Here is a 50,313-nt window from a genome sequence, read left to right as displayed (position 1 = left end):
GAGCAGCAGCGCATACTGGGAGTCTTCCCAAATTTCTACATAAGCTATGCAAAGAATGCGGCTCCGCTGACGCCAAAGCAGAAGTTCCAGCTTGCCTGGCGCAGCCAGATTGATCCGATGACCCTTGTCTTTACGGGGATCACGGCGGGCGTCGAGCAGTCCAGTAATACGCCCGCTTCCTGGGGACAGGACGGCTCCGGATTCACCAAGCGCTTTGTCGCGGCGTATGGCGATGGCCTCACCGATACTTTTCTTGCGGGCGCAATTTTTCCGTCGATCTTCCATCAGGATCCCCGCTACTTTTACAGAGGCACGGGCACGACCCGCTCGCGCATCTGGTATGCCATCGGCTCAGCGGTAATCTGCCGCACGGACAATGGGCGCCGGCAGTTCAATTACTCGGGTCTAATGGGCGATTTAACCTCGGCGGGCCTTTCAAACCTCTATTACCCTGCCGACGACCGCAATGGCTTTGGGCTCACGTTCCGCAACCTGGCGATTGGTAAAGCTATGGACGCGGCACAGAACATTCTGCAGGAGTTCGTTATCAAGCACTTCACTCCCAGGCTGCCCAAGGACTCCTCGCTGAATCCGTGATTTACGGCGCCGGTACAGCCTATACTCGCTGGCATGGACAATGAGCGCATCCGCGAGATCTGCATGGCGCTGCCCCATGTGCTGGAGACGCTGAACTGGGGTCACCGGCTGGTTTACTGGGTGGGCCCGCGCGAGATTGGCGGCAAGATGTTTGCCACAACCGATGTGGACGGCACGGGAACGGGCGTGCTTTGGTTCCATGCCGGGGCCGAGCGATTCCATGAGCTGCTGGAGACGGAGGGGATCATTCCTGCTCCGTACATGGCGAGGGCGCACTGGGTGACGGTGGAGCGGTGGGATGTGCTGAGAGTGCGTGAGTTTGAGGAAGAGCTGAAGCGGGCCCATGCCCTGATTTACGAGAAGCTGCCGAAACGGGTGAAGACTGTGCTGGCGCTGCCGGAAAAAGAGCGGAACCGGTTGGTTCGGGAGAAGAAGAAAGTGTTGAAGGATAAAGAGGCTGCGAGTAGTAGAAAGTCGAAATGCCGCAGCAAGTAAAGATAATATGGAACACAGTGAACAGAAAAATCGTATGAGTAATTGCTGGCGCAGAAGACTGCACCGGGTAAGGATTGAACGATGATTAAATTTCTGCTCTGGTGTCTGCTGTTTTTCTTCTGCTGGCCGCTGGCATTGCTGGCGCTGGTGCTGTATCCGCTGGTGTGGCTGCTGCTGGTTCCTTTCCGGCTGGTGGGCATTACCGTGGAAGGCGTGCTGGAGCTGGTGAAAGGGATTATCTTTTTGCCGGGACGGCTGTTGAAGGCGGTTTAACACGTACAAAAGCATCCCTCCGGGGCTGAAGCCCCGATTCATTTTGCTCGGTAATTCCGGGGCCTGAAGGCCCCGGCTCCCTCCGATACTAAACACCTGCAGGACGGCCAGTCTCTTTACTCACTGCCGGTGCGGGCTTTAGTTTTGGCTCATGGCAGTGGGTCTAGATCTGACAGGAAAAACAGCCCTGATTACGGGCGGCTCGCGCGGGATTGGCGCGGAGATGGTGCGCCTGTTTACGCAGGCTGGGGCGCGTGTGGCTTTCAACTACCGGCAGGCGCGGGAGCGGGCTGAGGCGCTGGTGAGCGAGTGCGGCGGGACTGGATCCGAAGCTGGGCGTGCTGTTGCGATTGAGCAGGAGTTGAGCTCGCCCGCGGAGGGCCGGGAGCTGGTGGAAAAGGCTGCGGCGGCGCTGGGACGGCTGGATATTCTGGTGGTCAATCATGGCGTGTGGCCGCCGCATGATGCTCCGATTGCGCAGATGGATGAGGCGCAGTGGCGGCGGACGATGGCGGTGAATTTGGACTCAGTGTTTGGGCTGGTGCAGGCGGCTGTGGCTCGGATGGAACAGCAGGGGCGTGGCGCGAATGGCGAGCCGGCTGGGCATATTGTGCTGATCAGCTCGACGGCGGGGCAGCGCGGCGAGGCGTACCATGCGGACTATGCCGTGACCAAAGGCGCGCTGATCAGTCTGACCAAGAGTCTGTCGAGTGAGCTTGCGCCGAAGGGGATTCAGGTAAACTGCGTGGCGCCAGGCTGGGTGGAGACGGAGATGTCGGCGGGGGCGCTCAACGATCCGGTGGTGGGGCCGAGGACGAAGGCTCTGATTCCGCTGGGGCGCGCAGCGAGCCCGAGGGAGATTGCCGGACCGGTACTGTTTTTGTGTACTCCGCTTGCAGGATTTATCAGCGGCGAAGTTGTAAATGTAAACGGCGGGGCGGTTTTAGTCGGCTAATAGGACGGGAGACAAGATTGATGCGCCGGATTTTTTCCTTGGTTCTGGTTTGCATGGCCCTGAGCGCGGGCGGCGCTTTGCGCGGGCAGGCGGCGAATCCGCAGCCGGACGACGTGGCGATGAACGCGAAGAAGGCGCGAACAGTGCTGGACGCGATGGTGCAGGCGCTTGGCGGGCAGGCGTGGCTGGACATTAAGAATCGCGAGCAGCATGGGCATGTGGCGGCGTTCTTTCATGGCAATCCGGACCCTGGGACGACGGAGGTTTTTGACTTCCATAGCTGGCCCGATCACGACCGGATGGACGTAACCAAGCACCGCGACTACCTGCAGTTTTTTGTCGGACGCGAGGGTTGGGAGGTCACCTACCGGGGCAAGAAACAGATTCCGGAAGAGCAGCTGAATGAGTCTCTGCGGCGGCGGGATCACTCGATTGAAACGGCGGTAAAGGTGTGGCTGAAGGACCCGAATACGATTCTGCTGTATGAGGGGCAGCACCTGGCGGAGCGGCATCTGGCCGAGCAGGTGACGCTGATTTCGGCGAGCAATGAGGCGATTACGATTTTGTGCGATGTGCAGACGCACCTGCCGCTGAAGCGCAGCTTTGAGTGGCGCGACCCGGTGTACAAGGACAAGAATACGGACGCCGAGGAATATGACGATTACCATCCGGTGCAGGGATTTCCGACGCCTTATACGATTACGCGATGGAAAAACGATGATATGGTGCGGCAGTTTTTTATCGATCGCGTGACGTATAACGAAACGCTGGATCCGGACTTCTGGAGCGTGGACGCGGCGACTGCGCGCATTAAGAAAACGAAGAACTGACGGGTTGGCTGGGCTTATGAAGTGAGCGGCGTTACATGGCGGCTTTTGGATCCCGTGACAACAGCCGAGAGCCGCAGGTTATGCGTCCTTTATAATCTGCTTCGGGCGCTTCCCCATACTGCGCCTGCATTTTGGAGTCTTGAGAATGACCTTCAGCATCCAGGAGATCCTGGGTTTCCTTCCCCATCGCTATCCGTTTTTGCTTATTGACCGGATTGTGGAGTTTGAACGCACGAAGCGCGTGGTGGCGCTGAAGAACGTGTCGATCAACGAGCCGTTTTTTCAGGGGCACTTTCCAGGCGCGCCGATTATGCCGGGCGTGCTGGTGATTGAGGCCATGGCGCAGGCCGGCGCGGTGCTGATGCTGAGCGAGATGCCGGATCGCGAAAAGAAGCTGGCTGTGTTTACGGGGATCGACAATGCGAAGTTTCGCCGGCAGGTGGTGCCGGGCGACCAGTTGCGCATTGAGGTAGAGGTGCTGAGTTTTCGCACGCGTGCCGGGCGCATGCAGGGCCGGGCGTACATCGAGGGCAAGGTGGCCTGCGAGGCGACGCTGACGTGCATGATTGTTGCTCGTCCGACAGAAAACATGAGCGCCGAGGCGGCGAATGAGTAACGTTCATCCCAGCGCGGTGGTGGCTGCGGGAGCTGTGATTCCCGAGTCCTGCACCGTGGGGCCGTACTGCACGATTGGACCGGAGGTTGTGCTGGGTGAGGGCTGCGCGCTGATTTCGCATGTGGTGCTGGATGGGCGTACGCGCATTGGCGCGAAGAACACGATTTATCCGTTTACCTCGATTGGTGTGGCTCCGCAGGATCTGAAGTACGCGGGCGAGCCGACGCTGACGGAGATTGGCGACCACAACACGATTCGCGAGTGCATCACGATCAGCCGCGGCACGGACAAGGGCGGCGGCGTGACGCGAGTGGGTTCGCACAACCTGCTGATGGCGTATGTGCATATAGGGCACGACAGCACGGTGGGGAGCCATTGCATCCTGGCGAATGCGGCAACGCTTGCGGGTCATGTGACGATTGAAGATTATGCGAGCCTTGGGGCCTTTAGCCCGGTGCACCAGTTCTGCACGATTGGGCAGTATGCGTTTATTGGCGGCGGAACGATTGTGACGCAGGATGTGCTGCCGTTTTCGCTGACTTCTTCGCGGCGCGAGAATAAGGCCTTTGGGATCAATAAAGTTGGGCTGGCGCGGCGAGGGTTTTCTCCGGAGCGGCTGGCGACGCTGCAGAAGGCCTTCCGACTGCTGCTGGCTGCAAAGATGAACACTTCGCAGGCTGTGGGGAAGATTCGCGAGCTGAAGTCGGATGATGCGACGATTCTGGCGGAGTTCATTGAGAAGAGCCAGCGGGGAGTGATTAAGTAAGCGATGAAGCTCGGCCTGATTGCCGGCAATGGGCGCTTCCCTTTTCTGCTGCTGGATGCGGCGCGGGCGCAGGGTTTTTCTGTTGTCGTGGCGGCCATTCGGCAGGAGACCGATCCGGAGATCAATCATCGCGCTGCGGGCGACGAGAAAATTACCGTTCATTGGCTGAGCCTGGGTGAGTTGTCGCGGCTCATTGAGGTCTTCCACCAGGAAGATGTGAAGATGGCCGTGATGGCGGGCCAGGTGAAGCACAAGCAGATTTTTTCGAGCATCCGGCCGGACTGGCGGCTGGCCAAGCTGCTGATGAATCTGCGGACGCGCAACACGGATATGCTGCTGGGCGCTGTGGCAAAGGTTCTGGGCGATGAAGGGATTGAGCTGATCAGCTCGACGACATTTCTGGAACCGCTGTTAGCAAGTGAAGGCGTGATGACGAGCCGTGAGCCCGATGAGGACGAGCGCAGAAACATCGAGTATGGGCTGGGCGTGGCGCGCGGTGTGGCGGGATTCGATATTGGGCAGACGGTGGTGGTTGCGGCGCAGGCGTGCGTGGCTGTAGAGGCGATGGAAGGCACGGATGCGGCGATTGAGCGGGCCGGGGCGCTGATGCGGACTTTGGAGCAAGAGACGGGGGATGAGGAGAGCGGCGAACCGGCATCCACCTTAGAGCGCAAGCTAACTATAGTAAAGGTCGCTAAGCCCAAGCAGGACATGCGCTTTGATGTGCCGGTGATTGGGATTCAGACAATTGAAACCATGATTCGCGCGGGAGCAACGTGCCTTTCCGTGGAAGCGGGACGCACGCTTCTCTTTGATCGTGACAATCTGATGACAAGAGCGAACGCCGCAGGTATTGCAATTGTTGGCGTAGGGCGCGGATACTGAAGATCGCAAGTTCGCGCGTCTTTCGTTGTCTTGAGAAATCGATTTATAAGCCTGGAGGCTTTCCCCGTGAAAAAGTTTGCTCCGTTTGTTCTTGCCGCCGCTGTTGTGCTCACCAGCGCGGCTGTGACCGCGTCCGCGGCCGGTCTTTCCGCAGATCAACCAGCGGCGGGCCAGCCTGCGCCCTCGTTCAATCTTCCCTCGCAGGACGGCACGCCCGTATCGCTCGACAGCATGAAGGGCAAGTGGGTGGTGCTGTACTTCTATCCGAAGGACATGTCCCGAGGCTGCACGGTTGAAGCTCACAAATTCCAGGATGACCTGCCAAAGTATGACGCCGCCAACGCTGTCATTCTCGGTGTGAGCGTGGATACGGTAGACAGCCACAAGCAGTTCTGCACGAAAGACTCGCTGACCTTCCACCTGCTGGCAGATCCCGATCACAAGATGGTCGAGAGCTATGGCTCCTTCGGATTGAAACTCCCCCAGCGCGACGACATCATCCCCGTTGCCCAGCGCAATACCTTCCTCATCGATCCACAGGGCAAGATCGTGAAGGTTTGGACAAACGTAGACGTCTCGCATCACTCGGAAGATGTTCTGGCAGCGCTGGCCGAAGCAAAGAAGTAATAGACGATTCAACTCAAGCCGATGCGGCCTCGGAAAATCGAGGCCGCATTTTTATGCGCGGGAGGATCATTTGGCTTCTGGAGTTGCAAGACAGTTTCGTAGCGAGCTTGATGCCATTGGAGAATCATTGCGCTCGGTTGCGCCCGATATAGCCGACAAGCCCTGGCGCGAAGGCGGATGGACTCGCAAAGAGATTGTGGGACATCTGCTGGATTCTGCCGCCAACAATCGTCAGCGCTTTGTGCGCGCGGCGATTGATGGCTCATACGCTGGGCCGAAGTATGCGCAGGATGCATGGGTGGCCATGCATGGCTACGCGGAGTTGCCGTGGCCGACACTGCTTGAGTGGTGGCAGGTGGAGCATGCGATTCTGGCGCGCGTGGTGGATCATATTCCAGAGGCACGCATGGATGCGCTATGCACAGTGGGCGATGATGCGCCGGTGACGCTTCAATTTCTGATCGAAGACTACATCGCACACCAGTTGTGGCATCTGAAGCAGGTTACGGCTAAATAAAATCATCGTACAGACGCAAAAAAGCCCACCGATTTGGCGGGCTCTTTTGCTTGCCTTGTACTACGTGTTGCGTGTTGCCTGACTGCGTGACTACTTCTTCTTCGCAGCCTTCTTGACCGCCTTCTTTGCGGCTTTCTTCGCGGGGGCTTTCTTAACGGCCTTTTTAACGGCCTTCTTGACTGCCTTCTTTGCTGCCTTCTTAACTGCCACGGTTTTACCTCGTTTTGTGGGTTTGCCGGCGATTGTTTTTACCGAGGCTTTTTTCGCCTTGGCCTTCCCGCCCTTCACGCCGGTACTGACCTTCTTTGGGGCGGATTTCTTTGCGGCTTTCTTAGCCACAGCTTTTTTCGCGGGCGCCTTCTTCGCGGCCTTCTTAGCCACGACCTTTGGGGCCGCCTTCTTCGCGGGAGATTTCTTTGCGGCTTTTTTCACGGCTTTCTTTGCAGCCTTCTTCACTGCCTTTTTGGCCGGAGCCCGAGCCGGAGTAGCGGCTTTCGCCGATACTACTTCAATAATGGCAATTTCCTCGACGACATCGTCGTCATCTTCATCGTCATCCGAAGAGGTAATCACGATAGCCGAGTCGAACTCTTCCTCTTCATCATGGCTCGGGAAGATTTCGGCTGGTTCAAGGTCTCCGTCGCCACTGCTCATGGCATACATCTTCAACGCTTCATCCATCACATTGCCTCCAGCGTCTTGCGCTGTACCCGATTCTCTGGCTCGCAGTACCATGCGCAAGCCATTCATGCAATAGATTGCACTCAAACACCCATGAGTGACAAGTATGTATTGAGTTTCGTCCCTATTATTTTTGGGGCTGCTTCTTCTTCGCCGGCTGAGAGTTCCCATTTCGGGTTGCAGAAGAGGCGGTGCCTGCATGGTGCTTGCCGGTGTGCGAGACAGCAGCAGGCTCGGCAATGTGCAGCTTGCTTCCGGGAGCAACGCTGACGCCGGAGGCAATGCTGTTCCAGCGGCGAAGCTGATCGAGCGAGACGCTGAATCGATCGGCAATGGAGACAAGCGTGTCGCCGCGACGCGTTGTGTAGAGCGAAGCATGCGCAGTGCGCTCGACGACCGGAGCTACCGGTACCACCAATCCTTCGACGCCTGCAAGGCCCTGGCCTTCACGCAACTGATTCGCTTCGGCGAGTTCGCTCTCGCTGATGCGATAAGTGTGCGCAACGGTGGCGAGCGTGTCATCCGCGGCTATGCGATGGTAGCGCCATGCGGTGCGCTTCGACTCAGGAATCTTTGCAATGCGCTGCTGAAACAAGGTTGCAACGCCTGCGGGCAGATGCAGATCGAAGCTCGTATTGGGAGGAGTGATATTGCGCAGCAAGCTGGGATTGAGCGCTTCCAACTCATCGACAGGCGCGTTGACGACGTCGGAAACGAGCCGAAGATCGAGCGAGTAATTCACCGTAACCGTATCTGTGAGCACAGGCGGATCAAGTGTAATTTCATCGAAGCCATACTGTGTGGGATTATTGGCGATGATGATGGCAGCAAGAATTTCCGGCACATAGTTTCTGGTTTCACCGGGAAGATTGTTGCGCTTGTAGAGCTCCCAGAAGTCGGCATAGCCGGTCTTCTGCACGGCACGCTGTATGTTGCCCGCGCCCCAGTCGTAGGCCGCCATGGCAAGGTACCAGTCACCGAGCTGGTCGTAGAGAAACTTCATGTAGCGCGCATAGGCTCGCGTGGACTTCTCAGGATCGAATCGCTCATCCACAAAGGTGTTGCGCTCCAGGCCGTAATCCCCGACGGGCATGAACTGCCACATGCCGCCGGCCCTGCCGAGAGATCGGGTTTTGGGACCGATAGCGCGGGGATTGAAGCCGGATTCGGCAACGGCGAGATAGATGAGATCCTGCGGCACGCCCTCTTCCGCCATGACGCGCTGAATCATGTTGCGATAACGGCCGCCTCGCTGAAAGGAATGCAAGAGCGTGTTGTGGCCCTTTTGCGTGTTGGCGAAGAAGTTGATGAAGGTGGCGACGTACTCATTGACCACCATTGGAAGATCCGACTTGGTGGTGGCGAGCTGCGTCTTGGCTTTGGCGAGGATGTTGGGGTCCACTGTGCCGAAGGTGACGTCTGCCGCTACATCTGCCGGCGTGGGCTCCACAGGTGGAGCAAAGCCGTTGCCCTCTTTGAGCGCATCCATCTCGAGGCCATTAATGTTGTCCACGATGCGATTGAAGACAGCCTCAAGCGCGGGATCGCTCTTGATGTCGAAGCTGCTGGAGAGCATGAGGTCTACGGCGTGATCGAACTCTACCTTGGCTTCCGCGAGTTGGCCCTTGCGGTAATCGGCGTCGCCGGCGGCGTAGGCCACATTGACCTGCTGGATGAGTTGCTGGAGCTGCTGCTGGTGCTGGGCCTGCGCCGAGAGCGGCTGCTGCGAAAAGCACGGGAGCGCGGACACGGATGCAAGCGCGGCGAATGCCACCAGCACTCTGCGGGCGACAGGCAAAAAGAAAGATCCTGCGCCAAAAATCCTGCTCAAAAAAAACCCCTTCATGCTTCCCTGTGCTGCGTGGCTCTTCCTCTATAAGCGCGGGATGACCCTTTGCCGATGATAAGCTATGGCAAGGGAGAACTGCTCGAAAAAGCGCCGAAAACGCGGCCGCCCGATGTGAGCGACCACAGTATTTGACGCTAAGCGGAATCAATCCGCACAACTTGAGACGCGGCCTCTGCCGCGGGAAATGTTCACCACGCCTACAGAATGGAATCTCGCCTCTTACGCAACTTCGCCATCATTGCCCACATCGACCACGGAAAGTCGACGCTTTCCGACCGCCTGCTTGAACTGACCGGCTCGGTGACCCAGCGTGAGATGCAGGCGCAGGTGCTCGATGCGATGGACCTTGAGCGCGAGCGCGGCATTACGATCAAGGCCCACGCCGTACGCATGATGTACAAGGCGAAGGATGGGCAGACGTATCAGCTCAATCTGATCGACACGCCGGGGCATGTGGACTTCAGCTACGAGGTTTCGCGCTCGCTGTCCTCATGCGAGGGCGCGCTGCTGGTGGTGGATGCGAGCCAGGGAGTGGAAGCGCAGACGCTGGCGAATGCGTACCTGGCGATTCATCATGGACTCGAAATCATTTCGGTGATCAACAAGATCGATCTGCCTTCCGCGGATATTTTGCGAACGCAGGAAGCGATTGAGCAGGCTGTGGGCCTGGATGCGACAGATGCGATTCCTGTGAGCGCGAAGACGGGACAGGGCGTGGCGGATGTGCTGGAAGCGATTGTGCATAGGCTGCCGCCTCCCACAGGCGATCCGGATGCGCCGCTGCAGGCTTTGATCTTCGACTCGTGGTTCGATGCATACCGTGGCGTGATTGTGCTGGTGCGCGTGATGCAGGGCACGATGAAGAAGGGCCAGCGGATTCGGTTCATGTCCAATGGCAAGGTCTTCGATATTGATTCGATGGGTGTGCTGACGCCGAAGCCAGTGGAGATTGGCGAACTGCGCGCGGGCGAGGTTGGCTTCTTTGGAGCCACCATCAAGAACGTAGGCGACACAAAGATTGGCGATACGGTTACGGACGACGCCACGCCTGCCGCAGCGCAGTTGCCGGGTTTTGAAGAACTCAAGCCGATGGTCTTCTCCGGGTTGTATACGGTGGACTCGCATGAACACGCGCTGCTGAGAGATGCGCTAGAGAAGCTGCGGCTGAATGATTCGTCGTTCTTCTTTGAGCCGGAAAGTTCCGTGGCGCTGGGCTTCGGGTTTCGCTGCGGCTTTCTGGGCCTGCTGCACATGGAGATTATTCAGGAGCGGCTGGAGCGCGAGTATGAGCTGGACCTGATTACGACGGCGCCGGGCGTGCGATACCAGATCACGCTGACGGATGGAAGCGAACTGGAGGTCGATAATCCTTCACGCTGGCCGGAGCCGACGAATATCGAAACCATCCGCGAGCCGGTGATCAAGGCGCAAATTCTGACGAACGAAGAGTATGTGGGCGGGATTCTGAAGCTGGTGGAAGAAAAGCGGGGCAAGCAGGTTAATTTTGAGTACGCTACACCGACGCGGGTGCTGCTGACCTACGAGTTGCCGCTGAACGAGATCGTTCTGGACTTTTACGACCGACTGAAGTCGGTTTCACGCGGGTATGCGTCGCTGGATTATCAGCTTGCCGGATCGTGGGCTTCGCCGATGGTGAAGATGGACATTCTGGTTAGCGGCGAGCCGGTGGATGCGCTGTCGATTATCGTGCATCGGGATTTTGCTTACGAGCGCGGCAAAGCGCTGGTGGCGAAGATGCGCGAGCTGATTCCGAGGCAGCAGTTCGAGGTGGCGATTCAGGCCGCGATTGGGGCAAAGATCGTTGCCCGTGAGTCGGTGAGCGCGCTCAGGAAAAATGTTCTCGCAAAATGTTACGGCGGTGACATATCGAGAAAGCGTAAACTGCTCGACAAACAGAAAGAGGGCAAGAAACGCATGAAGCGGATTGGGAAGGTGGACATTCCGCAGGAGGCGTTTCTGGCCGTGCTCCGCGTGGGCGAAGATCAGCAAAAATAGCCAATTTTCAGGCGCATGAATGCGCGTGAGTGTTATAAGTTGTTTTTTGGCACCTGTGGAAAGCGTTCCGAAAGTGGGAATCTGCTCAAAGTGGGCGGCAGGGGAGAATACCCAGGCGCGAATGGCGATTTTTGTAAGATAAATAAGGACTTACGCGTATTAACAGAATCTTATATTGCTCGGCAAGAGGAAATTACAGGAATAATTCGGGAACGCCCGAATGCTTTTTCACATCTTTTCCACAGGCCGGAGCTTGCGCTGCGAGAGAAAAGTTCCCCTAAATGCTAGACCGGAGCTGAGGCGCTAAATGCAGCCTCGGCTCCGGCTCTGAATCGACCCGAAAGGGCTTCTAACTATTGTTTGGGCGCGGGCTTAGGAGCTGCGGGCTTGGGCGCCGCGGGGGTAGAAGCGGCGGGCTGCGGAGGCGCCGGAATTCCGGATTTCGCGTTGTAGGCCGCGACCACAGGTTCGCTGATGTTGGTGGAGTCGACGCCATATATTACGGGCGAACTCTGGGGAGCAATGTTCAGTACCAGGGTGTAGCCGTTCTTCTCCACATATTCGCGCATGACATCGAAGAACTTCTCTTCCACGCCGGAGAGAATCCCCTGTATATCCTGCTGATACTGGTTGCGGGCATCCTCAAAGGAGCGCTGGAGTTCCTTGCGCTTCTCTTCAATAGCCTGGGTGCGGGTGGCGCGTTCACTTTCGGAGAGCTTATCGGCCTGAGCCTGCAGCTGCTTGGTCTGGGTGTCCAGATCGTCGCCGGCGGCCTTGAGCTGTTGCTGCCTGGGTGCCCACTTCTTCTGCAGGTCCGACAGCTTGAGCTGGAACTCATTGGTTCTGCTGACTGCAACTTCAAAGGCGATGAGGGCGATCTGCGAAGAGCCAGTGGGAGCCGCGGCGGGGCGGGGTGCGCCTGGAAGCGGGGCGGCGGGCGTCTGCGCTTGCGTCAGAGCGGGGGCGAGAAACAAGCTGGAAACCGCCAGCGCGGCAAGTGCAATCGTACGCTTCATTTCGGTTGAAAACTCCTTGAAAATTGCTGCTTGGACTCAGATTTGGCGGACCGCGTAAGCGAAACCCCGGAAAACCGATATGGCTTTCCGGGGCGGCGCTGAGGCTGCGGCACAGTTACTTGGCCGGCGGCGTCTTGGCGGCGGGACGGGCAGTGGGCGCCGGAGCGTTGGGAGCCTGCGGCGGAGGCGCGGGCACGCCGGACTTGACGTTGTAAGCGTCCACAACGACCTTGGTGATGTCCACGGTATCGGCGCGGTAGAGCACCAGCGGAGCCTGCTGCTGGTCCTGCGACTCGTCGATCACCAAGGTAAAGCCCTGCTGCTTGGAATAGCCCTCCAGAAGCTCCTCCACCTTCTGCGCAACCTTGCCGAAGGTTTCCTGGATGGCCTGCTGATAGTCGTTATTGGCATCCTCGGCGAGGCGCTGGGCCGCCTTCTTCTTGTCATCGAGGGTTTTGGCCTTGCTGGCGCGCTCGGCATCGCCGAGGCTAGCGCCCTGGGCCTGAAGCTGCTTGGTCAGCGAATCCACTTCATTGCCCAGCGTCTGAAGCTGGGAGCGCTGCGGCTCAAACTTCTTCTGCACGTCGCCGAAGTCGCGCTGGAACTCGTTTGTAGCCGTAACAGCGGTCTGGAAGGCGATGACGGCAACCTTGGCGGATGCCGGAGCGGGCGCGGCGGCAGGGGTCTGGGCAGTGACGTTTCCGGCTGCTCCCACGGTAAGAGCGGCGCCAAAAACGGCGGCAATTGCGGATACACGCTTCATGCGAATCAAAAACTCCTTATGGCGTTCCTGCAGCTTGGACGCCGGAGCGCGAAAAAGGCTCCGAACTGCCTCTGAAACGTGCTGGTCTTCAGGGAAGGCGATGCGCCAGAAGTGACGCTAACGGCAAAGACACAGACGGCACACACAGCTGGAACTTACTGAGGGGATTATAAGAGGCTGGGGTTGGGGGCGTCAAAGGGGCGGCAGGTTAATTTTGGCGAGAAAGCGGAGAAAAGGGACAAGGAAACAGGGACAAAGCAACTGCAACGGCGGGAACAAAAGCGGGTTCCTCACATGGATGGAGTGTATCGCCACCCCGCCCACAAATACGCGGCGAGGGTGGGACATCCTGTGTCAGGCAAAAGCAAGGGGCGCGGCTTGCGCCGCACCCCTTGCTTTCTTGACCCTGCCCCTATCTCTTGTCCTTGCCTTAGAACGTAGTGGAGACCGTCAGGCGGAAGGTCTTGCGAGGTTCGCGGAAGAGGTTCTGCGCGCCATATCCGGCCATGACTTCCGAGTAGGTATAGTCGCCTGCGCCACCCGGCGGGAACATATCGCGGGTGATGAGCTGCGCGGAGCAGGACATGTTCTTTCCGGTGGAGAGAACCGAGTTGCAGAAAGGCCGCTCATAGAGGCGCAGCGGGTTATATGCGTAGTAGAGCCGGAAAGGCGCATTGATGATCGGCATGAGGACGGAGATTTGGCCGCCGACCGACATGCGCGGAACAAAGTTGGTTCCCTCAACGGGGTGGATATTGCGGACGAAACCCACCTCCGAGCCAGGTATGCCACCCTGGCAGGAGCCGTTGTTATAGACCGGGCAGCCGTAGAGCGGAGCGGTGAGGGAGGCGAAGCCCTCGGGGCTCTGCTTGAGCTGGCCGCGGTTGGTGACTGCATCGATACCGAAGTCTTCAAAGAAATCGAATTCGACCGGGCCGGCGACCGGGATGCGGTACTCGGTGTTGGAGCTGAAATGTGTGTCGCCGCCGATGGAGACGATGCCGTAGACCGGAATCGGCACCTGAAGGCACTGGTTTAGCTGTGGGTTGGTCACGTCGCGTGGAACGCAGGTTCCATCAGGGTTGGTGAGCTGAATGTTCACGCGATTGGGGATGTAGCCATAGGGCGTGGCGCCGCGAATATCGAAGCCGCGCAGATCGTTTTCGCCGCCGGAGAAGAAGCGGTTGTTGGGCGGAGCCACGTCTCCGCCGAAGCCTTGAATGTAAGCAAGCTGTGCACGGAACGCCAGGACGTTGCGGCCATCCGCGCGCGGCTGCAGGTAGTGCATGGAGCGGTAGCTCTTGTAAGCCACTGCAGGCGTGAAGTAGCGCAGGTTGCCGCCGATACCGGCAAACTGGAAGGCTGCCGTATACTCCTTGCCGGTACGCGGCTTCATGGGATTGTTCACAGTGTTGAGCCTGTAAGTGAACGAAGCCGAGCTGTTCTGGATGCCGACGAGCGCATTGGACCCCTGAATGCCGGACCGGAAGGCGATGGTCTGGAAGTAGGTGGACGAAGCGGTACTGAAAGCAGTGATATTTGAATCGGCGAAGGAGTAGGTAAGCCCGAAACTCTGGAAGTTATGCCGCTTGAGCGGGTAACTGAGAGAGAAGTTGAAGCCCCTGGATGCCTGGTTGTAGTTCTGCGTGAGAGATTGCTGCGCCGCCGTCAGGTTGACGGATTGGCCCGTGGTGGCCTGATAGTTCTTAGCGGAGTTGTAGTCCTGCTTGGTGTCAAAGACCTGGAAGCCGAAGTTTATCGGGCGGTTGCGGAAGTAGGGCTGCGTGAAGCCGAAGAGGAACTGGCGGCTGACGTTGCCCAGGTTGCCCTGCAGGCTGAGTGTTTCGCCAAGACCGAGGAAGTTATTGGTCTGGTAGTTGACGCCAAGGAAGGCTCCCGAAAGGCCGCTGATACCGCCGTTCAGGCCAATGGAGTTCTTGCCCTTCTCCTTCACCTTGAGAAGCAGGTCGACGGTGCCGGCCTCAGTATCCTGGTGCGCTTCCGAGTCCTGATCCACCTTGAGCGGCTCAAAGTATTCAAGCTGGTTGAGGCGCAGCAGGCTGTACTCCCAGAGATTGGAGTTGTAGACCTGGCCTTCTTCCAGCATCAGCTCACGGCGGATGACCTTGTCGCGAGTCGTGGTGTTGCCGGTGAACTCGATGCGGGAGACATAGAAGGGCTTGCCCTCATCGATGTCGATATTGAGCGAGACGGTGTGGTTGACATCGTCAAACTTGGGCTCGGGAATGCCGGCGAAATTGATGTATCCGAGCTGGCCGTAAGCCTTCTTCAGGCTTTCAAGGCCCTTCTGCATGGCTGTGGCGCTGAACCAGTCGCCATCCTTGAGAGCGAATGTGGCGCGGAGCGCCTTGACGTTGCTTACAGCCTTGTTGCCGGTAAAGGTGATGGAGCCGAGCCGATAGCGCGCGCCTTCCTCGATGGGCATGAGGATATCGACGCGCTTGCCGGTGTTGGGGCGGAAGGTGAAGAAGTTCAGGCCGCCCTCATCGCGTATCTGCGTATGCGGCTCTTCAACAGCGGCGTTGGCGTAGCCCTTGTCGCGGTAGGCCTGGCGAACACGCTCGGAGTCTTCTTCAAGTTTGGAGGAGTCGAATGTCTTGGGAAAGAGGTTTTCAAAGAAGATGGAGTAAGGAATGCCGACCGGCTTGAGGTTGGCCATAGCCCGGCGCAGCAGCAGAGAGCTGACATGCGTGTTGCCGGTGAAGCGGATATTGCCGACTTTGACCGTGGGACCTTCCTTGATATTGAAGTTGACCTGGACGGAGGCCGGCGGAATGGTCTTGATGGTCGTGGTGATTGTTGCGAACTGGTGGCCGTGCTCGGCGAGCAACGTGCGGATGACAGCTTCTGCACGCTTGACCTTGGTGGGGTCGTACTGGCTTTCCACCGAGAGCGAGACTTTTTCCTTCTTGAAGCGGTCGAGGATGTCGGAATTCGAGACGGAGTTGTTGCCCTTGTAGTTGATTTCGCGGATGGTGGGCTTTTCCGTCACGTAGACGTTCAGAATGACACCCTTCTCGGAGTCCTCGCGCTCAATACGGAGGTTCTCAAAGTAGCCGGTGTTCCAGAGCGAGTTGAAGTCGCGCTCAATGGAGACGGGATCGTACTGATCGCCCTGGTGGGTAAACAGCCGGGCAAGGATCGTCTCCTTGGGGATACGGCGGTTACCGATGACGCGGATCAGTTCGACGGTCTGGCCGGCGTTCTGCGCGAATGCGATTCCAGCGGTAAAGACAAGAAGAATGAGCGCGAGCAGGCGCGCGGTGAAGCGGCTTGCGACGCGGGTAGAAAAGTAGATGTGCAGGTTCTTCACCGGATGCGAGGCCGGGAAGGAAACCGGGCCCGGACCCTGCGGCGAGCACATGCCGTCGTCTTGCGTTCCTAAGTTCAATTTCACGGGAAAAATAAGCACACCCTCATTACGAAACAAAAATTCTGTCCGGCCGCAGGCGGAAAGACGATTATATTGGACGGCGGTCCCCCTGCCCAAACCGCACGGGAGGAATGACAAAGCCAACCCTCCTAGTCTACCGGAGCGAAACCGGCCGGAAGAGGCGGATAGCCCGCTCCGGCACAGTGATAGTTTCTGCTGCTTGCGGTTAGACGCAGCGACCGCAAACAGGGCATCGCAAATCTATCGACCTGCGCCTCCAAGGCGTCCATAATAGGGGTCGATGGAAGACGCCGGCTCGATTTACGAGTTCTCTGCCGATCTGCTGGACGGGCAGCCGCTGAGCCTGGGATATTTTCGCGGCCGCGTGCTGCTGGTGGTCAATACGGCCTCGCATTGCGGCTTTACGCCGCAATATGCGGCGCTGGAAAAGCTATACAAGCTGTATAACGGACAAGGATTTGAGGTGCTGGCGTTTCCGTGCAATCAGTTCGGCAAGCAGGAGCCGGGCAGCGCGGAGGAGATTGCTGCGTTCTGCGACCGGAATTATGGGGTGAGCTTTCCGGTCTTTGCCAGGATCGATGTGAATGGCGCAAGCGCGCATCCTCTTTACAGGTGGCTGAAGCGCGAGAAACCGGGCCTCTTCGGCATTGGGCGGATACCGTGGAATTTCACGAAATTTTTGATTGGGCGGAGCGGGCACGTGGTGAGCCGGCACGGGCCGAATGTGAATCCGGGGAAGCTGCGCGGGGAGATTGAGGAGCTGCTGGGCTGAAGTCTTGGAGCGCGAACGCAGCTGATGAGTCCAGCAGCTCAGCCATCGAAACGAAACGCGCTGATCGCGGCACCCATTGGTTCATCGCTGAAGATGCGCGTGCCGGGAGCGTCTCCGCCTGCGCCGGCGGCAACCATGAGCGGAATCAGATGCTCCTCTCGCGGATGCGCGAAGGCGGCGTTGGGTGCATGAGACCAGGCGGAGAGCTGCGCGGTACGGGCTGGCTCGGGCTGCTCGACGGCTTCCGTAAGCCAGCGCTCAAAGGCGCGGGCGCGATCCCCGGTCTCCGGATGCATGTAGGCGCGCAGGTTGTGGAAGCTCATGCCGCTGCCCACGATCAGCACGCCTTCGTCGCGCAGTGGCGCGAGTGCGCGACCGGCGGCGATATGCAGTGCCGGGTCTAGCGAAGTAGTCAGCGAAAGCGTGACGACGGGAATCTGCGCCTGCGGGAAGGCGACCTTGAGCGGCACAAAGACACCGTGATCGTAACCGCGCGAGGAGCTTTCAGCTGCTGGCAGACCGGCATCCTTGAGCAGCGCGTGGACCTGATGTGCGAGTTCCGGATCACCAGGCGCGGGCCAGGTGAGCTTGTATGTGTGCGGCGGGAACCCACTGTAGTCAAAGATCAGTTCAGGATAGGCCGTTGTGCTCACCGTGAAGGCAGGCTCCTCCCAATGGCCGCTGACGACGAGCAGAGCTCGCGGCGGTGCAGGCAGCGTGGCCGCGATGCCGGCAAGAAAGCGCCCGGTTGCGTGCCAGGTATCCGCCGGACCCCATGTCCAGTCCATGAAGAAACACGGGCCGCCGCCGTGGGGCAGAAAAATGGAGGGCTGGCGTGGCGTGGACTGAGACATATGGCTCCCTCCGGCGAAATTCGCTACGAAGATTATCGTTTTAACGACTATTTAAAGATGCGCGGCACTTGAGATGGATTCGTGGATTCCTATTCGATGGCGAAGACGGCGTAGACGGTGGCTTCTTCCCGGATGGTCTGCGGACGGATTTCTAAAGGGGCAGCAGCCACAGAAGGAGAGGAGGAGGCGACAGACGCGCTCTCCGTATTCATAACTCCCATACGGCGGAACATGGCAACCCTGGGCATTTCGTTGCTGGCATAGATGAGAGCGCCAAGTTTGACGTGCAGGCCTTCGGCCATTTCTTCAGCGACTGCACGTGCTTTAACAAGTGCGTTGGCAGCGGCCTTTGCTTGAAGCGACTTCCTATCTGCGAAACGCCACTCGATCCCTCCGCTTTCATTGGCTCCCGCGGCAATGGCTACGCGAATGACTTCTGCTGAGTTGACTGGTGGAACGGAGATGGTCCACGACTGATGAAACATGAACTGTTTCTTTGCGCGCTCATCGGCCAGAGTTTTGTCATCAAAATTCGAGTTGTGCTCCAGGCCCTGCCCTGCACTTTCGATATTTTCGTCTTTTATGCCGAGCTTCCGCATGGCATCCATGATTGCGTGCGAGAGCTTACCGCCATCCGCATAAGTGCCTTGCGAATCCGACCCATAAATTTGAAATCCGATGGTCACAGCGGCAATGTCTGCTATGGCGGTCGCTTCGTCTGAGGTGTTGATGGTGATGGTCTTGTTGTCGCGGTTGACCTGAATGCTTTGCGCTGAAGTTACTCCTGCGAATCCGGCCAGAACCAATAGGATTGGAACGATTTTTTTGACACGCATCATCGCACTTTCCTCACGGGACGGAAGAGTAACACAGGCTGCACGAAAACGATGTCTATTCGATAGCAAAAACAGCGTAGACGGTGGCCGTGCGAGTGACTTTATGTGGTTCGATGGCGAGAGGAGCTGCAACCTTCTGATCAACCGCACCTGCCGAAAATGCCATGACGCGCCCGCCAACTCCACCGCCGCCGCTGAGCTCATTCGTGACATAGATGAGATTGCCGAGCCGGACATTCATGCCCTTGGCCAGCACAGCAGCAGTCTCGCGAGAGCGCTCAGCGGCCTTGTTGAGCGCGTCCTTTTCGAGCGCCTTTTCGTCCTTCACGGTCCATTCGATCTCACCGCTTGAAGTGGCTCCGGCATTGATCGCGGTGTCGAGAACTTCGGCTACGCGTTCGGGCGAAACCCGCACCGTCCACTGCTGTGTCAGCCTGTACTTGTGCTGCTTGGTGCTCCAGTCGCGGTCAAGATACTGCCGCTCACTGCGAATGTCCGTCTCCGGAACTCCGGCCTGCTTCACAGCGTCAATGATGGTATTCGAAGTGCGTGCGCCCTCGGGATAAGCGGCCTTTGCATCGTTCGGCTGCGTGGAGAAACCGATATGCAGGATCGCAACCTCCGGCTCGACGGAGACAGTCTCCGAGGCAGAGACGGAGAGCGTGCGATTGGTGGAATCGATCTTGAACTGCGGCTGGCCAGGCTGCTGGGCAGCGCCTGATCCGGCGAATCCGGCAAGCAGGAAAAGTATCGGGATGGTTTTCGTGAAGCGCATTCTCACACTCCCCTCACGGAACGGCAGAGTAACACACTCTGCAACGACAGATGGTTAAGTAATGGCGCGGTCGAGATGCGTATAACCGCCATCGACGACGATCTGCTGGCCGGTGGTGTGGCCGGATTGCGTGGGCGAAAGAAGAAAGACGGCCATGGCGGCGATTTCTGCGGCCTCCGTCATGCGATGGCCGAGCGGAATGCGCTCCTCGATGCGCTTGAGCGCGGCCTCGGGGTCAGATTGCGTGCTGATCCAGGTGCGGTAGAGCGGCGTCATGACTTCCGCGGGGAGAACGCAGTTGACGCGGATGCCGAAGGGAAGCAGCTCCACGGCCCACTCGCGCGTGAGGGCAAGCTGTGCGCCCTTGGCGGCGGCGTAGGCGCTTGTTCCGCCCTGGCCGGTGAGCGCCACTTTGGAGCTGATGTTAACGATCGCGCCTTTGCTTTCTTTAAGCAGCGGGTGCGCGTAATGCGCGAGGGCGTAATAGTGCAGCAGGTTGTGGCGGAGGCTCTCGGTAAAACGATCCGGGCTGCCGTGCTCAAGGCTCACGCCATCATTGGCGCCGGCGTTGTTCACCAGGCCATCGAGGCGGCCATATTGCTCCTGGATGTGCTCGATGGCGCGGCGGCATTGCGAAGCGTCCCCCAGTTCGGCATCCATGAATTCGCAGGAACTGCCTTCGGCTTCAAGTTCCGAGCGAAAGTGGCGGACAGCTTCTGTAATACGGCCCAGGGAAACGACGCGCGCGCCCTCCGCAAGGCAGGCGCGCGTGATGGCTGCGCCGATGCCGGAGCCGCCGCCTGTGACGAGGATGAGATGATCCTTGATTCCGAGGTCCACAGTCGCTCCTGTCTGGTTGTGCACTTCCAGTTCGACTACGCGGGCGCTCAGCGCAGGTTCATGAAGCCGCCATCGATGAGCGTATCCGTGCCGGTGATAAAGCTGGCCTCGTCAGAGGCGAGATACAGCGCGAGCTGCGCGATTTCGTCAGGCGTGCCCATGCGGCCGATGGGCTGCGCAGCAGCGAGAACCTTCATCTGCTCAGCTTCGTGGCCGGGATAATTCTTTGCCAGGTAGCCATCGACAAAGGGCGTGTGTACGCGTGCCGGAGAGATGCAGTTACAGCGAATACCCTGCGCTATGGTATCGCGCGCGACCGAGAGCGTCATGGCGCGAACCGCGCCCTTGGTCATGGAGTAAGCGAAGCGATCCGGAATGCCGGAGCTGCCGGCGATGGAGGCCATATTCACAATGACGCCGCGGCCAGCGGCGAGCATGGGCTTGAGCGCAGCCTGCATGGTGAGGTAGGTTCCGCGAATATTGACGTTATAGAGGCGGTCGAGATCGGCAGGCGTGGTGGTGAGTATTGTGCCGATGTGCGCGATGCCCGCGGAGTTGACGAGCGTGTCCGCATCTGCGCCGAGAAGCTGCGGCACCTGAGCGAAGGCCTGCTCGACGCTCTCGGGGCTCGATACATCGCACGCAATGCCGGCGGCAATGGCGCCGGTTGCGGCTGCGATGGATTGCGCAGCTTCCGCAACCTTGTCTGCATTCAGATCGACGAGCGCGACCGAGGCTCCGGAAGACGCAAAAAGCCTGGCAATGGCAAGTCCGATTCCGCTGGCAGCGCCGGTGACGACGACCCGCCTCTCCGCTAGTCTGAACACGCGCGCTCCTTGACTCGATTTTTGATGCGACTTCGATTGAGTTGTAAAGCGAGGTTTAGGGGCTTGTCAAATGCGAGCGATGGCGACTGACATGATCTGCTCAAACACGGTAGACTGCGTGCGATAGCCTGCAAGCCAATCTGAGGAGAGCTTTTTGAAATCGATTACCATCACCGGGGCGCGCATTGTCGATCTGCGCTTTCCCACATCGCGCGAACAGATTGGTTCCGATGCGGTGAATACCGACCCCGATTATTCGGCGGCTTACTGCGTGCTGGAGACGGATTCAGAACTTGAAGGCCACGGGCTGACCTTTACGCTGGGCCGCGGCACGGAGCTTGTCACCGCAGCGCTCAAGCATCTGGCACCTTTTGCCGTTGGGCGGACGCTCGATTCGATCACGGCGGACCTGAATGGCTTTTATCGCAGGCTGATTGGCGACACGCAGTTCCGCTGGCTGGGGCCGGAGAAGGGCGTGATTCATCTGGCTGTGGCCGCGGTGCTGAATGCGGTGTGGGACCTGTACGCCAAGGCCGAGGGCAAGCCGGTATGGCGGCTGCTGGCCGATATGACGCCGGAGCAGATTGTGGCGGCGATTGATTTCCGCTACATTGCCGATGCTCTTTCACCCGAAGAGGCGCTGGAGATTCTGCGCAAGGCAAAGCTGGGCCAGCCGGAGCGGATTACGTTTCTCGAAGAAAACGGCTATCCCGCATATACAACTTCCGTTGGCTGGTTCGGCTACAGCGAAGAGAAGATTCGCAGGCTGTGCCATGAGGCGCTTGCCGATGGGTGGACGCACTTCAAGCTGAAAGTGGGCGGCGAGCCGGAAGACGATCTGCGGCGAGCGCGGATTGTGCGTGAGGAGATTGGCGCGCAGAACCGCATGATGGTGGATGCGAACCAGAAATGGGGTGTCGAGGAGGCCATTCGCCGCACGCTGCAGTTGAGCGAAGTTGACCCATGGTGGATGGAGGAGCCGACCAGCCCGGATGACATTCTGGGCCATGCGCGGATTCGTCGCGAGGCCGCGCCGGTGCGGATTGCAACGGGTGAGCACTGCCACAACGCGGTGATGTTCAAGCAACTCCTGCAGGCGGGCGCAATCGATGTGTGCCAGATTGATAGCTGCCGCGTGGCGGGCGTGAATGAGAACCTGGCGATCCTGCTGATGGCGGCAAAGTTTGGCGTGCCGGTGTGCCCACACGCAGGCGGCGTTGGTTTGTGCGAGTTTGTGCAGCATCTGGCGATCTTTGATTATCTTGGCGTTTCCGCCACGCTGGAGAATCGCGTGCTGGAGTTTGTGGATCACCTGCATGAGCATTTTGTGCATCCGGTGGTAGTTCGCAGAGGCCGCTACTTGCTGCCCCAAGCGCCGGGATACAACGGCGACGTTCTGAAGGAATCGCTGGAGCGGTTTGCGTATCCCGAAGGCGCGGAGTGGAAGGGAGAAGCGAGTGAAGCTGATCACGTTTCGGCATAACGGAGATGTTCGCGGCGGAGTGCTGGAAGACGCGACGGTAAAACCGCTCGCTGCGACAGGCGGCGATGATGCGTTGGCGTTGATTGCAAGCGGAAACGCGGAGCCGAGGTTCGATGGCACGGCGATTCCGCTGAGCGATGTAACACTGCTTGCGCCTCTGCTGCATCCTCCGAGAATTTTTGGCATTGGCCTCAACTATCGTGAACACGCGGCTGAGTCAAAGATGGCGGTGCAAGCTGTGCCAACGGTATTTCTAAAGCTGACGTCTTCACTCTGTGGCCCGGATGCCGACGTTCTGCTGCCCGCGAACGCAACGCAGACCGACTATGAGGCGGAACTGGCTGTGGTGATTGGAAAGCCGGGATTTCGCATCAAGCCGGAGGACTGGGAGCAGCATGTCTTTGGCTACACGATTGTGAATGATGTGAGCGCGCGCGATGTGCAGCTCGCCACTTCGCAATGGACGCTGGGCAAGAGCTTTCCCACGTTTACGCCGATGGGGCCGGTGATTGTGACGCGCGAGGAGATTGCCGATCCGCATGCGCTGGGCATTCGGCTCACGCTGAGCGGCGAAGTGATGCAGAACGCAAACACGCGCGACCTGATCTTTCGCATACCCGAGCTGATTGCATACATCTCGAGCATTGCTCCGCTGGAAGCAGGCGATCTTATCAGCACCGGCACGCCGCCGGGGGTGGGCCTGGGCCGCACACCGCAGCGCTGGCTGCGCGATGGCGAAGAGATGATCATCGAAATTGATGGCATAGGCTCATTGCGGAATCGGACGAAGCAGGAGACAGCACAGGCGTAACCCGAAAGGACAGCAATGCTTCGTACAGGAATTCTCAATCCGCGGATCAACTCATTGCTCAGCCGCGTGCGGCATACAAACACGCTGGTCATTGCGGACCGCGGATTTCCCTTCTGGCCGCAGATTGAGACAGTGGACATCACACTGGTGGATGAAGTGCCGACCGTGCTGCAGGTGCTTGAGGCCCTTGTGCCGAACTTCATCATCGGCAAAGCGTGGATGGCGGCAGAGTTCCGCGAGCATAATCCACCGGAGTTGATGCAGGCATTCGCCCGCATGTTGCCATCCATTGAGTTTGAGCCGCATGTGGAGTTCAAGCTGCGTGTGCCTGCGGCGATTGGTCTGATTCGCACCGCAGGCACGGCACAATACTCGAACGTCATTCTCGAATCAGCGTGAGCGTGAGACCCATGACGACACAGCCGCTCTCAACTCAATCCGGGGCACATGATGCGGGCCAGCTCTTTCCCGCAGGGCAGCTTCTGCCTTTCGCGCTTGTCACCGTGCTGTTTTTCATCTGGGGAATGTCGAATAACCTTACCGACATTCTGGTACAGCAGTTCAGAAAATCTTTTGAGCTGTCTCCGCTGGAAGCGCAACTGGTGCAGACTGCCGTTTTCTTCGGCTACTTCTGCATGGCGCTTCCGGCGGCGCTGGCGGCGCGGCGCTGGGGTTACAAAACCAGCATTCTGCTCGGCCTGATTCTCTTCGGCACGGGTACGCTGATGTTCTGGCCTGCCGCAGTGATCGGGCGCTACTGGCTCATGCTGACTGCGCTTTATTTTGTGGGTTGTGGCTCCGCGACGCTTGAAACTTCGGCCAATCCTTTTATCGCGCAGACAGGCCCGCCGGAAAGCTCAGCGCGGCGGCTTAACTTCTCGCAGGCATTCAACCCTCCCGGCACCATCTTCGGCGTTCTCATCGGCACGTTTTTTATTTTTTCCGGTGTGGAGCTGCCGGCGAATCGCGTGGCCGAGATGAAGGCGCAGGGCACATACGCTGCTTATCTGCACGGCGAATTGATGCGCGTGGTGCCGACGTATGTGTGCATCGGCATCGGCGTGCTCGCGCTTGCGGCCATCATCGCAGCGGTGCGCTTTCCCGGGACGCGCGATGAAGACTCCGGCATGGGCCACAGCGTGGTGCGCGAAATTTTTTCGCTGCTAAGCACCGCGCAGGTGCTGGGCGCAACGGTAACGCAGTTCTTCTACTGCGGCGCGCAGGTGGCCACGTGGTCTGCGTTCATCCCGTACGTCAAGCAGTACACAAGCATCTCCGAGCGGCAGGCTGCGCTGTTTTTTCTCACCGGCAATCTGACCATGTTCTTTCTGGGCCGCGTTGTTTCAACCGCAGTCATGCGATGGTTTCATCCCTCGCGCATGATGGCTCTCTATGCGGCCATCAACATTTTCCTGGTTGCGATCGGTGTTTTTCTTCCCGGCTTTGTTGGCGCGGGTGCCTTGCTGCTTTCGAGTTTCTTCATGTCCATGATGTTTCCAACGATTTTCGCATTGGGCGTGCGAGACCTGGGTCCGCGCACAAAGCTGGCAAGCTCTCTCATCGTCATGTCGATTGTGGGCGCGGCAATTGTGCCTCCGATTTTAGGGCTGATCGCCAAGCACACCGGCAGCTATGCCATCGGCTACTCGGTGGTGGCAGTATGCTATGTCGCGGTACTGATTTACGGCATTCGCACCAGCGCGCTGAGCAAAGGTGAGGTCTGATTGCTGCCGAATGCTCGTACACTAAGTGCGAGGATATGAGCGCGGCCATCGAGTTCCGGAATCTCTTCGTTGCCACGCAGCAGGGCAGGCTGCTGCTGGATGGCATTTCGCTTGCTTTCGATGAAGGAACTACGACCGCAATCCTCGGCCGCAGCGGCTCCGGCAAGACCACGCTGCTGCGTACGGTGAATCGCATGGTGGAAGCAGCCAGCGGCGACGTACTGGTGAATGGCCGAAGTGTGCGCGATACAGACCTGATCGCGCTGCGCCGTGGCATTGGTTACGTGATCCAGGAGTCGGGGCTCTTTCCGCACTTCACTGTTGAACGCAACGTGGGCCTCGTTCTTGAGGCCGAAGGGCATCCGAGAGCGGAACGCATTGAACGGAGCCATACGCTGCTGAAAACCGTCGGGCTTGATCCGGCAAGTTTTGCCCACCGTTATCCGCATCAGCTTTCCGGCGGGCAGCGCCAGCGCGTCGGCGTGGCGCGCGCATTGGCAGCAGAACCGAACGTGCTCCTCATGGATGAGCCCTTCGGCGCGCTGGACCCACTCACGCGCGCGGAGATGCAGGAGATGATGCGCGATCTCATGACGCGCATGGGCAAGACTGTCGTGCTCGTGACGCACGATCTGGACGAAGCACTCTATCTAGCCGATCGAATCGTGCTGCTAAGCAGCGGCAAAGTGATTGCCGATCTCGCTCCGGATGCATTCATGCAATCTACAGTGCCCGAGGTGCAAGCCTATCTACATGCATTTCATCGCGGAGCGGACCAGCCCGCGCACGGGAGGAAAGAATGAGTTCGTCTTTTCTCCAGCAGAACGGGGCAACAATCCTCTCGCTCACCATTGAGCATCTCTGGCTCACCGCAGCGGCCATGCTCTTTGCTACGGCCATTGCCGTACCGGTTGGAGTGTGGCTGACGCGCTCACCCGCGTGGGCACGGCCTATTATCGGCATAGCGAATATTCTGCAGACCATTCCCTCACTTGCAATGTTCGGGTTTCTGCTGCCGCTACCGTGGCTCGGGGACCGCGCGGCGCGCATCGCAATCGTGGCACTCACGGCATACGCGCTCCTGCCAATTCTCCGCAACACCTATGCGGGCATTCGCGGCATTGATCCCGCAGTGATGGATGTAGCGCAGGCCATGGGACTGACCGGCACACAACGACTCTTCAAAGTGGAGCTGCCGCTTGCGGCATCATTCATTCTCGCCGGTCTTCGTACGGCGACGGTCACATGCATCGGCATTGCCACGATTGCAGCAGCTGTCGGCGCTGGCGGACTGGGCGAGCTGATCTTTCGCGGTGTGGCCTCTGTCGACAATCGGCTGGTGCTTGCAGGGGCTATTCCGGCGGCAGGATTAGCGTTGATAGCAGATGCCGCGCTTGGCCTTCTGGAGCGCAGGCTGCGGGTTCCGGAAAGATGATGCGTGGATTCACCATCTTCGCTACTGCGGCAATCTGTATTCTCTTTTCCGGATGCGAGCCTCCGCGCGCAAATCATCCCGTCATCGGCGCAAAGAACTTCACCGAGCAGGTTGTCTTAGGGGAACTGCTGGCGCAGGAGATCGAGGCGAAATCGAACCTCAAAGTGGAGCGCCGTTTTTATCTTGCAGGCAGCTACATCTGCCATCAGGCGCTTGTCTCCGGGCGCATTGATGCTTATGTGGAATACACCGGCACTGCGCTCACGGCCATTCTCAAGCAGCCTGTGGATCGAAATCCGCAGAATGTTCTCGATACAGTGCGACGGCTCTACGCTTCGCGCTACGGCATTGCCGTTGCCGCACCGCTTGGGTTTGAGAACACATTCGCAATGGTGATTCGCGGCGAAGATGCGCGGCAGCTACACCTGACCACGCTGAGCCAGGCTGCGCAGTACACGCCGCAGTGGCGCCTCGGCGTGGGGTATGAGTTCGAGCAGCGGCCCGACGGCCTGCCTGGCCTGAGCCAGGCGTATGGACTCAAGTTCGCAGCGCCTCCACGAACGATGGATCTGGGCCTGCTCTATCGCGCGCTCAATGCGCATCAGGTAGATATGATTGCCGGCAATTCGACCGACGGGCCGATTCAAGCCTTCGGGCTCACAGCGCTTGAAGATGACCGCCATTATTTTCCGCCATACCAGGCGGTTCCGCTGGTGCGGCAGGATGCGCTGCAGCGCTGGCCGCAGATTCAACAGGCTCTCGATGCGCTGGCCGGCAAGATCACCGCCGAAGATATGCGCGCGATGAATGAAGCCATTGACGGCGAGCACCGCGATCCCGGCGATGTGGTGCGCGAGTTCCGTGGACGTAAACAATTATTCTGACAACCATCGACCCTGAAAATAACGGGTCTCGCGGTAGTTTCTGCGCGGCTCCGTAAGCAATTCTGGCAACTATTGCCACTCCATTTCCTTATGCACGGAGTCCGCAGTTAACGACGCACTGCATGCAGGGCTTTTCCTTGCATTTCCACCGGCCAGGGAAACCTATCGAATGTACACGATCCTTGGGCCTGAGGATTCCGCGCGCTCTTCAGCGTCTCGAGGGGAGCGCCACAGAATGAGCGCCTTCGTGCGTCGTGCAGTGACAAACCTCGCTTGATTTACCAGTTCTTTACGGAGCTTCGCCTGCTCCGCTCTCCCTTGCCGGGCGCGTTTGACTTTCCACCAATTCCTGAACCACTCGGCCAGCGCAACCAACGCCACACCGATGACGACCACTCCGCTCATTCCGATTAGAAAGCCAAACCCGAATTTCAATCCTGCAAGAAACATTGCTCCGTCTCCTTTGTTACTTGCTGCTAACCCAATTGATGACCAGTCTGTCGAAGCCTCCCTAGCTGAGCAATCTCGGCAAGGATCTCGCGGGCGATGGCGGCGGCGGGCCTCGCCTTGGTCAGCGCTTATGCGGCCGCCCGCGACGGCAAGGTTCCCGCAACGCCGGTTTCGCCACGCAAGGTCATTTATCAAGTGGGTGACATCTCTTTCCCAATGCATGCCCCAGACTCCAAGCCATGAACATTCTCGGCGGGAGACAACCGCAGATTTGCGGCTGACAGCCCTGGGAGAGGTCCACGGCCATGCGTGTTTCAGTGTTGACCGGTTTCTGTCAGAGCGGCGGCAGTGCAGGACGTGGACTTAAACACAGGATTGCACCTGGCCACTACCCCCTCGGGAAGACTTACTGAATAGCCAGACCAGGACGCGGGTTCCGACGCCGGGTAGTCTGTGCTGAGGAGTTGCGCTCCGCTGGCGAGTGACGCGTCGCGCTTGGCCGTCTGGTTGGCGCGTGCCTCTAAAGTCTCCTCGTCCGTCCGGGTGCGGATCAGATAGCCCTTTTGAACCAGAGCGGAGATGACTTCGGGCGTTCCGTCGTTCTCTTCAATAAATGCGCAATCGGGTTCACCGGGCTGCGCATTGGTGAAGATCACTCTTCCGCGTAGCGACGGATGTCCGTTCAAGTACACAGGGCCAACCGGGCGCTGATCCATCAGGAAAACGACTTTGCCCCGCGCGGATGCCAGCGTCGGCCAACCGTTGCTCAGGACCGATTCTTCCAGCGTCTTATGCTTGCCGCGTACATCGTCGGGAGTAATCAGTTCGCTGGGCTTAAATACGGAGCGGATCTCGGCATCGAGCGCGTCGAAGGTAGCCGAGGTGAATTTTTCAGTTGCGACCGCGTGATATTGAGCGGGAAGGTCCGTCTGCTTGGTCTCGACCAGGATATAGATGGGAAGATGCCCAGGGTGCGCAAGAGACCACTGGCGGACGATCTGAAGGCAGGCAGTGAATGGCTGGCACACGCTGCGATAGTCCCAATCCTGCACGTGCATGACCTTGAAACCCGGCTTGTTCATCAAACCTTGCGGATCGAAATCCGGGTCGGGCGGCAGACCTGCCGCGGCAACAAACCTCGGCCCCGCGGGATGTGCGTAGCGGCCTCCCTGGGAATCGGCGTAGACGTCCAATTCAATCTGCCGGACGCCGGAAGACAACTGCTGGTCGAGGGGACGATGCCGGTATTCGAGCACTTTATAGCGCTCGGGATTTTGAGCCTGCATGAGTTTTGTCTCGCTCGGCGCGATGCCCACGTGATAGCTGTTATGCGTGCCAATTACCTGAATCTGATTCATCCGCACAGTATCGTTTGGAGAGGATTGAGCGGTTGCGCACGGTGGAAGAGCGATGGATAGAACAACAGTACAGACAGCGATGTTCCGATTTGAAAACATGAATGAAGTCTCCGGAGAAAATCACGGCCTTTTCAGGCGTAAGTACCCCGGCAAGCATCGCGCTTGCCGGAGTGGAATACAGGTCGTCTTGGAAATCGATAATTGATGGGGGTTAGAACGCCAGGCGCAGCGCTAACTGCACCTCACGCGCTGGATAGGTGGTCGCCGCGGTGTAGGAGCCGAAGCTCGCCCCATCGGTGACGGCACTATCGGGGTACTGATAGTTGGTCGAATTCAGAACGTTGAAGGCCTCAATGCGGAATTCAATCTTGCTCGCCTCCGACCACAGTTGCTGGGATTTGTGCAACGCGAGATTGAGTTGCGCAAAAGTCGGCCCGCTCAAGTTGTTGCGGCCCGCGTTGCCAAAGTACTGGCTGGGCGTGGGGACGCTGACCTGGGGCGCGATTCCGTTGGTCTGTTGGCTGTCAAGGCCGCGAAGAGTGTACTCGAGCGCGCTGGTTGTTTTATGCCACGTAGAGCGGGGCGCATAGACCGCCGCCGCGGTGCTGACCAGGTTGGGCCGCACCGAGTACACCTCGCTGGTGCTCGACACGACATACGCCGCCGCCGGAGTGTAGGTCAGGTTGATCGGAAGGCCGCTGGTCACCGTATTGATCAGCGTGACCTGCCAGCCGCCCAGGGCAGTCTGCGCCCAGGCTGGAGCGGATTGCCCCCACATCCGTCCCTTGCCAAACGGCATATCGCCGATGATCGACAACGTGTCGTTCAATGGCTGGTTGTAGCTGGAGACGCCGCGGTCTCCGGCCGGGTTGTAGAAGTTGACCAGCGATCCGTCCCCTCCGTAGGTTTCCAGATCGGCCGAGGCATTGTTCACCGCCTTGGACCAGGTGAAGGAGTTGATCACGTAGAGCCCGTTGCTATAGCGCCGTTCCAGCTTGGTCTGCAAAGAGCTGTAGTCAAGGTAGCCCTTGGGAAGAGCAGTCAGAATGTTGGTAAAGGTGGAGATGGGCCGGCGAGCCTGTTGCGAGAGGCATCCGACTCCCGAATCGCAGCTCGCCGGTTCCGTGGCTGCCTGGTTGTAGTCGGTGAGCACGGGAATGCCAATGCCATGGCTACCCACGTAGGATGCCTCAAACGTGGTGTTCTTCATGATCTCCCGTTGCACGGTGAGGTGAAATGCCTGCACATACGCCGCGGGAAAGGTCCTGGGGATATAGCGCGTCTCCGCTTCCAGCGTGGAGAAGTTCTGCGGAGTGGCAAAGTTGGTTTCATAGCCAGACTGCGTGGTGCGGAAGCAGGTGCCGGGGTCTTCCGTCAACGAGGTGCAAAGCTGCTGCGTGGCGCCGTTCGCCGGGAAGGGCGGGGTCTGGTTGATGGTGGCGTCGACAATGTACGGGCCGTTATATCCCAGGGTGCTCTCGCCGCCAAAGCGGAAGTAATGTATGGTCCCGATTCCGTAGCCGCCGCGAATCACGGTCTTCGAGTCCAGTTGGTAGGCAAAGCCGACGCGCGGTACCAGGTTCTTCTTGTCAAGATTGACCAGGGCACGGTTGTAGATCGAGCCGCCGGAAGCCTGAACAAGTGTGTCGGTGGTGGGATCGAAGTTGGCCAGGTGGTTGTTCTTTTCCCAGGGCGGCGTCACCAGTTCATAACGCGCTCCCAGGTTGAAGGTCAGCTTGTTGTTGAGCTTGAAGTCGTCCTGAAAGTAGCCCATATACCAGCGACGCTCGTATTCGATGGAGGCCAGATTGTTGAGCTGATAGCTATTGCGTGCGCCCACCAGGAAGTCGGCAAGATTATAGGCTTGAATGTGTACGGCATCCGTGGCCGCTGTGGTCTTGGTGTTGCTGAACTGGCCGCCGTAGATATCCTCGCCGTCCTGGGGATGGAAGTCGGAGATGGCCATGTTCTGATAGCCATATTCGCCGCCCATCTTGAAGCTGTTTCGGCCCTTTGTAAGGCTGTAATTCACCTTGGGATTGACATCGTAGGGATCGGTGTACTGGGGATTGGTCGTCTGGCGCCCAAACTGCGAGTAGCCGGTGACCGCCTGGCTGTTCAGGCCGCCACTGATGCTTGGGTTGGTCGGGATGTTGGGAATGTTGTATTCCGCCAGCAGGTTGGTGGCGCCGATGTTGACCGGCGACTTGCCGCTATTGGTCCAGGTCAGTCCCAGACGAAGCTGCAGAATGGAGTTCGTTGTAGGAGAAAAGTTATAGCCGCCGGCGATCTGCCGGGTGTAGGCGTAGAGCGTTCCGTTGCTATTGCCTCCTGCCAATCCCGGAATATTGGGCGCCAGGAAGTACACCCAGGAACCCTGGCTGTAGCGGGCAAAGGCGGTTGCGCGCGGGCTGATGAAATAGTCCATGCGGCCATCGCCCTTGTTGACATTCTCCGTATTGGCCGGCGCTGAAACAAAATTACTTCCTCCCGCCGCGACGTTCTGGTTGGGCGCCGCATCTTGCTGCAGGATGCTCAACACATTTGCCGCGAAGGGACTCTGGTCGCTGACAGGGATGACGCCATTGGGGTATTGCGTGCCGGTAATCGGATTCCGCAGGGGAATCGGGTTGCCACTCGCGTCCGTAAAGACGCCCTGCGCCTGGGCAGCGGTCGGCACCACAGCCGTCTGAATCGAGCGGTCCAGGTGGCGCAGGCCTTCATAGTCGCCAAAGAAGAACAGCTTATCCCGTTTGATAGGTCCGCCAAACGTGCCGCCAAACTGATTCTGCACCAGGGTCGGTTTCACGCCTGTGCCGATAAACGGGCCGTAGGCATTCAGTACAGTGTTGCGCAGGTAGTCGTAGATAACGCCGTGGAATCGGTTGGTTCCGCTACGGATTGTTGCATTGATAATGGCTCCCCCGGCGCGGCCATATTCGGCGCTGTAGTTGTCGGTTTCAACCTTGAACTCTTGCACCGCGTCGGGCGAAGGAATAATCGCTTCGTTCGAGTAGCCCTGGTTCGCACTCTGGTACGCGTTGTTGTCGATGCCGTCGAGCTGAAAGTTGTTGGTCATCGAATTCAGGCCGTTGACGTTGTAAGAGGCGTCGCGGCTGGGCAACGAGAGCACCTCAAGCAAGGATTCGCGCACACCCGGAACCAGCAGAGAGAGGTCGGCATAGGCGCGGCCATTCAGCGGCAGGTTGACCGCCTCCTCGGTGCGAACGGTCTCACCCCGGTCACTGGAATCGGTCTCCAGCAAGGTGGCCGCTCCGGTAACCGTCACGCTCTGGGAGGCGGTGCCGACTTTAAGAGTGAGCTCGACACGCTGCCGGGCGCCGACCGTCACAGTGAACCGGTCTGTCTGCGTCTTGTCAAATCCGGCTGCCGTGGCCGTAACCATGTAGTCGCCTGGCTGCACGTTAATGAACTCGTAGTCGCCGCTGGCACCGGTCTGACGGGTTACTCTCACGCCCTTGGAGATATTCAGCAGCTCCACGCTCGCGGACGAGACCGGCGAGCCGCTGGGGTCCTTGATGGTCCCGAGCACCGATGCGGAGTCGAATTGCCCCCATGCCGGAACAAAGGCGGAAGCGCAAAACAGAATCAGGTAGATGCAAAAGAGGTGAGGTTGCGTCCTGCCTATTCGGTGGATTCCTGATGGTGCGACAGCACTCTGCGCGTCCGGCACAATGCCACCTTTAGTTTTGATCATAATGGGCTATCTCCTGAATGAAGATGATTTCGGGGTTCTATGTTTGCTGTCGGAATAATCAGCAGACATAGAACTACCACCGGTTTGGCGGGGATCCAAAGCAATTCACAGAGACGACTCCGATACACGTTGTAAGTTATTTTAAATCTGCTATTTACAGTTCTTTAACGGTATCCGATACAGTGAATGCCGTGTTAAAAGCGCTATTTACATTGGAGTAATATCGCTCTGGTTTACTAAAAATAATAGCCTGGTGATGCCTTCCGCCCGTTACAAACCCGGCTCCACCTCTTTCGCAGAGGCAGTTCCCGCAGCGGCCGATCCGCGGCGCGAGTTGCTGGGCCGCATTCTTGCCTCTTCCGCTTTCGCGAAGAGCGAACGGCTGTCGAGCCTCCTGACGTACATCTGCCACCGAACCTTCGCGGGCCGAGGGAAGGAACTCAATGAACAGATGATTGGCGAGGCGGTCTTTGATCGGCAGCTCGACTACGACTCGTCGATAGACGGGATCGTGCGCACTCAGGCCAGCCGCCTGCGCAAACGCCTCGACCTCTACTTCAGCGGAGAAGGCGCCGATGAATCGACGCGGATCGTGATCCCGCGGGGAGGATACATTCCTCTTTTTGAGCCGCGGACTTCAGTCCCGCCCCCGGTTGTCTCTCCCGGATCGCGCGTTACCGCGGAAGCAGCCTCAACCATCGAACCGGGAGTTGCCGCCGCGCCGCGCTCTTCAGGCGCCGTGGTAGCCTGGTGCCTCGTTGCGATTCTTGCCGTTGGGATTGTGGCCATACTCGTCCATGACCGGGGTGGTCTCGCGAACGGCGGCTCCAACCCGGCGCCGGCTCATTCCTTCGCCATCCCGATCTTCTCCGCAGCACAGCCAACTTTAATTGTTCCTTCCGATACAGGGCTGGTGATATCGGAGGCATCGATGAACCGCGACGTGGGGTTGGCTGAATATCTGAGAGGCGACTACCTGGAAACAAGTTCGAAGACGCCGAACGCTCGCGAGACACTGCCGAGCCAATTGGGCCGGCGACGATACACCTCGATTGTCGACCTCGAAGTAGTCCGTTCCATCACAGAGATTGCTCGATCGGAAAAAAGCAAGTTCGAGGTGCGCTATGCGCGCGATGTAAGGCCGAACGACCTCAAACAAGGCAATGTCATTCTGCTGGGGGCCGCGGAGGGCAATCCCTGGGTTGAGTTGTTTGAGCGCAATATGAACTTTGTAATTTCAAAGAACTGGAAAAGCGGAGTATTTACCGTCTCCAACCGGTCCCCGCAAGGGAACGAGGCGCATCAGTGGAACTCCGCGTATGAAGATCCCCGGCATCGCGTCTACGGCATCGTCGCCTATTTGCCAAATCTCGGTGGAGATCGAGATGCGCTCATTCTTGAAGGCACTTCCATGGCGGGCACGGAGTGCGCTTGGGACTTTGTTTCAGACGATTCACAACTGCTGCCATTCCTCAATCGAATTCGAAGGCCCAATGGCACGATTCCGCACTTTGAGGTTCTGCTCGAGACCAGCAACATGAGCGGAAGCGCAGTGAAGGGAAGCGTCCTTGGTTGGCGGGTTAGGCCCTAGATAGTGTCTGACAAATCCGGGCAAAGCGCCGACTTTAATTACACCTCGATGACAGCCTTCGATAGATTGCGCGGCTTGTCGACATCCACGCCGTGTTCCAGCGCCATGAAGTAGCTGAAAAGCTGCATCGGAATCACTTCCGCAATCGGCAGCAGGTACTCGCTCGTCGGCTCAACCTCGATGACATCCGTGGCCAGCGCGGCAATGCGTGCATCGCCGGTATTGGCAATTGCAATCACGCGCGCACCCTGCTTCTTCATGTCTTCGAGCAGTTGCACGGTTTTCTCGTAACGAAGCACTGAATCTTCAAGGCCGCTATCCACCGTGGCCAGTACAACGAGCGGCACATGCTCGCCGACCAATGCATTCGGCCCGTGCTTCAGCTCGCCGGTGGGATAGCCCTCGGCGTGCACATAGCTCGATTCCTTCATCTTCAGCGCGCCTTCGCGGGCAATGGCGTAGTGAATTCCGCGGCCGAGATAGAGGAAAGTATTCGCGTCCGCATATTTGTGGGCCAGTGTTTTCGCCACATCGTGCCAGCCATCGAGCTGACGGGCAATCTGCCCTGCCAGAGCGCGCAGCTCACGGATGCTGGAAGAAATCTGCGCCGCATCCATCACCCCAAGCCGCTCAGCCTGATACAGCGCGAGCAGATAGAGCGCGGTTAGCTGCCCGGTGAAGCTCTTTGTTGCAGGAATCGCGAGCTCTTTACCGGCAGCCAGCGGCATGGCTGCGGCAGCCTCACGCAGCATGGAACTACCCGGCACGTTGGCAATCGCAAGGGTAGGTTCACCGGCCTCGCGCGCCACGCGCAGCGCGGCAAGCGTGTCCGATGTTTCGCCCGATTGCGAGATGACCAAAACAGAAGGCCGCCGCGGGTTCGCCGTTCCGCGCGTGCCCCACTCGCTGGCGTATTCCACATCCACGGCCAACCCGCAGAGATCTTCGAGCAGTATCTCTGCCGCGAGACCTGCGTGGCGGCTGGAGCCAGAGGCGGCAATCAGCACTTCGCCGCGCGGATTCAGCCATTGAGCAATCTTGGTAAAGGCTTCCGCCTTGAGCTTGTCGCCCTCCAGGTACAGATCGAGCGTGCGCCCGATAGCTTCAGGCTGCTCGTAAATCTCTCGAATCATGGCATGGGGAAACTCGCTCATCGTACTCTCTCAGCGGCAGTGGCCAGATTCAATTCTATAGGTTGCGTGTTAAGGCTGGCCCCTTGAGGGTGCGGGAACGAGCGCGCTGGTCCGCGGCAGAAAATTATGCCTGTGCCACATGCGGACGATCATCCTGAGCATGCGAATACGCATCAATAGATGCCCGGAATCAGACGCTTTGTGCTGTGGCTATAGTCTTCATAATCGGCTCCAAAAGCGTTGCGGAGCGCTGTCTCCTCAACATGAATGCGATATAAGACGGCCAGAGTGGGTGGAACGAAGAAAACTGCAAAGCAGGCCCATGTGCGTGTGTGAATTGCATAGGCCAGCAGAATTAATTCCAGGCCAAGATAGGAAGGATGACGGACGAGGCCATAGAGTCCGCCTCGCTGCAATTTCTGCCCTTCGCGCACTGCGACATTGGCGCTGAAGGCTCTGCCCAGCGTAAGGATTGCTACGGCGCGAATGCCCAAACCGAGAATCAGAATTCCAAGAGCCACCGGTAGCAGCCAGCTATTACGCCCCGGCATGTCGAACGGAAAAAATTTATGCATCCATGCGTCTATCCAGCTCGATGCAACAATCACGACCCAGAGAAGGATCTGCGTTCCGCGATCCAATATCTTGCCTTTCCCCTGGCGTGTGTAGGTGAGGATGGCGATGAGGATTTCCCCCACCACCCATATCTCTCCCAATGTTTTGAAGAAGAATTCAAGGTTCATGCGGCTCCTCAGGCAGACAGGGTGTGAATCGCTCCGACGAGCTTGTCCAGATCGGCAATCGATGTATACACATGCGGCGTGACGCGCACGCAACTGATGTTCTCCCACACAATGCCCACGGTGTGAATCTTGTATTGGTTGAAGAGGGCGCTGTCGAGTTCTCCCGGCGTCATGCCGTCAATACTGACGCCGCAGATGGCGCATGAGTAGCGCGCATCCAGCGACGTGTGCAGCTTTACCTTTTTCGACTCTCGCGCCCGCGCGGCCCAGTAGTTTTTGAGATAGCGAATGCGCTCTTCCTTGCGCGCGGGCCCAATGCCCATGTGGAAGTTGATGGCCTCGCCAATGCCCTGCTCCAGCGGAAAGCTGCGCGTGCCGAGGCTTTCGAATTTGCGAATGTCTGCGCTGTGCGGATGATCGTTGCAGGTGAGCGGATAAATCTTTTCGATCTTGTCCTTGCTGATCCAGAGCATTCCGGTGCCAATGGGCGCGGAAAGAAATTTGTGCAGGCTGGTGCCAAAGTAATCGCAGCCAAGATCGGGAACCTTGAAGTCCATCAGGCCAAAGGAGTGCGCGCCGTCGCAAATCACCTCGATGTTGCGCGCGTGCGCCATGGCGCTGATCTTTGCCACAGGCATAATTTGCCCCACCCAGTTCACCATGTGCGTTACATGAATCAGTTTTGTGCGCGGCGTGATGGCCTGCTCGTATGCCTTCACGATGACTTCATCGTCTTCGATGGGAAAATCGAAGCTGATCTGTTTGTAGACGATCCCATTGCGCATGGCCCGCTGCTTATAGGCGTTGATCATGTTGGGATAGTCCTGCTTTGTGCCGATCACCTCGTCACCGGCCTTCAGGTCAAGCCCATAAATGATAGTGTTGAGCGCTTCAGTCGAGTTGCGGTTGATGGCAACTTCATTCGGGTCAGCGCCGGCCAGGTGGGCGAGCTTTTCGCGGAGCGGCTCGCGGCCCTGATCCATGATGCGCCACATGTAATAAGACGGTCCCTCATTGGCAAGCTGGTTGTAACGCTCGACAGCCTGCTGCACCACCACAGGCGCGGGCGAAACGCCTCCATTGTTGAGGTTGATCAGATTCGGGTCCACCGAATACGCGCGCTGAATCACGCTCCAGTAGTCTTCATTCTGCGCTACATCGGTATCGCTCAGGCCGTTGACAGCGGACGATGCCGAGGCCCACTCCGCGGCATGCGCCTCAAGGAAGAGGCTGCTGGAAGAAAACGCTCCGGCCAGTGCGGCGGTGTTGCGCAGGAAAGATCGGCGGCTGCTGGTGGTCATAACTCAGACTCTAGGCTTATGCCGCCGGACAATTCCACAAAAATCTCCAGGCCCACAAAAATCTTTGCGTCCAGAAAAATCTTTACGGCCTGCCCGTCAACTGCCGAATCAGATCCGCCTCGTGCTGCCGGTAGGGCCGGCCATCGGCATAAAACACGTCGTGAAACCAGACGGTCGGCTTGATATTCACATACGGCCTCTGCCAGGAATCCCACGGCAGGTTCGTCTGACTCTTGCCCACTACCAGTCCCCAGTTGATGGCCGCCACATGATGCGCCTTTGCAATGGGCAACACCGTGTCAAAGGTACTGCCTGCGCCACGCGCCATGTATTCGGTGCAGAGGAGCGGCCGATGAAACTGCTCCAGCAGCTTCACATGCGCTTCGAAATCCTCCGGCCAGCCGTAGTTGTGAAAGCTGATCACGTCCGACTGCTCAATCTGCACCTGCGACATCGCCGACATCTTGTCGAGCGAACTCCAGTCGCCCTGCCAGATGCCGCTCGTCAGCGGCTGGCGCGGATGCTCGCTGCGCGCCCACGCAAAAACATGCGGCAAGAGCGCCCGCACAAGCTGCTCCTTGGTGTGGCCTTCCTTCGTACCGTAGGAACTATCGTTCCCGTTGTCCGGCTCGTTCCACACATCCCATGCCAGCACGCGGTCGTCATTCGCAAAGGCTCCCACCACGCCTTTTACATATTTTTCAAGGCGCGGATACTGTGCGGGATCACGCAAAATATCGTTGCCCGGAGCCTGCACCCAGCCCGAGTTATGCACGCCGGGGATCGGCGGGTGCTGCGGACCGAGCTTCGGATTCGGGTCCCAGCAGGAGTCAAATAGCACAAAGACCGGCCGGATGTGATGCTTCGCCGCGATCGTCAGAAACACATCCATGCGTTTCTTGAAACCCGCGGGGTCCTGCTCCCAAAGCAGGTTGTGCAGAAAGACCCGCATGGTGTTCATGCCGATGCCCTCAGCCCAGCCCAGCTCGCGGTCAATCGTCGGCGCGTCGAAGGTATCGCTCTGCCACATCTCCAGCTCGTTGATCGCGGTAGATGGAAGAAAATTCGCACCCACCAGCCACGGCTGGTGCGCATACCAGGCATTGGCATCGGCCTCGCTCCAGCGCGCCTGTGTCTCCTGAGCCGCTGCGCCCTGCGCCAGCATCAGGCAAAGACACACCACCAGGCCCAGCCGTCCCGCGATACTTTTCATGCTTTTCCTCCAATGTAAACGTACACAATTTAGCCGCAGATGCGCCAGATTGAGCTTTTACCCCCACTTTCTGAAACACACCAAACTACGCCCTTCACGGCGCCGGCACAAGCAGCGTCTTGCTGATCACCGTCGTCAATCCATCCAGGATTCTCAGATGAACACCGGCAACAATTGGGTCCTCCTGCCACAATGCTTCCGCAGCCAGCCATGCGCTTTCCCGCGCAGCAGCCAGATTCCATGCGGCAATCGTATCTTCCAGGTGCGTAATCGGCGGCAGTGCATCGCCCGGCAGCCGCACGTCCAGCGTCTGCTTCGCTGTTTCTACCAGCGCGTCCATCGGTGTATTCAGGGATGTGTAGTCCGTATACTGCGGCGTTCCATGCTTCGGCGCTATGTTTGTGCTGTGGCAGGTCTGCACAATGGCCTGGGGAAGATCGTGATTGATATGCGCATTCATGCCGGCCAGCGCAAACTGAATGCGTGCAATCGGCGCCTGGTCACGCACGGCAAACACCGCTGCCCAGCATCCCGCGCATGCCGCCCCGCTCAGGTAGCCACGCAGGGCATCAAAATAGTACGTCGCAAATGCAACATCAAGCGCAGTCAGCCACGCCGCATCGCTGAATCCCCCGGCTGCAACATCCTGCTCCACTGCCTGCGTCACCTGCATGTACAGCCAGTTAAACCACCGCAAGCCATCATTCACCGCGCAAATCGAGTCGATGGTTTTCATGATGCTCAAGACATCGGTAATCGAGTCCGGCGTCGTCTGCAGGGCTGCTTCGAGCGCCGCGTCATAGGGGAACATCCGGATGCCTCTCTTTCGTCACGGCCCTTGGTGGAAGTAAAAAGTCAGCTACGAGTTTAATTGCGAAAGAAGCAGACAGGCTCTCCCATTCCATCGCAATCGGAACTAAACTATTTGCAGTGGCCTGCCATGCTCCTGGATATCGCCAAAGCGGCTTCTTTCTTCCTGTGCATAGTCAGCTTGTACCATGCGGCCATTTACACCTTCTTTCTTCCCGGCACGCACTGGCATGATCGGCTGATCTTTGCACTGGCGCGGCTGGCCTTTGCTGCCTGCATCTGCCTGCTGAGCGGAATACTCTTCCTGGTGCCCGCGCGCACCAATCCCGATCGCGATCTGGCTCTCTCGCAGACACCGCCGGTGCGGCTCTATCTCTGGTCTCTTGGCGCGATTACCGCGCTGTTTTTGCTGGGCTGGTTCCTCTCCGATCTTGCTCAGCAGAGCGGCCACTTCATCACCCTTCGCAATTTGGAAAACCTCTAGCTGCACAAAGCAAAGCGGCCCAGCCATAGCCGGGCCGCTGTTTGCCGCTTCCGGCTGGTTAGAAGGTGGCTTTGAGTCCGAACTGCACGATGCGCGGCTCAAAAGTGCCGGAGACCGTGCCGCCGCTGGTAGCTGGATTCAGTGCACCAGTGCTGGACTGTGTGCCGCTCAAACCGCTGGCGGGCAGGTACAGGTTGGTGTGGTTGAAGATGTTGTAGATCTCGGCGCGAAACTCCATGCCTACGTGCTCACCGGCATGGAACTTCTTATTAAAGTCGAGGTCCGTCTCATAAAAATTCGGCGTGCGGGCCGGGTTGCGCGATGCGTCGCCGAAGGGGCTGAGCAGATTACCGTTCGCGTCCTTAATGGCCGGCAGCGTGAATGCCGACAGGTTGACGTACTGCACCGTGCCGTTTACCGCGCTCACCTTCTGAAGGCACGAGTGGCCGCTGTGGCAGTTGTTGATGGCCACCGTGGGAACCCGGTCTGGCCGGTATTCGTTGGCGCCGCGGTAGGTGGCAGATATCTGCGGGCTCACCGCCTGCGCCGAGTTCGGCGTGTAGCCGATGTTATACGGCGTGCCGCCCTGCATCGTGTTGACCGCGCTCACCTGCCAGCCACCCAACACGGCATCCACCAACGAATTGGCAGAGCCCATGTATTTGCGGCCGTGACCCACGGGAAGCTCATAGACGAGGCTGGTGACGTTGGACAGGGGCAGGTTGTAGTCGCTCTGGTTGTAGTCAGCGGCCAGGTTGTTGGCATTCTGCGGGCTGGGCGTGTTGCCTTCGAGCGAAGCAGACGCGTTGTCCGTCGACCGCTCCCATGAAAATGAGTTCAGCAGCGTCAACCCCTCGACAAACCGCTGCTCATACTTGAACTGCAGCGCATTAAAGTGCGACCAGAAGACATTGCCGGCTTCGGTAATGTCGCCGTAGGTCCATGTAGTGCCCACATCGCCGCCCCATGTGGGATAAGGCCGCGCAAAGCCCGCGCCTACCGGTGCGCTCCCCGGATTGGCGCTCGCCAGGCCCAGCGCCGGATTGCCCTGGTTGGCGTTGAAGAAGCCCTGTAGCTTGAGTCCGTGATTGCCCACGTAGGCCAGGTCGATCAGAACGTTCTTGCTGAGCTGCCGCTGCATGCTCAGGTACCAGTTCTCCACGTAGCTATCGCGGGTGTTCTTCGGAATGTAGGTAATGTTGTCGGTGCCTGGCAAGAAGTTCGTTGCCAATCCCTGCGGAAAACCTTTGTCCACGGTCTGGTAGCCCGCCGATGTGGCCGTGGAAGGCTGCGTTACGCTCACAAACAGCGCGTTGGGCGCGTTGATGGGCAGAATGTCGCCCGAACCGGCGCGCGTGTAGTGTGCGTAACTGATACCAAAGCCGCCGCGCAGCACCGTCTCCGGAAGAAACTGCCATGCTAACCCGACGCGCGGGGCAAAGTCAGCCAGATCGGGATTCACAAGCGTTTTGCCGTAGACGCCGCCGCCTTTGTACGGCTGAATAAACTGGCTGCCTGCATAACCCGGCGTGAGCGTCAGCATGGAGACCGTTCCCGGAATCCAGTTCGAAAGGTTGTTGTATCTCTCCGAGTAGGGTGCGCCGTACTCCCAGCGCAGGCCCAGGTTCAGCGTCAGCTTCGGTGCAACCCTCCAGTCGTCCTGCGCGTAGACATTATCCATGCTGTCCAGCAGATGCGCCTTGAAGTAGGTCGCCAGCGCATAGTTATTGGATGCGCCAAAGAGGAAGTCCGCCCAGTAGGTGTCCGCGGCAGGAGAAGTGTTTTCGCAGGCGCTGCCCGCACTCGCCGGGCAGGCGCTGTAACCCTTGCCAAAGCTGAATGAGCCGAAGAGCGGGTTGGAATCCTGTACTTCCATCCAGATATGCTCGTACTCATACCCGAACTTGAGCGAGTGCTTGCCCTTGACCCAGGAGAAGTTCACCTTGGGGTCCAGTATCGAAGGGTTCTGCCACTGCGGGTTGGTGCTCTGGCGTCCAAAGCCACTAAAGCCGCCGCTGATGCCGATCGAAGGCAGGCCGCCCGCCACGGTCGGGTCCGTCGGCAGGCCCGGAAACGTAATCGAGTTCTCACCGATCGAAAGCGTGTACTTGCCCGCTTGCGTGCCGCTCAGGCCAAGACGCGCATCGAGCACCTTGTTGGTGCCAAAGAGGCCCGTGTAGCCAAGCACAACCTGCTGGTCCAGAATGCGGATCTGCCCGTTCGTCTGTCCGTCCAGCGCCCCCGGCAGCGTCTTGTAGTTGATGCCCGTCTCCTTGCGGTCGCTGATGCGCAGGAACCACGAGTTCCGCTCGTTCTGCTGATAATCCAGGCGCAGGTCGCCCTTGTCGGCGTTGTCCGTGAACGGCGCATTGGTCGCGCAGTCGTTGGTAGCAATGCCAGTCGCAGGATTGATGCCCGGATTGCCCGAGGCAATCTGGCACTGTGACGGCAACTGGCTGAAGAGCGACACAACCTGCTTCGCAATCGGGCTGACGTTCGGTGAGTTCAGGATCGACGTTCCCGCCTTGTAATACGTACCCGGCTGGTACGGGTTCTGCACGTCCACGGCCAGGATGCCGTTGATCTCGTTCTGCGTCGGCACCGTCAACACCACCGTCGGTGTCAACGTCTGCCGAAAACCTTCATAATCCAGGAACCAGAAGAACTTGTTCTTGATGGCCGGACCGGAGAAATTCGCTCCGAACTGGTTGCGGTTGAAGCCCGGCTTCGGGAATTCGTGCGTACCACTAACCGCCTTGATGAACCCGAATGCATTCAAATCCGTGTTGCGGAGAAATTCATACAGCGTGGCGTGGAAATGGTTTGTGCCGCTGCGGCTGGCCACGTTGATCGTTGCGCCCGAGGAGCGGCCATATTCGGCGCTCTCATTATTCGTCACCACCTGAAACTGCGAGACGGAATCCGGCGGCGGCTGAATGATCTGGTTGTCAAAGCCCTGGTTGCTCTCGCCGTAGGCGTTGTTGTCCAGGCCGTCCAGCAGATAGTTGTTGAACATGGACCGCTGGCCGTTCACGTTGTACGAGCCTGCGCGCACAAGGCTGGTCACAGCGGTTGTCGTCGCGGCTGTGGGCGCCTGCCGCGAACCGGGCACCAATGCCAGCAGGTCGGAATAGTTGCGGCTTACCAGCGGCAGGCTCGCCGTCTGGTAATTCGAGATCGTCTGGCCGCGTTCGCTGGTTTCCGTTTCCGGCGCCACTTCCAGGCCCACTACCTCAACCGTTGTCTCCGCGCTGCCCACCTTCAGGGTCAGGTCAATACGCACGCGGCTGGATACAGAGACGTTGATGTTCTGGGCCTCGGCGGGCGAAAAACCTCCGAAGGTAGCCGTGATCGAGTAGCTGCCTACTTTTAAATCGGGAAATTCGTAGTCGCCTGAGCTGTTCGTCACCGTGTGGGCCGAAATGCCCGTGGCGGCGTTGGCCGCCGTCACACTCGCTCCGGCCACTGCCGCGCCGGAGGCATCCTTCACCGTGCCCACAAGGCTCCCGTTGTCAAACTGCGCCCACGCCGGCACTCCGAAAACCGCCGTGCAAATGGCGGCAAAGAAAATAAATATAAATTTTGCTTTCATAGCTGAACCGTAGCCAGCTATTGCGAACAACTTATAAATGGATCATCAATACGAGTTGAAAGTCATCCGCTGCCTGAGGATAAATTCACACTAAGATAACAATTGCGCGCGGCGTAAGAACAAAGGCCCGCCTGGCTGGTATGCCCGACGGACCCTTTCGCCTCTTCCATCGAGGCTTCAAAAAACTGCGGCTTACTCGCAGCCAGCCGCCTCTCTTTCAATCGCCGGCAGCGCGGCGCGGATCGACTCCAATGCCGCAGCCGCTGCCAGTCTGCGTCCTGCCGCGGCCAGTTGTGGAGCGGCCGCCGCACAGCCTGCCGTCACAAGTGAGGAGCGCACCAGCGAAACCGTCAACGGCCCCCACGGATCTACCGGCTGCGGAACACCATTAATAAGGATCGAGCCGCCGCCGTCCACCGCCACTCCGCCAATTATGCCCTGGCCGGTCACGTTCTCTTTGCTCGGCGGATTCGATTCGAGAATGTAGCTCGCGTTGCGCGGCTGACGGTGATTTCCTTCAGACAGAAAAATCTTGTATTGCACGCTGACCTGCGGCATGGCTATCCCCCTGTAAATCTCGAGATGCCCGCTGGAATGCAGTCGCAGAGAAGATTCGTCCTCACTGCGCCCCCGCTTGCGGGCCGTCTCACCGCTATGGTGACGGAGGAATACCCGGCGTATCGGGGTCAGTGCGAAATTTCTTTCATTTCAACCGTTCCGAATAGACCTTGGCTCAAGGACGCCGATTTACTGCTGCTGCGTGCCCGGCTGCTTCTGGTCTGGCCGCTCGGGCCTTGTGCCTTTCAACCCCATGCGGCTGAAGTCTACGCTAAACTCCGGCGCCTCGCGCGTACCCTTGACCGTAATCGGCACCAGCGTTCCCGCGCCGTCCTTCTTGAAGAATTTATCCGCGGGCTTCAGCAGCAGTCCCTTCCAGCCGCCCAGCATCTGTGAGACCGTGGCCTCCATGCGCGCCGTGCCGTCAAAGGCCAGCGCGCCGCTCAGCGCATAGCTGCCTTTCAGTTGAATATCCGCACCGGGCACGCTGTAAACGAGATCCGGCAGCGTAATCACCGCATTCTCCATGTGAAACGTGCCGCGCATCTCGGACCGCACAAGTGTAGGATCAGCCGTCTTCAGCTCACCAGGCTTTCCCTGACCACGCAGGCTTAGTTGCTCGATCTTGGCCTGCACACTGTCGCTGGCAAACCGCGCATTGCTCAGATCGAATGTGCCATCCAGCTTGATCTTGTGCTCCACCGTGTCATGGCCCGGCGGAATCATCAGATGCGCCTTGGTCTGGAGTATGCCGGTCAACAGCGAAGTGCCGTTCTTGCTCGTCAGCTTCATAAAGTCTTCCATCTGCCCGTGCGGTACGTTTACGTTCAGGTCAATGACATGCCCGTCGAGCACCAGTTGGCCGCTCTGTGCCGTCGTCACATTGCCGTTCACATCCAGGCGCACCCGCACCACCTTCCCGGATGTCTGAAATTGCGAATGGCCAAGCGTGGCGTCTACCTTGTCCAGCCACGTATCGCCGTCTGTGCCGTCCACTCGCGCATCAAACCGCGTGGCCAAAGGCATGGGCGTGCCGAAATGAATCAGCCGGAAGTCCGGCACATTCGCCGTGCCCGTGATCGAAATGTTGCGCATCGTTCCCGCAAACTTTCCATCCGAGGTGATGAGCCCGGCGATGCCCTTGAAGACGCCCATCTCGGCCTTCTCCATGTGATACGTGCCGCTGATCGAGCTCATACCCGGATCGGCCGTCACCCACGGACCAAAGCTGCCCGCCGCATGCACCGGCCCCAGCGGCTTGGGATTCAGCACGTCCGCCACATAGCCCATCGCTCCGCCCGGCGTCACCTTGGTCAGCGTCAAATGCGGAATGGGAAAGTGCATGGGCAGCTTGCCCGGTTTGTTGGTTTCAAGAAGCAGGTCCGCATCGTCGCAGACCACGCGATCTATCCGCAGCGCGGGAAGTTTTTTACCCTCTGGCTCTGAATCGGTTGCAACCATCTCGTCTGGCTCTTGGCCGGACGCAGATTTGGCAAGTTGCGAAATCGACCCTCTCGATTGCTCTCCGGTTTCAGGATTTTTCACGCGCGGAGGCACGCGTATGTGCATCCCCTTCAGCCGCACCTCGCCAATATGTATCTCCTTGGTCTGGCTCCAGCGCAGTGGCACGTGAAAACTGAATTCATTGAGAGAAATCAGCGGCGCTCCGCTGCTCACGCTTGTGTCGAGCGCTTGCACGCCATTCATCGGATGCGGCGGCCAGATACGCAGGCCTTGCCCGGTCGCCCAGATGCCCCACTCGCCCTGGCGGATATTGTTCACCTGCACATGAAAGCCGTCCAGTTCCACATGCGTATGGAACCGCTGCTCCAGACCCTGCACTATCCGCGCCCGCACATACGGCTCAAACCTCCGCGCCACGATGCTCAGCGCCACACTGACGCCAATCAGCACCACTGCGACTATGCCGGCCAGCCACATCAGCCACCTGTGTATGCGAAAGAAAGATCCTTTTTTCTGGTCCAATCCCCGGCCCCTCTGCGGCAATCCGCACAAGTCATATATTTAGACGATTAGATGCACGGCGTCGCATATAGGGCTAATTCCTTGACCCACTAGAGCTTATCCGCTCTGCTCAGACGGTGGCTTCTTCTTCCATCGCGCCGCACCATGCGGGTTTCCTTCTGAGCGGCCTTCTGCGCATTCGTCACACTGCCTTGCGTAACCGTAATTATTTATACTCCGGAACCGAACTTTTATTCTTAAGCAGCTCTCTTACAAGTATGGACACCACAACTCACATGAAGGAGCCATCGACACCCGACCAGACCCTGCTTGTGCTTCTCGCTCAAAGCGGCGACCGGGCCGCTTTAGAACAACTCCTCCATGATGTCTACACGCCGCTGCGCCGCTACATCATCCGTCTGGCCGGCGTCACTCTCGCGGACGACATTCTGCAAGAAACCTCAATCCAGATATTCCGCAAGCTCCCGTTCCTGCGCGAGCCCGCCATTTTTCGTCCGTGGAGCTTCCGCATCGCCTCGCGCATTGCCTTTTCCCATCTCAAGCGCAGCCGCCGCTGGCAGCCCCTCGATGACGTGCCACCCGAACAGCTCATCTCGCTGGATCCGAGTCCCGGCGAGCTACCCGACGAGGTCTTTGTGAACCTTCTCGACCGCGTTACACCGGCCAGCCGAGCGGTGCTGCTACTCCATTACCAGCACGGGCTTTCCCTCGAAGAATGTGCCGCCATCTTGGATATTCCGGTCGGCACCATCAAGTCGCGCCTCCATTACGGAGTCGCCAGCCTTCGTAAACATCTCACCCCTGAAAGGAAACCAGCATGAGCCCCGAACCTCAGCAACCCAACTCCGAAAACGCCAATGCGGAAATCGCCTTCGTCCAGCGAGCCCTCGCGGATGCGGACAGGTCCGAACGTTTTTCGCGCATTATCGTCGGCGTACTTGCCATTTTGGCCCTCGTCGTCTTTGTCTGGATGCATCTGCACATGTTTCCGCTGGAGACTTTGAGTGGACTCCTGCATTCCCTGCTGCGCGTTGACCTTTTCTTCCTGGTCCTGATGTTCGCTCTCACGATGTATCTTCGTCAGGTCAGCAACAAAAATACCCGCACGATTCTTCGCGCTCTCGCCAACACTCGTTCGCGCTGAGTTCATCGCAGACGAAGGGCGGGCCACTGAGGCCCGCCTTGTTTATGCAGACCCACGCCAGAGACCGCGGAGTTCACGGGGGCTGCGGCGGAATTCAATATTATCTATCGGACTACAGGCGCAATTTCTTCTCAAGCACTGCTAATCTTCTTTGAGAACGACTCCACCCTCAAGGACCCCGCCGTGCGCCGCATCTGTGTCGATATGGACGAAGTGATGGCCGATACGCTCGCCGAGCATCTCCGCCGCTACAACCATGAATTTGACGAAGCGCTTACAACCGAGGATCTGGCCGGAAAAAATCTCTGGGAGGTTACTCCCATGGACCGCCAGGAGCAGCTCCGTGCTTTTCTGGATGCCGAGGACTTCTTTGCCGACCTGCCGTTGATACCTGGCTCCCAGGAGGTGCTCCGCAGCCTGGTGCAACGCTTTGAAGTCTTCATCGCCACCGCGGCCATGTCCGTGCCCAACTCTTTTGCGGCAAAATACCACTGGCTGCAGCGCCACTTCTCCTTTATTCCGCCTACGCATTACGTCTTCTGCGGCAACAAGAATATTCTCCGCGCCGACTACCTCATTGATGACCTGCCGCGAAACCTGCAACGCTTTGAAGGCCACGGTATTCTCTTCTCCGCGCCGCACAATCTCGCCGTCACGGGCTTTACTCGTGTGGACAACTGGCAGGAAGTAGCTGCGTTCTTTGAAGCCGTAAAGGATTAGCGCATCGGATGCGGAGCCTTCGGCGCAGCCTGCGTCGCAACCGGCTTTACCTGCACTGTCCCCGTCTGGTGCATTGCCACAATCACCGCGCTGGCAGGCTTCTCGCTCACGCAGACATACGAGTGTGGCGTCCCGGAGTCGAAATACACCGCATCGCCCGGCTCCAGCGTTGCGTGATTCTCTCCCTGCCGCAGCTCCAACCGCCCATCCAGCACATAGAGAAACTCGAAGCCCGCATGCACATGCGTCCGGATCGCCTCCTGCCGCGCAGCCTCATCCTCCGCGGGCAGAAACTGTGCGAAATAGGGATCCATCTGCCGGTCCGGCACCATGAAGCCCAGGCTCTCAAAAAAATATGCGGGATGATCCGCGCCCGTTTGCGGTAGACGGACGCGTTCCCGCCGCCGATGCACGCGAAAGAGCGGCTGCGGATCGTTTTCAAAAAAGTGAGCCAGATCTTTTGAGAAGACCATTGCAATCCGTGCCAGGTTGCGAAGCGTCGGAACCACTCGCCCGGTCTCAAGCTGCGAGAGAAAACTGGCCGAGAGGCCGGTCTGCCGGCCAAGCTCCACCAGTCCCATCGATTTCTTGAGCCGCAGGCGCTTGATGCGTTCGCCGATACGCTTTTCTTCTATGAATCGCTCGGCGGTTTCTTCACCAACCGGGACAGCCTGCTCCGGGTCTGCATCTAATCTACGTGCCGCTCCTGCGACGGACATCATGATCCTCCTGAAGCGTGCAAACCGGGAACTTGTTCCCGGATAAAAATATGTTCCCATGCTACTGAACGCTCAGAGCTGCCGCAAATAGAAGTACTGTTGCGGCAGGGAGGCAACTCAATGGCAGGAAAACTGATCTTAGGTGGCGCGTCCGGCATGTTAGGTACAGCGTTGCGCCATTCCCTCGCCCCTTACTTCGAGACGTTGCAACTCGTCCGCCGTCAACCAGAAAGTCATAAGGAAGTCGAATGGTATCCCGAGTCCGCATCTGCATTTCCAGATAAAAGCGCTCTGGAGGGCCTGACTGCCGCCATCCATCTCGCAGGCGCGAACCTCGCCGGCAAGCGCTGGACAGCAGCCTACAAGCGCGAGCTTGTCGAGAGCCGTGTAACTACCACGCGGGCGTTGGCGCAGGCGCTCGCCTCTCTGTCCCGCCCGCCAAAGGTGTTGATCGTTGCTTCCGGCGCCGGCATCTACGGCGACCGCGGAGATGAAGTGCTCGACGAATCTTCCGCTCCCGGCAAAGGGTTCCTCGCCGATCTCTGCCGCGCCTGGGAAGAAGCCGCCGCGCCGGCAAAGCAGGCAGGCATTCGCGTTGTGCATCTGCGTTCAGGCGTTGTGATTGGGCCCAATGGCGGCGCGCTCGCCCAGATGCTGCCCATCTTTCGTCTTGGCCTTGGCGGCCCGCTCGGCAGTGGCCGCCAGTGGATGAGCTGGATCGCTCTCGCAGACTGGGTAGCTGCAGTGCATTTCCTGCTGAATCAGGAAAATCTCTCTGGCCCGATCAATCTAGTTGCACCGAACGCGGTCACCAGCGCCGGATTCGCCCGCACACTCGGCCAAGCCGTCCACCGGCCCGCGATTCTTCCGGCTCCTGCCTTCGCACTCCGCATCGCCCTCGGAGAAATGGCGGACGAAGCCCTGCTTGCCAGCGCGCGCGTGGTTCCCAAGCGCCTTCTCGATGCCGGCTTCACCTTCCGTGATCCCACCATGCACGAAGCACTACGCGCAGCACTGGACTAAAGCATCTCTCCCGAAGATACAAAGTTCGGGCGCCCCACCCTCGCCGCGTACTTGTTTTTGCGGCCAGGCTGGGATCGCTCCACAGCAAGAGGAGAACTGCTCTTGCCCCTTTTCCCTTTCTTTCCCCATTACCAAAGTCCACCACCCTTTCGTAACCCCACCTCCTTCAGAAACTTTGCATGCAATTAACCCCATTTATGTTTTACTCAGAATTAGCAGAAGAAAGAG

46 protein-coding genes and 1 pseudogene are annotated in these 50,313 nt (G+C 58.6%); 25 read left to right on the top strand and 22 right to left on the bottom strand.

Going from position 1 to position 50,313, the window contains the following annotated elements:
- The 10 genes and pseudogenes from ABSG47_RS04965 to ABSG47_RS04920 all read left to right on the top strand — a co-directional run.
- Positions 1-597: pseudogene (locus tag ABSG47_RS04965) on the top strand (carboxypeptidase-like regulatory domain-containing protein); the annotation flags it as partial.
- Between the two features lie 63 nt (positions 598-660).
- The gene (locus ABSG47_RS04960; RefSeq protein ID WP_424167188.1) at positions 661-1,092 is read left to right on the top strand and encodes an MmcQ/YjbR family DNA-binding protein; all 432 of its coding nucleotides are present in this window, start codon (positions 661-663) and stop codon (positions 1,090-1,092) included.
- 81 nt (positions 1,093-1,173) lie between these two features.
- On the top strand, positions 1,174-1,365 hold the full coding sequence (locus tag ABSG47_RS04955; protein ID WP_424167185.1) for a hypothetical protein: 192 nt from the start codon (positions 1,174-1,176) through the stop codon (positions 1,363-1,365).
- A gap of 151 nt (positions 1,366-1,516) precedes the next feature.
- Positions 1,517-2,320, top strand: a complete 804-nt coding sequence (locus ABSG47_RS04950) for an SDR family NAD(P)-dependent oxidoreductase (protein ID WP_424167183.1) — start codon at positions 1,517-1,519, stop codon at positions 2,318-2,320.
- Positions 2,321-2,340: 20 nt separating this feature from the next.
- The gene (locus ABSG47_RS04945) at positions 2,341-3,150 is read left to right on the top strand and encodes a hypothetical protein (RefSeq protein WP_424167180.1); all 810 of its coding nucleotides are present in this window, start codon (positions 2,341-2,343) and stop codon (positions 3,148-3,150) included.
- Positions 3,151-3,295: 145 nt separating this feature from the next.
- Positions 3,296-3,766: a 3-hydroxyacyl-ACP dehydratase FabZ gene (fabZ, locus tag ABSG47_RS04940; RefSeq protein WP_424167177.1), complete on the top strand. Its 471-nt coding sequence runs from the start codon at positions 3,296-3,298 to the stop codon at positions 3,764-3,766.
- Positions 3,759-4,532 carry an acyl-ACP--UDP-N-acetylglucosamine O-acyltransferase gene (gene lpxA, locus ABSG47_RS04935; protein ID WP_424167174.1) on the top strand — a complete coding sequence of 258 codons (774 nt, stop codon included), beginning with the start codon at positions 3,759-3,761 and terminating at the stop codon, positions 4,530-4,532. The genes fabZ and lpxA overlap by 8 nt, the downstream gene beginning before the upstream one ends.
- 3 nt (positions 4,533-4,535) lie before the next feature.
- Positions 4,536-5,417, top strand: a complete 882-nt coding sequence (locus ABSG47_RS04930; RefSeq protein ID WP_424167172.1) for an LpxI family protein — start codon at positions 4,536-4,538, stop codon at positions 5,415-5,417.
- Between the two features lie 66 nt (positions 5,418-5,483).
- Positions 5,484-6,044, top strand: coding sequence for a peroxiredoxin (locus ABSG47_RS04925; RefSeq protein WP_424167170.1), 561 nt, complete (start codon positions 5,484-5,486; stop codon positions 6,042-6,044).
- Between the two features lie 127 nt (positions 6,045-6,171).
- Positions 6,172-6,561 carry a DinB family protein gene (locus ABSG47_RS04920; protein ID WP_481133017.1) on the top strand — a complete coding sequence of 130 codons (390 nt, stop codon included), beginning with the start codon at positions 6,172-6,174 and terminating at the stop codon, positions 6,559-6,561.
- 90 nt (positions 6,562-6,651) lie between these two features.
- Here the strand turns inward: ABSG47_RS04920 and ABSG47_RS04915 are convergent, their stop codons facing one another.
- Positions 6,652-7,245: a hypothetical protein gene (locus tag ABSG47_RS04915; protein WP_424167165.1), complete on the bottom strand. Its 594-nt coding sequence runs from the start codon at positions 7,243-7,245 to the stop codon at positions 6,652-6,654.
- 124 nt (positions 7,246-7,369) lie between these two features.
- Positions 7,370-9,073 (bottom strand): lytic transglycosylase domain-containing protein, encoded by a 1,704-nt coding sequence (locus ABSG47_RS04910; protein WP_424167162.1) that lies wholly within the window; start codon positions 9,071-9,073, stop codon positions 7,370-7,372.
- Positions 9,074-9,295: 222 nt separating this feature from the next.
- Between ABSG47_RS04910 and lepA the strand changes: the two genes are divergently transcribed.
- Positions 9,296-11,107, top strand: a complete 1,812-nt coding sequence (lepA, locus tag ABSG47_RS04905) for a translation elongation factor 4 (protein WP_424167159.1) — start codon at positions 9,296-9,298, stop codon at positions 11,105-11,107.
- Positions 11,108-11,460: 353 nt separating this feature from the next.
- On the opposite strand, the gene ABSG47_RS04900 is transcribed toward lepA, so the two are convergent.
- From ABSG47_RS04900 to bamA, 3 genes are all read right to left on the bottom strand, one after another.
- Positions 11,461-12,123 carry an OmpH/Skp family outer membrane protein gene (locus ABSG47_RS04900; protein ID WP_424167156.1) on the bottom strand — a complete coding sequence of 221 codons (663 nt, stop codon included), beginning with the start codon at positions 12,121-12,123 and terminating at the stop codon, positions 11,461-11,463.
- A gap of 115 nt (positions 12,124-12,238) precedes the next feature.
- A complete protein-coding gene (locus tag ABSG47_RS04895; RefSeq protein WP_424167153.1) occupies positions 12,239-12,886 on the bottom strand; it encodes an OmpH/Skp family outer membrane protein in 648 nt (215 codons plus the stop codon).
- A 430-nt stretch (positions 12,887-13,316) separates the two neighbouring features.
- Positions 13,317-16,304 carry an outer membrane protein assembly factor BamA gene (bamA, locus tag ABSG47_RS04890; protein WP_424167150.1) on the bottom strand — a complete coding sequence of 996 codons (2,988 nt, stop codon included), beginning with the start codon at positions 16,302-16,304 and terminating at the stop codon, positions 13,317-13,319.
- Positions 16,305-16,581: 277 nt separating this feature from the next.
- Between bamA and ABSG47_RS04885 the strand changes: the two genes are divergently transcribed.
- A complete protein-coding gene (locus ABSG47_RS04885) occupies positions 16,582-17,073 on the top strand; it encodes a glutathione peroxidase (protein ID WP_424167148.1) in 492 nt (163 codons plus the stop codon).
- Positions 17,074-17,111: 38 nt separating this feature from the next.
- Here ABSG47_RS04885 and ABSG47_RS04880 read toward each other — a convergent pair whose 3' ends face one another.
- The 5 genes from ABSG47_RS04880 to ABSG47_RS04860 all read right to left on the bottom strand — a co-directional run bounded on the left by ABSG47_RS04880 (position 17,112) and on the right by ABSG47_RS04860 (position 21,205).
- A complete protein-coding gene (locus ABSG47_RS04880; protein WP_424167145.1) occupies positions 17,112-17,927 on the bottom strand; it encodes a DODA-type extradiol aromatic ring-opening family dioxygenase in 816 nt (271 codons plus the stop codon).
- Positions 17,928-18,016: 89 nt separating this feature from the next.
- Positions 18,017-18,766 (bottom strand): SIMPL domain-containing protein, encoded by a 750-nt coding sequence (locus ABSG47_RS04875; RefSeq protein WP_424167143.1) that lies wholly within the window; start codon positions 18,764-18,766, stop codon positions 18,017-18,019.
- 52 nt (positions 18,767-18,818) lie between these two features.
- Positions 18,819-19,538 carry an SIMPL domain-containing protein gene (locus tag ABSG47_RS04870; RefSeq protein WP_424167142.1) on the bottom strand — a complete coding sequence of 240 codons (720 nt, stop codon included), beginning with the start codon at positions 19,536-19,538 and terminating at the stop codon, positions 18,819-18,821.
- A gap of 54 nt (positions 19,539-19,592) precedes the next feature.
- A complete protein-coding gene (locus ABSG47_RS04865; RefSeq protein ID WP_424167140.1) occupies positions 19,593-20,378 on the bottom strand; it encodes an L-fucose dehydrogenase in 786 nt (261 codons plus the stop codon).
- Between the two features lie 47 nt (positions 20,379-20,425).
- Positions 20,426-21,205 (bottom strand): SDR family NAD(P)-dependent oxidoreductase, encoded by a 780-nt coding sequence (locus ABSG47_RS04860; protein ID WP_424167137.1) that lies wholly within the window; start codon positions 21,203-21,205, stop codon positions 20,426-20,428.
- Between the two features lie 154 nt (positions 21,206-21,359).
- Between ABSG47_RS04860 and ABSG47_RS04855 the strand changes: the two genes are divergently transcribed.
- Genes ABSG47_RS04855 through ABSG47_RS04825 form a run of 7 tightly spaced genes read left to right on the top strand, consistent with a single transcriptional unit; the run spans position 21,360 to position 27,542 of the window.
- A complete protein-coding gene (locus ABSG47_RS04855) occupies positions 21,360-22,688 on the top strand; it encodes an L-fuconate dehydratase (RefSeq protein ID WP_424167136.1) in 1,329 nt (442 codons plus the stop codon).
- Positions 22,663-23,499: a fumarylacetoacetate hydrolase family protein gene (locus tag ABSG47_RS04850; protein ID WP_424167134.1), complete on the top strand. Its 837-nt coding sequence runs from the start codon at positions 22,663-22,665 to the stop codon at positions 23,497-23,499. Before ABSG47_RS04855 ends, ABSG47_RS04850 begins: the two co-directional genes overlap by 26 nt.
- A 15-nt stretch (positions 23,500-23,514) precedes the next feature.
- Positions 23,515-23,898 (top strand): RbsD/FucU domain-containing protein, encoded by a 384-nt coding sequence (locus tag ABSG47_RS04845; protein WP_424167131.1) that lies wholly within the window; start codon positions 23,515-23,517, stop codon positions 23,896-23,898.
- 11 nt (positions 23,899-23,909) lie between these two features.
- Positions 23,910-25,223: an L-fucose:H+ symporter permease gene (fucP, locus tag ABSG47_RS04840; RefSeq protein WP_424167129.1), complete on the top strand. Its 1,314-nt coding sequence runs from the start codon at positions 23,910-23,912 to the stop codon at positions 25,221-25,223.
- A gap of 35 nt (positions 25,224-25,258) precedes the next feature.
- Positions 25,259-26,026, top strand: coding sequence for an ATP-binding cassette domain-containing protein (locus ABSG47_RS04835; RefSeq protein WP_424167127.1), 768 nt, complete (start codon positions 25,259-25,261; stop codon positions 26,024-26,026).
- On the top strand, positions 26,023-26,658 hold the full coding sequence (locus ABSG47_RS04830) for an ABC transporter permease (protein ID WP_424167125.1): 636 nt from the start codon (positions 26,023-26,025) through the stop codon (positions 26,656-26,658). Before ABSG47_RS04835 ends, ABSG47_RS04830 begins: the two co-directional genes overlap by 4 nt.
- Positions 26,655-27,542 (top strand): glycine betaine ABC transporter substrate-binding protein, encoded by an 888-nt coding sequence (locus tag ABSG47_RS04825; RefSeq protein ID WP_424167123.1) that lies wholly within the window; start codon positions 26,655-26,657, stop codon positions 27,540-27,542. Before ABSG47_RS04830 ends, ABSG47_RS04825 begins: the two co-directional genes overlap by 4 nt.
- Before the next feature lie 162 nt (positions 27,543-27,704).
- On the opposite strand, the gene ABSG47_RS04820 is transcribed toward ABSG47_RS04825, so the two are convergent.
- The 3 genes from ABSG47_RS04820 to ABSG47_RS04810 all read right to left on the bottom strand — a co-directional run bounded on the left by ABSG47_RS04820 (position 27,705) and on the right by ABSG47_RS04810 (position 33,068).
- Complete coding sequence (locus ABSG47_RS04820; RefSeq protein WP_424167121.1) at positions 27,705-27,992, bottom strand: hypothetical protein; 288 nt, start codon at positions 27,990-27,992, stop codon at positions 27,705-27,707.
- Between the two features lie 314 nt (positions 27,993-28,306).
- Positions 28,307-29,350, bottom strand: coding sequence for a phosphatidylinositol-specific phospholipase C1-like protein (locus ABSG47_RS04815; RefSeq protein WP_424167119.1), 1,044 nt, complete (start codon positions 29,348-29,350; stop codon positions 28,307-28,309).
- A 211-nt stretch (positions 29,351-29,561) separates the two neighbouring features.
- On the bottom strand, positions 29,562-33,068 hold the full coding sequence (locus tag ABSG47_RS04810; protein ID WP_424167117.1) for a carboxypeptidase-like regulatory domain-containing protein: 3,507 nt from the start codon (positions 33,066-33,068) through the stop codon (positions 29,562-29,564).
- A gap of 256 nt (positions 33,069-33,324) precedes the next feature.
- Here ABSG47_RS04810 and ABSG47_RS04805 point away from each other — a divergent pair, with 256 nt between their 5' ends.
- A complete protein-coding gene (locus ABSG47_RS04805; protein ID WP_424167115.1) occupies positions 33,325-34,659 on the top strand; it encodes a hypothetical protein in 1,335 nt (444 codons plus the stop codon).
- 38 nt (positions 34,660-34,697) lie between these two features.
- Here the strand turns inward: ABSG47_RS04805 and ABSG47_RS04800 are convergent, their stop codons facing one another.
- The 5 genes from ABSG47_RS04800 to ABSG47_RS04780 all read right to left on the bottom strand — a co-directional run bounded on the left by ABSG47_RS04800 (position 34,698) and on the right by ABSG47_RS04780 (position 39,860).
- Positions 34,698-35,813, bottom strand: coding sequence for an SIS domain-containing protein (locus ABSG47_RS04800; RefSeq protein WP_424167112.1), 1,116 nt, complete (start codon positions 35,811-35,813; stop codon positions 34,698-34,700).
- A 152-nt stretch (positions 35,814-35,965) separates the two neighbouring features.
- Positions 35,966-36,535, bottom strand: a complete 570-nt coding sequence (locus ABSG47_RS04795) for a methyltransferase family protein (protein WP_424167110.1) — start codon at positions 36,533-36,535, stop codon at positions 35,966-35,968.
- An 8-nt stretch (positions 36,536-36,543) separates the two neighbouring features.
- Entirely contained in the window at positions 36,544-37,836 is a 1,293-nt protein-coding gene (locus ABSG47_RS04790; RefSeq protein ID WP_424167108.1) for an aminotransferase class V-fold PLP-dependent enzyme, read from the bottom strand.
- 82 nt (positions 37,837-37,918) lie between these two features.
- A complete protein-coding gene (locus ABSG47_RS04785) occupies positions 37,919-39,049 on the bottom strand; it encodes a glycoside hydrolase 5 family protein (protein WP_424167106.1) in 1,131 nt (376 codons plus the stop codon).
- A gap of 94 nt (positions 39,050-39,143) precedes the next feature.
- Positions 39,144-39,860, bottom strand: a complete 717-nt coding sequence (locus ABSG47_RS04780) for a DUF5995 family protein (RefSeq protein ID WP_424167104.1) — start codon at positions 39,858-39,860, stop codon at positions 39,144-39,146.
- Between the two features lie 129 nt (positions 39,861-39,989).
- On the opposite strand from ABSG47_RS04780, the gene ABSG47_RS04775 reads away from it, so the two are divergent.
- Entirely contained in the window at positions 39,990-40,343 is a 354-nt protein-coding gene (locus ABSG47_RS04775; RefSeq protein WP_424167101.1) for a hypothetical protein, read from the top strand.
- Between the two features lie 58 nt (positions 40,344-40,401).
- Here the strand turns inward: ABSG47_RS04775 and ABSG47_RS04770 are convergent, their stop codons facing one another.
- The 3 genes from ABSG47_RS04770 to ABSG47_RS04760 form a co-directional block, all read right to left on the bottom strand.
- The gene (locus ABSG47_RS04770) at positions 40,402-43,935 is read right to left on the bottom strand and encodes a TonB-dependent receptor domain-containing protein (RefSeq protein WP_424167099.1); all 3,534 of its coding nucleotides are present in this window, start codon (positions 43,933-43,935) and stop codon (positions 40,402-40,404) included.
- 192 nt (positions 43,936-44,127) lie between these two features.
- Positions 44,128-44,493, bottom strand: a complete 366-nt coding sequence (locus ABSG47_RS04765; RefSeq protein ID WP_424167096.1) for a hypothetical protein — start codon at positions 44,491-44,493, stop codon at positions 44,128-44,130.
- A gap of 189 nt (positions 44,494-44,682) precedes the next feature.
- Complete coding sequence (locus tag ABSG47_RS04760; RefSeq protein ID WP_424167094.1) at positions 44,683-46,479, bottom strand: AsmA family protein; 1,797 nt, start codon at positions 46,477-46,479, stop codon at positions 44,683-44,685.
- A 257-nt stretch (positions 46,480-46,736) separates the two neighbouring features.
- Between ABSG47_RS04760 and ABSG47_RS04755 the strand changes: the two genes are divergently transcribed.
- The 3 genes from ABSG47_RS04755 to ABSG47_RS04745 all read left to right on the top strand — a co-directional run bounded on the left by ABSG47_RS04755 (position 46,737) and on the right by ABSG47_RS04745 (position 48,343).
- Positions 46,737-47,300, top strand: coding sequence for an RNA polymerase sigma factor (locus ABSG47_RS04755; protein ID WP_424167092.1), 564 nt, complete (start codon positions 46,737-46,739; stop codon positions 47,298-47,300).
- Positions 47,297-47,623, top strand: a complete 327-nt coding sequence (locus tag ABSG47_RS04750) for a hypothetical protein (RefSeq protein WP_424167089.1) — start codon at positions 47,297-47,299, stop codon at positions 47,621-47,623. Before ABSG47_RS04755 ends, ABSG47_RS04750 begins: the two co-directional genes overlap by 4 nt.
- 183 nt (positions 47,624-47,806) lie before the next feature.
- The gene (locus ABSG47_RS04745; protein ID WP_424167087.1) at positions 47,807-48,343 is read left to right on the top strand and encodes a 5' nucleotidase, NT5C type; all 537 of its coding nucleotides are present in this window, start codon (positions 47,807-47,809) and stop codon (positions 48,341-48,343) included.
- Here the strand turns inward: ABSG47_RS04745 and ABSG47_RS04740 are convergent.
- A complete protein-coding gene (locus tag ABSG47_RS04740; protein ID WP_424167085.1) occupies positions 48,340-49,065 on the bottom strand; it encodes a helix-turn-helix domain-containing protein in 726 nt (241 codons plus the stop codon). The two genes, ABSG47_RS04745 and ABSG47_RS04740, sit on opposite strands and share 4 nt — an antisense overlap.
- A gap of 117 nt (positions 49,066-49,182) precedes the next feature.
- Here ABSG47_RS04740 and ABSG47_RS04735 point away from each other — a divergent pair, with 117 nt between their 5' ends.
- Complete coding sequence (locus ABSG47_RS04735; RefSeq protein ID WP_424167082.1) at positions 49,183-50,085, top strand: TIGR01777 family oxidoreductase; 903 nt, start codon at positions 49,183-49,185, stop codon at positions 50,083-50,085.
- The last annotated feature ends 228 nt before the right edge of the window (positions 50,086-50,313 follow it).

It is taken from the genome of Occallatibacter sp. (genome assembly GCF_049510455.1).
GTDB lineage: Bacteria > Acidobacteriota > Terriglobia > Terriglobales > Acidobacteriaceae > Telmatobacter.
The sequence above is the reverse complement of the archived record's forward strand: the minus strand, read 5'-3'. Positions and strand labels throughout refer to the sequence as shown.

Excerpts from the sequence above, each read along its gene's own strand:
- ABSG47_RS04960 (WP_424167188.1), top strand. The coding sequence starts at position 661 with ATGGCGCTGCCCCATGTGCTGGAGACGCTGAACTGGGGTCACCGGCTG.
- ABSG47_RS04955 (WP_424167185.1), top strand. The coding sequence starts at position 1,174 with ATGATTAAATTTCTGCTCTGGTGTCTGCTGTTTTTCTTCTGCTGGCCG.
- ABSG47_RS04950 (WP_424167183.1), top strand. The coding sequence starts at position 1,517 with ATGGCAGTGGGTCTAGATCTGACAGGAAAAACAGCCCTGATTACGGGC.
- ABSG47_RS04945 (WP_424167180.1), top strand. The coding sequence starts at position 2,341 with ATGCGCCGGATTTTTTCCTTGGTTCTGGTTTGCATGGCCCTGAGCGCG.
- fabZ (WP_424167177.1), top strand. The coding sequence starts at position 3,296 with ATGACCTTCAGCATCCAGGAGATCCTGGGTTTCCTTCCCCATCGCTAT.
- lpxA (WP_424167174.1), top strand. The coding sequence starts at position 3,759 with ATGAGTAACGTTCATCCCAGCGCGGTGGTGGCTGCGGGAGCTGTGATT.
- ABSG47_RS04930 (WP_424167172.1), top strand. The coding sequence starts at position 4,536 with ATGAAGCTCGGCCTGATTGCCGGCAATGGGCGCTTCCCTTTTCTGCTG.
- lepA (WP_424167159.1), top strand. The coding sequence starts at position 9,296 with ATGGAATCTCGCCTCTTACGCAACTTCGCCATCATTGCCCACATCGAC.
- ABSG47_RS04900 (WP_424167156.1), bottom strand. The coding sequence starts at position 12,123 with ATGAAGCGTACGATTGCACTTGCCGCGCTGGCGGTTTCCAGCTTGTTT.
- ABSG47_RS04895 (WP_424167153.1), bottom strand. The coding sequence starts at position 12,886 with ATGAAGCGTGTATCCGCAATTGCCGCCGTTTTTGGCGCCGCTCTTACC.
- ABSG47_RS04885 (WP_424167148.1), top strand. The coding sequence starts at position 16,582 with ATGGAAGACGCCGGCTCGATTTACGAGTTCTCTGCCGATCTGCTGGAC.
- ABSG47_RS04880 (WP_424167145.1), bottom strand. The coding sequence starts at position 17,927 with ATGTCTCAGTCCACGCCACGCCAGCCCTCCATTTTTCTGCCCCACGGC.
- ABSG47_RS04875 (WP_424167143.1), bottom strand. The coding sequence starts at position 18,766 with ATGATGCGTGTCAAAAAAATCGTTCCAATCCTATTGGTTCTGGCCGGA.
- ABSG47_RS04870 (WP_424167142.1), bottom strand. The coding sequence starts at position 19,538 with ATGCGCTTCACGAAAACCATCCCGATACTTTTCCTGCTTGCCGGATTC.
- ABSG47_RS04845 (WP_424167131.1), top strand. The coding sequence starts at position 23,515 with ATGCTTCGTACAGGAATTCTCAATCCGCGGATCAACTCATTGCTCAGC.
- fucP (WP_424167129.1), top strand. The coding sequence starts at position 23,910 with ATGACGACACAGCCGCTCTCAACTCAATCCGGGGCACATGATGCGGGC.
- ABSG47_RS04835 (WP_424167127.1), top strand. The coding sequence starts at position 25,259 with ATGAGCGCGGCCATCGAGTTCCGGAATCTCTTCGTTGCCACGCAGCAG.
- ABSG47_RS04830 (WP_424167125.1), top strand. The coding sequence starts at position 26,023 with ATGAGTTCGTCTTTTCTCCAGCAGAACGGGGCAACAATCCTCTCGCTC.
- ABSG47_RS04825 (WP_424167123.1), top strand. The coding sequence starts at position 26,655 with ATGATGCGTGGATTCACCATCTTCGCTACTGCGGCAATCTGTATTCTC.
- ABSG47_RS04820 (WP_424167121.1), bottom strand. The coding sequence starts at position 27,992 with ATGTTTCTTGCAGGATTGAAATTCGGGTTTGGCTTTCTAATCGGAATG.
- ABSG47_RS04815 (WP_424167119.1), bottom strand. The coding sequence starts at position 29,350 with ATGAATCAGATTCAGGTAATTGGCACGCATAACAGCTATCACGTGGGC.
- ABSG47_RS04810 (WP_424167117.1), bottom strand. The coding sequence starts at position 33,068 with ATGATCAAAACTAAAGGTGGCATTGTGCCGGACGCGCAGAGTGCTGTC.
- ABSG47_RS04805 (WP_424167115.1), top strand. The coding sequence starts at position 33,325 with ATGCCTTCCGCCCGTTACAAACCCGGCTCCACCTCTTTCGCAGAGGCA.
- ABSG47_RS04800 (WP_424167112.1), bottom strand. The coding sequence starts at position 35,813 with ATGAGCGAGTTTCCCCATGCCATGATTCGAGAGATTTACGAGCAGCCT.
- ABSG47_RS04795 (WP_424167110.1), bottom strand. The coding sequence starts at position 36,535 with ATGAACCTTGAATTCTTCTTCAAAACATTGGGAGAGATATGGGTGGTG.
- ABSG47_RS04790 (WP_424167108.1), bottom strand. The coding sequence starts at position 37,836 with ATGACCACCAGCAGCCGCCGATCTTTCCTGCGCAACACCGCCGCACTG.
- ABSG47_RS04785 (WP_424167106.1), bottom strand. The coding sequence starts at position 39,049 with ATGAAAAGTATCGCGGGACGGCTGGGCCTGGTGGTGTGTCTTTGCCTG.
- ABSG47_RS04780 (WP_424167104.1), bottom strand. The coding sequence starts at position 39,860 with ATGTTCCCCTATGACGCGGCGCTCGAAGCAGCCCTGCAGACGACGCCG.
- ABSG47_RS04775 (WP_424167101.1), top strand. The coding sequence starts at position 39,990 with ATGCTCCTGGATATCGCCAAAGCGGCTTCTTTCTTCCTGTGCATAGTC.
- ABSG47_RS04770 (WP_424167099.1), bottom strand. The coding sequence starts at position 43,935 with ATGAAAGCAAAATTTATATTTATTTTCTTTGCCGCCATTTGCACGGCG.
- ABSG47_RS04765 (WP_424167096.1), bottom strand. The coding sequence starts at position 44,493 with ATGCCGCAGGTCAGCGTGCAATACAAGATTTTTCTGTCTGAAGGAAAT.
- ABSG47_RS04755 (WP_424167092.1), top strand. The coding sequence starts at position 46,737 with ATGGACACCACAACTCACATGAAGGAGCCATCGACACCCGACCAGACC.
- ABSG47_RS04750 (WP_424167089.1), top strand. The coding sequence starts at position 47,297 with ATGAGCCCCGAACCTCAGCAACCCAACTCCGAAAACGCCAATGCGGAA.
- ABSG47_RS04740 (WP_424167085.1), bottom strand. The coding sequence starts at position 49,065 with ATGATGTCCGTCGCAGGAGCGGCACGTAGATTAGATGCAGACCCGGAG.
- ABSG47_RS04735 (WP_424167082.1), top strand. The coding sequence starts at position 49,183 with ATGGCAGGAAAACTGATCTTAGGTGGCGCGTCCGGCATGTTAGGTACA.